This window comes from Arthrobacter sp. Cza30 (assembly GCF_059090765.1).
The window spans coordinates 229,122-285,910 of the sequence record NZ_JBNHGA010000005.1 but is presented as its reverse complement, the minus strand read 5'-3'; the positions used below and the strand labels follow the sequence as shown (position 1 = coordinate 285,910).

51 protein-coding genes, 1 tRNA gene and 1 pseudogene (2 of these 53 cut by a window edge) are annotated in these 56,789 nt (G+C 68.4%); 37 read left to right on the top strand and 16 right to left on the bottom strand.

Annotated elements, in window-relative coordinates; genetic code table 11:
• The 6 genes from AC5RVZ_RS18580 to AC5RVZ_RS18555 form a co-directional block, all read right to left on the bottom strand.
• Positions 1 to 701, bottom strand: partial view of a metal ABC transporter substrate-binding protein gene (locus AC5RVZ_RS18580; RefSeq protein WP_494067216.1) — the 5' portion only. It extends 208 nt beyond the left edge of the window; 701 of the gene's 909 nt are visible here — the first part of the coding sequence; its start codon is at positions 699 to 701; the stop codon falls past the left edge of the window.
• Positions 702 to 766: 65 nt separating this feature from the next.
• On the bottom strand, positions 767 to 1,525 hold the full coding sequence (locus tag AC5RVZ_RS18575) for a class I SAM-dependent methyltransferase (RefSeq protein WP_494067215.1): 759 nt from the start codon (positions 1,523 to 1,525) through the stop codon (positions 767 to 769).
• A 25-nt stretch (positions 1,526 to 1,550) separates the two neighbouring features.
• A complete protein-coding gene (hisN, locus tag AC5RVZ_RS18570) occupies positions 1,551 to 2,435 on the bottom strand; it encodes a histidinol-phosphatase (RefSeq protein WP_494025617.1) in 885 nt (294 codons plus the stop codon).
• 67 nt (positions 2,436 to 2,502) lie between these two features.
• Positions 2,503 to 3,606 carry a ribosome small subunit-dependent GTPase A gene (gene rsgA / locus AC5RVZ_RS18565; RefSeq protein WP_494067214.1) on the bottom strand — a complete coding sequence of 368 codons (1,104 nt, stop codon included), beginning with the start codon at positions 3,604 to 3,606 and terminating at the stop codon, positions 2,503 to 2,505.
• 2 nt (positions 3,607 to 3,608) lie between these two features.
• Complete coding sequence (gene aroA, locus AC5RVZ_RS18560) at positions 3,609 to 4,934, bottom strand: 3-phosphoshikimate 1-carboxyvinyltransferase (RefSeq protein WP_494067213.1); 1,326 nt, start codon at positions 4,932 to 4,934, stop codon at positions 3,609 to 3,611.
• A 5-nt stretch (positions 4,935 to 4,939) separates the two neighbouring features.
• Positions 4,940 to 5,521 carry a DoxX family protein gene (locus AC5RVZ_RS18555; RefSeq protein ID WP_494067212.1) on the bottom strand — a complete coding sequence of 194 codons (582 nt, stop codon included), beginning with the start codon at positions 5,519 to 5,521 and terminating at the stop codon, positions 4,940 to 4,942.
• Between the two features lie 328 nt (positions 5,522 to 5,849).
• Between AC5RVZ_RS18555 and AC5RVZ_RS18550 the strand changes: the two genes are divergently transcribed.
• Complete coding sequence (locus tag AC5RVZ_RS18550; RefSeq protein WP_494067211.1) at positions 5,850 to 6,554, top strand: sigma-70 family RNA polymerase sigma factor; 705 nt, start codon at positions 5,850 to 5,852, stop codon at positions 6,552 to 6,554.
• Positions 6,551 to 6,814: a mycothiol system anti-sigma-R factor gene (gene rsrA / locus AC5RVZ_RS18545; protein ID WP_493979048.1), complete on the top strand. Its 264-nt coding sequence runs from the start codon at positions 6,551 to 6,553 to the stop codon at positions 6,812 to 6,814. Before AC5RVZ_RS18550 ends, rsrA begins: the two co-directional genes overlap by 4 nt.
• Before the next feature lie 123 nt (positions 6,815 to 6,937).
• On the opposite strand, the gene AC5RVZ_RS18540 is transcribed toward rsrA, so the two are convergent.
• From AC5RVZ_RS18540 to AC5RVZ_RS18520, 5 genes are all read right to left on the bottom strand, one after another.
• Positions 6,938 to 7,012, bottom strand: a complete 75-nt coding sequence (locus AC5RVZ_RS18540; protein WP_370664980.1) for a 50S ribosomal protein bL37 — start codon at positions 7,010 to 7,012, stop codon at positions 6,938 to 6,940.
• 89 nt (positions 7,013 to 7,101) lie between these two features.
• The gene (locus tag AC5RVZ_RS18535) at positions 7,102 to 7,698 is read right to left on the bottom strand and encodes a PadR family transcriptional regulator (RefSeq protein WP_494067210.1); all 597 of its coding nucleotides are present in this window, start codon (positions 7,696 to 7,698) and stop codon (positions 7,102 to 7,104) included.
• A complete protein-coding gene (locus AC5RVZ_RS18530; protein ID WP_494067209.1) occupies positions 7,698 to 8,522 on the bottom strand; it encodes a DUF4097 family beta strand repeat-containing protein in 825 nt (274 codons plus the stop codon). Before AC5RVZ_RS18530 ends, AC5RVZ_RS18535 begins: the two co-directional genes overlap by 1 nt.
• Positions 8,523 to 8,717: 195 nt before the next feature.
• Entirely contained in the window at positions 8,718 to 9,317 is a 600-nt protein-coding gene (locus AC5RVZ_RS18525) for a GDSL-type esterase/lipase family protein (RefSeq protein WP_493989216.1), read from the bottom strand.
• A gap of 85 nt (positions 9,318 to 9,402) precedes the next feature.
• Positions 9,403 to 13,212, bottom strand: coding sequence for a multifunctional oxoglutarate decarboxylase/oxoglutarate dehydrogenase thiamine pyrophosphate-binding subunit/dihydrolipoyllysine-residue succinyltransferase subunit (locus AC5RVZ_RS18520; RefSeq protein ID WP_494067208.1), 3,810 nt, complete (start codon positions 13,210 to 13,212; stop codon positions 9,403 to 9,405).
• 400 nt (positions 13,213 to 13,612) lie between these two features.
• Between AC5RVZ_RS18520 and guaB1 the strand changes: the two genes are divergently transcribed.
• The 6 genes from guaB1 to AC5RVZ_RS18490 all read left to right on the top strand — a co-directional run bounded on the left by guaB1 (position 13,613) and on the right by AC5RVZ_RS18490 (position 20,846).
• Positions 13,613 to 15,067 carry a GMP reductase gene (gene guaB1, locus AC5RVZ_RS18515; RefSeq protein ID WP_494067207.1) on the top strand — a complete coding sequence of 485 codons (1,455 nt, stop codon included), beginning with the start codon at positions 13,613 to 13,615 and terminating at the stop codon, positions 15,065 to 15,067.
• Between the two features lie 392 nt (positions 15,068 to 15,459).
• Entirely contained in the window at positions 15,460 to 16,803 is a 1,344-nt protein-coding gene (locus AC5RVZ_RS18510; RefSeq protein WP_494067206.1) for a hemolysin family protein, read from the top strand.
• 8 nt (positions 16,804 to 16,811) lie between these two features.
• Positions 16,812 to 17,861 (top strand): hemolysin family protein, encoded by a 1,050-nt coding sequence (locus AC5RVZ_RS18505; RefSeq protein ID WP_494067205.1) that lies wholly within the window; start codon positions 16,812 to 16,814, stop codon positions 17,859 to 17,861.
• A gap of 201 nt (positions 17,862 to 18,062) precedes the next feature.
• Complete coding sequence (locus tag AC5RVZ_RS18500; protein ID WP_494067204.1) at positions 18,063 to 19,046, top strand: metal ABC transporter solute-binding protein, Zn/Mn family; 984 nt, start codon at positions 18,063 to 18,065, stop codon at positions 19,044 to 19,046.
• 109 nt (positions 19,047 to 19,155) lie between these two features.
• Complete coding sequence (locus AC5RVZ_RS18495) at positions 19,156 to 19,950, top strand: metal ABC transporter ATP-binding protein (protein ID WP_494067203.1); 795 nt, start codon at positions 19,156 to 19,158, stop codon at positions 19,948 to 19,950.
• A gap of 2 nt (positions 19,951 to 19,952) precedes the next feature.
• Positions 19,953 to 20,846: a metal ABC transporter permease gene (locus AC5RVZ_RS18490; RefSeq protein WP_494067202.1), complete on the top strand. Its 894-nt coding sequence runs from the start codon at positions 19,953 to 19,955 to the stop codon at positions 20,844 to 20,846.
• Positions 20,847 to 20,889: 43 nt separating this feature from the next.
• Here AC5RVZ_RS18490 and AC5RVZ_RS18485 read toward each other — a convergent pair whose 3' ends face one another.
• Complete coding sequence (locus AC5RVZ_RS18485; RefSeq protein WP_494000149.1) at positions 20,890 to 21,333, bottom strand: Fur family transcriptional regulator; 444 nt, start codon at positions 21,331 to 21,333, stop codon at positions 20,890 to 20,892.
• A gap of 190 nt (positions 21,334 to 21,523) precedes the next feature.
• Between AC5RVZ_RS18485 and AC5RVZ_RS18480 the strand changes: the two genes are divergently transcribed.
• The 4 genes from AC5RVZ_RS18480 to AC5RVZ_RS18465 all read left to right on the top strand — a co-directional run bounded on the left by AC5RVZ_RS18480 (position 21,524) and on the right by AC5RVZ_RS18465 (position 24,986).
• The gene (locus AC5RVZ_RS18480; RefSeq protein WP_494067201.1) at positions 21,524 to 22,183 is read left to right on the top strand and encodes an MBL fold metallo-hydrolase; all 660 of its coding nucleotides are present in this window, start codon (positions 21,524 to 21,526) and stop codon (positions 22,181 to 22,183) included.
• 109 nt (positions 22,184 to 22,292) lie between these two features.
• A complete protein-coding gene (locus AC5RVZ_RS18475; RefSeq protein ID WP_494067200.1) occupies positions 22,293 to 23,126 on the top strand; it encodes a sulfurtransferase in 834 nt (277 codons plus the stop codon).
• 109 nt (positions 23,127 to 23,235) lie between these two features.
• On the top strand, positions 23,236 to 24,396 hold the full coding sequence (locus AC5RVZ_RS18470; protein ID WP_494067199.1) for an NAD(P)-dependent alcohol dehydrogenase: 1,161 nt from the start codon (positions 23,236 to 23,238) through the stop codon (positions 24,394 to 24,396).
• Between the two features lie 161 nt (positions 24,397 to 24,557).
• Positions 24,558 to 24,986, top strand: coding sequence for an HIT family protein (locus tag AC5RVZ_RS18465; protein ID WP_494067198.1), 429 nt, complete (start codon positions 24,558 to 24,560; stop codon positions 24,984 to 24,986).
• Between the two features lie 192 nt (positions 24,987 to 25,178).
• On the opposite strand, the gene hrpA is transcribed toward AC5RVZ_RS18465, so the two are convergent.
• Positions 25,179 to 29,186 carry an ATP-dependent RNA helicase HrpA gene (hrpA, locus tag AC5RVZ_RS18460; protein ID WP_494067197.1) on the bottom strand — a complete coding sequence of 1,336 codons (4,008 nt, stop codon included), beginning with the start codon at positions 29,184 to 29,186 and terminating at the stop codon, positions 25,179 to 25,181.
• Between the two features lie 370 nt (positions 29,187 to 29,556).
• Between hrpA and AC5RVZ_RS18455 the strand changes: the two genes are divergently transcribed.
• The 3 genes from AC5RVZ_RS18455 (at position 29,557) to AC5RVZ_RS18445 (ending at position 32,338) form a co-directional block, all read left to right on the top strand.
• On the top strand, positions 29,557 to 30,546 hold the full coding sequence (locus tag AC5RVZ_RS18455; RefSeq protein ID WP_494067558.1) for an ABC transporter substrate-binding protein: 990 nt from the start codon (positions 29,557 to 29,559) through the stop codon (positions 30,544 to 30,546).
• A 102-nt stretch (positions 30,547 to 30,648) separates the two neighbouring features.
• Positions 30,649 to 31,548 carry an ABC transporter permease gene (locus tag AC5RVZ_RS18450; protein WP_494067196.1) on the top strand — a complete coding sequence of 300 codons (900 nt, stop codon included), beginning with the start codon at positions 30,649 to 30,651 and terminating at the stop codon, positions 31,546 to 31,548.
• 1 nt (position 31,549) lies between these two features.
• Positions 31,550 to 32,338, top strand: a complete 789-nt coding sequence (locus AC5RVZ_RS18445) for an ABC transporter ATP-binding protein (protein ID WP_493979030.1) — start codon at positions 31,550 to 31,552, stop codon at positions 32,336 to 32,338.
• A gap of 62 nt (positions 32,339 to 32,400) precedes the next feature.
• On the opposite strand, the gene AC5RVZ_RS18440 is transcribed toward AC5RVZ_RS18445, so the two are convergent.
• Complete coding sequence (locus tag AC5RVZ_RS18440) at positions 32,401 to 33,378, bottom strand: helix-turn-helix transcriptional regulator (protein WP_494049745.1); 978 nt, start codon at positions 33,376 to 33,378, stop codon at positions 32,401 to 32,403.
• Positions 33,379 to 33,630: 252 nt separating this feature from the next.
• On the opposite strand from AC5RVZ_RS18440, the gene AC5RVZ_RS18435 reads away from it, so the two are divergent.
• The gene (locus AC5RVZ_RS18435) at positions 33,631 to 34,188 is read left to right on the top strand and encodes a DinB family protein (RefSeq protein WP_494067195.1); all 558 of its coding nucleotides are present in this window, start codon (positions 33,631 to 33,633) and stop codon (positions 34,186 to 34,188) included.
• A 27-nt stretch (positions 34,189 to 34,215) separates the two neighbouring features.
• On the opposite strand, the gene AC5RVZ_RS18430 is transcribed toward AC5RVZ_RS18435, so the two are convergent.
• Positions 34,216 to 34,383 carry a hypothetical protein gene (locus tag AC5RVZ_RS18430; protein WP_494000140.1) on the bottom strand — a complete coding sequence of 56 codons (168 nt, stop codon included), beginning with the start codon at positions 34,381 to 34,383 and terminating at the stop codon, positions 34,216 to 34,218.
• An 81-nt stretch (positions 34,384 to 34,464) separates the two neighbouring features.
• Here AC5RVZ_RS18430 and AC5RVZ_RS18425 point away from each other — a divergent pair, with 81 nt between their 5' ends.
• Positions 34,465 to 35,463: a GlxA family transcriptional regulator gene (locus AC5RVZ_RS18425; protein WP_494067194.1), complete on the top strand. Its 999-nt coding sequence runs from the start codon at positions 34,465 to 34,467 to the stop codon at positions 35,461 to 35,463.
• Between the two features lie 167 nt (positions 35,464 to 35,630).
• Complete coding sequence (locus tag AC5RVZ_RS18420; protein WP_494067193.1) at positions 35,631 to 36,260, top strand: hypothetical protein; 630 nt, start codon at positions 35,631 to 35,633, stop codon at positions 36,258 to 36,260.
• 83 nt (positions 36,261 to 36,343) lie between these two features.
• Here the strand turns inward: AC5RVZ_RS18420 and AC5RVZ_RS18415 are convergent.
• Positions 36,344 to 36,416: transfer RNA gene (locus tag AC5RVZ_RS18415), tRNA-Arg, on the bottom strand.
• A 217-nt stretch (positions 36,417 to 36,633) separates the two neighbouring features.
• Between AC5RVZ_RS18415 and argS the strand changes: the two genes are divergently transcribed.
• The 19 genes and pseudogenes from argS to AC5RVZ_RS18320 form a co-directional block, all read left to right on the top strand.
• On the top strand, positions 36,634 to 38,277 hold the full coding sequence (gene argS, locus AC5RVZ_RS18410) for an arginine--tRNA ligase (RefSeq protein ID WP_494067192.1): 1,644 nt from the start codon (positions 36,634 to 36,636) through the stop codon (positions 38,275 to 38,277).
• Positions 38,277 to 39,752 (top strand): diaminopimelate decarboxylase, encoded by a 1,476-nt coding sequence (lysA, locus tag AC5RVZ_RS18405; protein WP_494067191.1) that lies wholly within the window; start codon positions 38,277 to 38,279, stop codon positions 39,750 to 39,752. The genes argS and lysA overlap by 1 nt, the downstream gene beginning before the upstream one ends.
• 56 nt (positions 39,753 to 39,808) lie before the next feature.
• A complete protein-coding gene (locus AC5RVZ_RS18400; protein ID WP_494067557.1) occupies positions 39,809 to 41,134 on the top strand; it encodes a homoserine dehydrogenase in 1,326 nt (441 codons plus the stop codon).
• On the top strand, positions 41,135 to 42,235 hold the full coding sequence (gene thrC / locus AC5RVZ_RS18395; protein WP_494067190.1) for a threonine synthase: 1,101 nt from the start codon (positions 41,135 to 41,137) through the stop codon (positions 42,233 to 42,235).
• Complete coding sequence (thrB, locus tag AC5RVZ_RS18390; protein ID WP_494067189.1) at positions 42,228 to 43,214, top strand: homoserine kinase; 987 nt, start codon at positions 42,228 to 42,230, stop codon at positions 43,212 to 43,214. The genes thrC and thrB overlap by 8 nt, the downstream gene beginning before the upstream one ends.
• Before the next feature lie 320 nt (positions 43,215 to 43,534).
• Positions 43,535 to 45,631, top strand: coding sequence for a transcription termination factor Rho (gene rho / locus AC5RVZ_RS18385; protein WP_494067188.1), 2,097 nt, complete (start codon positions 43,535 to 43,537; stop codon positions 45,629 to 45,631).
• 138 nt (positions 45,632 to 45,769) lie between these two features.
• Positions 45,770 to 46,849, top strand: a complete 1,080-nt coding sequence (prfA, locus tag AC5RVZ_RS18380) for a peptide chain release factor 1 (RefSeq protein ID WP_494067187.1) — start codon at positions 45,770 to 45,772, stop codon at positions 46,847 to 46,849.
• Between the two features lie 6 nt (positions 46,850 to 46,855).
• Positions 46,856 to 47,701, top strand: a complete 846-nt coding sequence (prmC, locus tag AC5RVZ_RS18375; protein WP_494067186.1) for a peptide chain release factor N(5)-glutamine methyltransferase — start codon at positions 46,856 to 46,858, stop codon at positions 47,699 to 47,701.
• A gap of 18 nt (positions 47,702 to 47,719) precedes the next feature.
• Positions 47,720 to 48,379: pseudogene (locus AC5RVZ_RS18370) on the top strand (L-threonylcarbamoyladenylate synthase); the annotation flags it as partial.
• An 11-nt stretch (positions 48,380 to 48,390) separates the two neighbouring features.
• Positions 48,391 to 50,319 carry a polysaccharide biosynthesis protein gene (locus tag AC5RVZ_RS18365; RefSeq protein ID WP_494067185.1) on the top strand — a complete coding sequence of 643 codons (1,929 nt, stop codon included), beginning with the start codon at positions 48,391 to 48,393 and terminating at the stop codon, positions 50,317 to 50,319.
• On the top strand, positions 50,316 to 51,329 hold the full coding sequence (locus AC5RVZ_RS18360; RefSeq protein ID WP_494067184.1) for an MraY family glycosyltransferase: 1,014 nt from the start codon (positions 50,316 to 50,318) through the stop codon (positions 51,327 to 51,329). The genes AC5RVZ_RS18365 and AC5RVZ_RS18360 overlap by 4 nt, the downstream gene beginning before the upstream one ends.
• A gap of 94 nt (positions 51,330 to 51,423) precedes the next feature.
• Positions 51,424 to 51,939 carry a Cg1360 family ATP-synthase-associated protein gene (locus AC5RVZ_RS18355; protein ID WP_493979716.1) on the top strand — a complete coding sequence of 172 codons (516 nt, stop codon included), beginning with the start codon at positions 51,424 to 51,426 and terminating at the stop codon, positions 51,937 to 51,939.
• On the top strand, positions 51,929 to 52,201 hold the full coding sequence (locus AC5RVZ_RS18350) for a hypothetical protein (protein ID WP_494067183.1): 273 nt from the start codon (positions 51,929 to 51,931) through the stop codon (positions 52,199 to 52,201). Before AC5RVZ_RS18355 ends, AC5RVZ_RS18350 begins: the two co-directional genes overlap by 11 nt.
• Before the next feature lie 86 nt (positions 52,202 to 52,287).
• Complete coding sequence (gene atpB / locus AC5RVZ_RS18345; protein ID WP_494067182.1) at positions 52,288 to 53,094, top strand: F0F1 ATP synthase subunit A; 807 nt, start codon at positions 52,288 to 52,290, stop codon at positions 53,092 to 53,094.
• A gap of 64 nt (positions 53,095 to 53,158) precedes the next feature.
• Positions 53,159 to 53,374 (top strand): F0F1 ATP synthase subunit C, encoded by a 216-nt coding sequence (locus AC5RVZ_RS18340; RefSeq protein ID WP_494000124.1) that lies wholly within the window; start codon positions 53,159 to 53,161, stop codon positions 53,372 to 53,374.
• Between the two features lie 46 nt (positions 53,375 to 53,420).
• Positions 53,421 to 53,969 (top strand): F0F1 ATP synthase subunit B, encoded by a 549-nt coding sequence (locus AC5RVZ_RS18335; RefSeq protein WP_494067181.1) that lies wholly within the window; start codon positions 53,421 to 53,423, stop codon positions 53,967 to 53,969.
• Positions 53,969 to 54,778: a F0F1 ATP synthase subunit delta gene (locus tag AC5RVZ_RS18330; RefSeq protein ID WP_494067180.1), complete on the top strand. Its 810-nt coding sequence runs from the start codon at positions 53,969 to 53,971 to the stop codon at positions 54,776 to 54,778. The genes AC5RVZ_RS18335 and AC5RVZ_RS18330 overlap by 1 nt, the downstream gene beginning before the upstream one ends.
• 103 nt (positions 54,779 to 54,881) lie before the next feature.
• Positions 54,882 to 56,519, top strand: a complete 1,638-nt coding sequence (gene atpA / locus AC5RVZ_RS18325; RefSeq protein ID WP_494000121.1) for a F0F1 ATP synthase subunit alpha — start codon at positions 54,882 to 54,884, stop codon at positions 56,517 to 56,519.
• A gap of 71 nt (positions 56,520 to 56,590) precedes the next feature.
• Positions 56,591 to 56,789: the beginning of a F0F1 ATP synthase subunit gamma gene (locus AC5RVZ_RS18320; RefSeq protein WP_494067179.1), read on the top strand. The gene runs 695 nt beyond the window's last position; only the first 199 of its 894 coding nucleotides appear in the window; its start codon is at positions 56,591 to 56,593; its stop codon lies beyond the right edge, outside the window.

Genomic DNA, 56,789 nt, shown 5'->3' with positions numbered 1-56,789 from the left:
CCGATCACGTCCTTGATTTGCCGGGGCGTGCCCTCGGCGTCGGAGTTCACCGGCCAGAGATAGGCCTCACGCAGCCCGGCGTCGCGGGCCAGGTAGGAGAAGGCGCCTTCACAGCTGACCAGGGCCGGAACGGCCGACGGATCGGCGAAGGCCGACTCCAGGCCGGCCATCAGCACGTCCAGCTCCCGATGGTATTCCGCGCCGTTGCGGCGAAAGTCGGCGGCGTGTGCGGGCAGCAGGCGGCTGAAGGCGTCCACGATGTTGTCCACGTACACCTTCGCCGCCTTCGGGGACATCCACGCGTGCGGGTTCGGCTTGCCCGCATAATTCCCGGCGGTGATGCCCACCGGCTCCACGCCGTCGCTGAGGACCACGTGCGGGGCCGGGACGGCATGCAGGAACCGTGCGAACCAGCGTTCGAGGCCCAGCCCGTTGTCCAGGATCAGGTCCGCGTCCTGGGCCCGCACCAGGTCCGACGGCGTGGGCTGGTAGCCGTGGATTTCCGCGCCGACCTTGGTGATGGACGCGACCTCCACGTGGCCGCCGCCGATCGTGTCGGCCATGTCGGCCAGCACGGTGAAGGTGGTCAGCACCAGCGGCCGCTCCGAGGCGGCGGCGGACTCCGGCGGCGCGGCACAGCCGGTGGCGGCCAGCACGAAGGCAACGGCTAGCAGGAACCCCCTCGCGCAAAGTTTCGGCATGCCTAAATTTTGCAGGACGGCCAGCCTCAAAACAAGCGCGGGAGGAAAATGTCCGGGGACCGGGGTCAGATCTTTCTCGCCCGCCAGCTGTGGGTCAGGTAGGGCAGGTCGATCATGGCCCCGGGGGAGTGGCCCAGGTGGTCGTGCAGGTACCAGTCGAGGTTGCCCAGGACCTTCGCCCGGGTGGCCTCCGCCGCGCGCAGGTAGTAGCTGCGCGTTTTGACCAGCTCCATCACGTCGCCGGTGCTGAGCCGGTCCAGCCACCGGGTCTCGTGCCCTTCCGGCGGGCCGAACTCCGGGCCGACGCGGGGGCGGAAACCGGGCTTGAGCACGTCGCCGGCATGCATGATGCGCGAGAGCCGGTGCACCCACGGCACGCCGGTATCCAACTGGTTCCACACCAGGCCCAGGGTCCCGCCGGGCTTGAGGATGCGCGCGACTTCGGTGCTTGCCCGCAGCGGATCGGTCCAGTGCCAGGCCTGGGCCACGGTGACCACGTCCATGCCGGCGTCGGGGAGGCCGGTATCCTCGGCGGTGCCCACCACGGTGGCCACGCCCGGGAGGTTCCGCTCCAGCTGCGCGAGCATGTCCGCAGAGGGATCCACCGCAACCACCCGCAGCCCGCGGGCGGCCAGGGCGGCGGTGTACTTTCCGGTGCCGGCTCCCACGTCGGCGGCGCCCCGCGCGCCGGCCGGCAGCAGCCAGTCGACGGCGTCGTCGGGGTAGCCGGGACGGATGCGGTCGTAGTGTTCGCCGCCCTGCTGGAAGGTGTTGGCGTAGGCGCGCCGCTGCTCATCGTCCATCCGGGGGCCGCTGTGTGCCACGTGGTGCTCCTCGTGCGGCGGCGTGCTAGCGGCCCTCGCCGGCGGCCTCGACGCTGCCGGCGGCTTCGTCGTCGTACGCTGCCGCGGCCGACCCGGCGGGGCGCTGTCCGCGCAGTTCGGGGTTCAGGCGGTGCAGGGCCTCCACGTGGAGCAGGCCGTTGGTGGCCAGCGCGTTGCCGCCGAACGGGCCGTCTTCGCCCTCCAGCGAGCTGAACCGCCCGCCGGCTTCGGTCACGATCGGCACCAGGGCGGCCATGTCGTAGAGGTTCAGTTCCGGTTCGCAGGCGATGTCCACGGCGCCCTCGGCCACCAGGCAGTAGGACCAGAAATCGCCGAAGGCCCGCGTGCGCCAAACGGATTCGGTCAGGCCGAGGAAGTCGTCCAGGTTCCCGCGTTCCTTCCAGCCGCCCAGGCTGGAGTAGGACAGCGACGCGTTCTCCAGCCGGTCCACGGCGGAGACCTGGAGCCGGGTCGCGGTGGCCAGCGAACGTCCCGTGTAGGCGCCGGTTCCCTTGGCGGCCCACCAGCGCTTGCCCAGTGCCGGCGCGCTGACCAGCCCGACCACCGGCTGCCCCTCGTCCACCAACGCGATCAGGGTGGCCCAGACCGGTACGCCCCGGACAAAGTTCTTGGTGCCGTCAATCGGGTCGATGATCCAGCGGCGGGCGCCGTGGCCGCTGCTGCCGAATTCTTCGCCGAGCACGGCGTCGCGCGGGCGGGAGCGGGAGAGCTGCCCGCGGATTGCCTCTTCGGCGGCACGGTCGGCGTCCGTGACCGGCGTCAGGTCCGGCTTGGTCTCGACCTTCAGGTCGAGGGCCTTGAAGCGGGCCATGGTCTGCGCGTCCACGGAGTCGGCCATCACGTGGGCCAGGCGCAGGTCGTCGTTGTAGCTTTGCGAAGCGTGGGTCATAGGTTTCAACCTATCGGTAAGTGAAGTGCGGACGCGGGAGGCGGAGCTGCAGCCCGGCGGGCGGCCCTTAGACGGTGCCGAGTTCTTTGGCCTCGGGGCGCTCCTCGGCGCCCAGCAGGCGGCGCAGCGACGCAAGCCTCGCCGCCCCGGCGTCGCCGGCCCCGCCGTCCGCCACGTAGGGGTCCAGCCCGCAGCCCACGGCGGCGGCGTCATGCTTGCAGCCGCGCGGACAGTCGGCGGTGCCGGGCTCCAGGTCGGGGAAGGCGGACAGGATCCGGTCGGGGTCCACATAGGCCAGACCGAAGGAACGGATGCCCGGGGTGTCGATAATCCAGGTGCCGGCGGGCGAGTCCTGGACCTTCAGCGCCAGGGCCGACGACGACGTGTGCCGGCCGCGCCCGGTGACGGCGTTGACTCCGCCGGTCGCGCGCTGGGCCCCGGTGAGCGCATTGACCATGGTGGACTTGCCGACGCCCGAGTGGCCGAGGGTGACGGTGACCTTGCCGTCGAGATAACCGCGCAGCGCGGCCACGGCCTCAGTATCGAGCCGCGCGGACAGGCCCTCGTCGGAGCGGGTGTCCACGCCGAGGGCGTCGGCAGCGGCGGTGCGGCTGACGATCACCGGCAGCTCCAGGTGCTCGTAATTGGACAGCAGCTCGGCGGGGTCCTTCAGGTCGGCCTTGGTGACGCACAGCAGCGGGCGGATCCCGGCGTCGTACGCGGCCACCAGCGCCCGGTCGATGAACCCGGTGCGGGGTTCGGGGTTCGCCGCCGCCACCACGATGACCAGCTGGTCGGCGTTGGCCACCACCGCGCGTTCAACCGGATCGGTGTCGTCGGCGCTGCGGCGCAGCAGGGTGCGCCGTTCCTCCACCCGGACCAGCCGGGCGAGGCTGTCGGGTTCGCCGGAGACATCGCCGACCAGGGCCACGAAGTCCCCGGTGACCACCGGGGTGCGGCGCAGCTCGCGGGCCCGGGCCGCGACGACGATGCGCTCGCGGGCAGTGTCCTCATCGACGACGGCGGTGTAGCGGCCGCGGTCGACGGTGACGATCCGCCCGAGTTCCGCATCCTCGTGGGCCGGGCGGTCCTTGGTGCGCGGACGGGAACCGCGCTTGTTCGGGCGGATGCGCACATCCGATTCGTCCCAGCTGCCGGTGCTGCGCGACACCGTCAGCCCTCGCTGGCCGAGGCGGCCGGCGCAACGGTGAACATGTCCTGCCACAGCTGCGGGAACTCGGGCATCGTCTTCGCCGTGGTGCCGATGTCCTCGACCTCCACGCCGCGCACGGCCAAGCCGAGGATGGCGCCAGCGGTCGCCATGCGGTGGTCTTCGTAGGAATGGAACAGGCCGCCGTGCAGCGGCTTGGGCCGGATCAGCAGACCGTCCTCCGTCTCCTCGGCGTCGCCGCCCAGCCGGTTGATTTCCGCCACCAGGGCCGCCAAGCGGTCCGTCTCATGGCCGCGCAGGTGGGCAATGCCGCTCAGGCGGGACTCGCCGTCGGCCAACGCGCACAGCGCTGCCGCGGTCGGCGCCAGCTCGCTGGTGTCGGCGAGGTCGGCGCCGGTGATCGAGGCGCCGCCGGTGACGGTCAGGGTGCCGTCCTCCAGCGTGACCGTGGCGCCCAGCCGGGGCAGGATGTCCCGCCAGGCGTCGCCCACCTGGGTGGTGGCGGTGGGCCAGTTGGGGATCCTGACCCGTCCGCGGGTGGCCAGGGCGGCGGCCAGGAACGGGCCGGCGTTGGAAAGATCCTGCTCGATCCGGGTGTCGAAGGCACGGATCGGGCCCGGGGAGACCACCCAGTGGTTGGGGGTGGAGTCGTCGACGCTCACGCCCAGGTCCCGCAGCAGCCGCACCGTCATGGAGATGTGATCCAGGCTCGGCACGCGGTCGCCGGTGTGCTCGAGGTGCAGTCCGTCGCGGAAACGGGGGCCGACCAGCAGGAGGGCGGAAACGAACTGCGAGGAGGCGCTGGCATCGATCGCCAGGTGGCCTCCGGCCACTTCACCCGTGCCGGTGACGCGGAACGGCAGGCTGCCGAGCCCGCGGTCGTCCACGTCCACGCCCAGCCGGCGCAGTGCGTCGATGGTGGGGGACATGGGCCGGCGGCGCGCGGCCGGGTCGCCGTCGAACTCCACGGCGCCGCTGCACAGCGCGGCCAGCGGCGGCACGAACCGCATGACCGTGCCGGCCAGTCCGCAGTCGATGCCGGCGGCGCCCAGCGGACGCGCCGGGTCGATCGGTTCCACCAGCAGATCCGGGCCGAACCGGCCGTCGCCCTCGGTCTCGGTGATGCCGGCTCCCAATGAGCGCAGCGCCTCCACCATCAGGGACGTGTCCCGCGAGTGCAGCGGGGAGCGCAGCCGGGACGGGCCGTCGGCCAGCGCGGCGAGCACCAGATAGCGGTTGGTCAGGGACTTGGAGGCGGGAACCTCTACGATTGCGTCGATCGGCCGCTCCGCGAACGGGGCAGGCCAGTGGGTGGCAGTGTGGGGCATTGCGTTCAGGATGCCACCACGTCCGCCGTTGCTTCGCGCACTGCCCGTTCGGCCCGCTTCAGCTGCTTCCGGGCGTCGTGGCCGATCGAGCCGGCATTGCGGCGCGCGTCTTTGCTGATGGAGCGCACGTTGCGCCGGGCGTCGGCGGCAAGGTGCTCGGCCCGCCACACCAGGCCGGGCCGGCCATTGGTATCCACAGCGGCGAGCAGGACCGCCCCGATCAACGACAGATTCTTCAGCAGCTGGGTGCGGCGCGAGCGCCTGGCATCCGGCGTTGCGGCGTCGGCGGCGCGGTAATCCACCACGGTGTTAAGCGCGGTGGTGCCGGCCAGCACCGCAGCCGCGAGCCGCGAGAACCTGCCCATGCCCAGGAGCACGCCTGCCCCCACCTGGGCTGCGCCGACAGCGCGCGCCAACAGCTTCTCCTGCCCGGCCAGGGCGCCGGCCGCAGGCAGGGCGGATTCCGCCTGCTGAACCAGCGGCCGCAGGGACACCGCCGTTTCCTCGGTGTGGCGCAGACGGTCGATGCCGGTTGCTACAAAGCTTGTGGCCAGCAGCGGGCGGGCGGCAAGGCGGACGATTGACATGGAAGCCTCCTGGCTGTCAGCGTGCGTCGAAGGATCTGCGCCTTTCCCGGAGCCGGGGCCCAGGGAAGGAGGCACTGCACACTAGTCTGGCACTTTTGTTGGCACCGCACACCTCGCCGGGCCGTTTGCGGCGGCCGGTGGGGAATAGTTGCGGGGCATCGGCGGTTAGCCATGAGAGGAAGGCCGGTGCATTGTCTCCGGCCGGCAAGGTGTCGAAACGGAGGGAGATCCTGTGCCTACAGCGCTAGCCGAACGGGGCCGGGCAGGCCCGGTTCCCGGCGCAGCGTCCGCCCCGGCGTCGGGGCAGCCCAGCGTAGACTGGGAGCCAATGACGACTGAGAATTCGGACGCCACCCAGGACCGCGCCACCCCCGCCACAACGGGGGAGCCGGACGAGGTCGACGTCCAGACGGAAACCGCCGACCAGCGCCGTGCCCGGTTCGAACGCGACGCCATGCAGTATGTGGACCAGCTCTATTCGGCGGCGATGCGGATGGCACGCAATCCCAGCGACGCCGAGGACCTGGTGCAGGAGGCCTACACCAAGGCGTTTTCGGCCTTCCACCAGTACAAGCCGGGCACCAATCTCAAGGCCTGGCTGTACCGGATCCTGACCAATACGTACATCAACCTCTACCGGAAGCGGCAGCGCGAGCCGCAACAGTCCAACACGGACCAGGTCGAGGACTGGCAGATGTTCCAGGCCGCCGCGCACACCTCCTCCGGGCTCCGCTCGGCGGAAGCGGAGGCGCTGGACCACTTGCCGGACTCGGACGTGAAGAACGCCCTCCAGGCGATCCCGGAGGAATTCCGGCTGGCCGTCTACTTTTCGGACGTGGAGGGCTTCGCGTACAAGGAAATATCGGAAATCATGAACACCCCCATCGGCACCGTGATGTCCCGCCTGCACCGGGGACGCAAACTGCTGCGCGAACTGCTCGCAGATTATGCGCACGAACGTGGCATGTCCGGCACCAAGGACAAGAAAAACGCCGCGGCGGCGGTGGGGACACAACAGGAGAACGGCACATGAGCGACTGCCACGGACTGGGCGACTGCGAAGACGACCGGATGCAGCGGATCTACGAGTACGTCGACGGCGCACTCTCCCGCGATGACCTAGCGGAGATCAAAGCGCATCTGGACAGCTGTCCCGAATGCGCCGAAGAACACAACCTGGAGTGCCTGATCCGCTCGGTGGTGAAGCGCTCCTGCCAGGAGCATGCACCACAGACGCTGAAGGAACGGATCCTGGACAGGATCAGCCACATCAGGGAAACCGACACCGTATAACGGGCCTGCCGCACCCATACGGCAGGGAACGCGCCGGGACCAACGAAAGAACCCCCGCCGCCCAACCGGGCGCGGGGGTTCTCCCGTCAGCAGCTTCAGCCGCGCGGGCTGTTAGCCGACTGCTTAGGTGTTGGGGCGCTTGCCGTGGTTTGCGCCGCCGCGCTTACGGTCTTTGCGCTTGCGTGCCCGCTTGCTCATGGCTGCCTCCTTTGCTGGACGAAAAAGAACTGCGTACCAGTCTGTCATATGCCCGCCCCGCCTCCTAACCGGAGGAGGGTCCGGACGGGTCAGCGCAGGGCCGCCGTGATGGAGGCCTTGGCCTGCTCCAGCACGGTCCTGATGGTCTGCACGGCGACTTCGTCCACGGTGCCGGCCGCCGTCCGCCGGCGCAAGTGCACCCTCACGTCGTCGCGGAAGTCGTTGAGCAGGTGTTCCAGTTCCTTCACCGTGCGCTGTCCGGCGGCCTCGGCCGCCCGCGGCGACTTCCGGGCGTTGCTGCGGGCGGCCTCGGCCGAGGCGGCGAGGTCGGCCCGCAGCCCCTTCATCGAACTGCGCAGTTCCTCCCGCAGCTCGTCCGCGAGCCGCCGCACCGAGGCAGAGATGTCGGCTTCGACCCCGGCCAGCTCTTCCCGGCGGGCAGCCAGTTCCGCCCGCCCGGCGTCGGTGATGCTGTACACCGTGCGCCGGCCATCGGACGAGGTGATCACCAGCCCTTCCTCCTCAAGTTTGGCCAGCCTGGGGTAGACGGTGCCGGCGCTGGGGGAATAGGTGCCGCCGAACCGGTCGCTGAGGGCGCGGATGATGTCATACCCATGCTTGTCGCCCTCCGCCACCAGCGCGAGCAGGTAGAGCCGCAGGGCACCGTGCGCGAAGACCGGGGTCATCAGCCGACCTGGCTTCCGGCGTTGTCCCGGTGGAAGACCGCCAAGGTGCCCGAAACCGTGGTGGAGCGGATGGTGAGCCCGGGGCCCTCGGGTCCGATCCGGGTTTTCACCTTCTCGGAGAGGCCGAAAAACTTCTGGTCGTTCACAGTGATGCTGCCGGTGGCCGAGGAAGCAGCCACCTCCACCCCGCATTCCTCCGGTACGCGCACGGTAACGTCGCCGGAGACGGAATTGACGGCCAAGTCCTCCGGGGCGCCGTGCAAATCGAACCCCAGGTCCCCGCTGACCGTGCTGGCGCGGATGTGGCCCAGGAAGCCCGAGGCGGTGATTTCGCCGGAGACGCTCTTGGCCACCAGATTCCCGCTGTGCTCGCGGACGATGATTTCGCCGCTGACCGTATTGACGGTGAGCATGCCGGCGGTGTCGTCCGCCATCATGGATCCGGTGACCGTGCTGACCTCCGCCCCGGCCGCCGTACCGCACACCAGGCCGTCGCCACTGACCGTGGCGGCCTTGACCGGCAGGTCCCGGGGAACGCCAATACTGATCACCGCTTCGTCCCGGGCTCCGGGAAGCACGAGGTTGACGCGGCGGGCGAGGAAACCCAGCGGGCCGTCGCCGGCCTTGCCGTGGCTGATCTCCAGCGTGCCGTTGCGCAGGGTCATTTCCAGGGGTGATCCGGCGACCTCGGAGACCTCCACGCGGACCGTCGGCTCGTCATGGACGATGATGTCCAGCCGCCCCTTGACGATGGATGCCCGCAGCGAACGGACATCGTCGACGTCGATCGTCCGGGGACCGTCGATGCTCCAGGTATCGTTCATGGCCTGTCCTGCCTGTGGCGATATACCGCTCCAAACGCGATATATCTTGTGATGCAAGACACGATATATCGCGATGGCCGCGCCCGCAAGGGCCGGAACCGCCTCCTTAAGCGGAACGGCGGGACCGGACATTCTCCGGTCCCGCCGAGGCGGTGTTGAGGGCCTGCGCGGCACACCCGTGCCGTGCGCGTCCGCTCAGAAAGGCTCGGGCAGGTCCAGCCACGGGTACCACCCGCGGTGCAGCACCAGCCACGCCAGCAGCCCGTAGCCCGCCTGGCCGGGGCCCCCGCCGTTGCTGGCCAGGTCAGTGCGCCACTGCTCGTGGTTCAGCAACGGCGTGAAGGTGTCGACGAAGACGTGCTTGCGCCGCGTGGTCACATCGCCGAAGGCGGTGGACAGCTCGGCCAGTTGGATGTTGCGGTCCGGGTCCAGTCCCGGCGGCGGGCCGACGACGAAGACCTTGACGCTCAGCTGCGCCGCGCCGTCGAGGATGTTCGCCAGGTTGAGCCGGCTGCGCGCCGTGGACAGTCCGAGCTCGAGATCGCGGCCGGACAGCCCGATGACGAGCCGGTTTTCGAAGCCGTCATCGAAACGCCGTCCGGCTTCCTGCAACCAGCGGCCGGCCAGTTCCTCCGTTCCTTCGTTGGGCGAGGCCAGCACGAAGGATTCCAGGGTGGCTGGATCCGGGTTGGTCCGGGCCAAGGTGCGGCCGAGCCAGCCGAGGGCGCGCGGGTCGCCCACACCGGCCAGCAGTTGATCACCCACGGCGGCGATCCTGATTCTGCGTTGCTCCACGGGTAGCTTTCTGGTTCGACGGGTTGGAAGCGTGCTTAAACGAAAGTGGGCGGGGCGCCCTGCGGCACCCCGCCCGCCATCTTACTCAGCGGCGTTCAAAGGCCTTCTTGACCAGGACATCCTGCTCCGCGGCGTGGCGCTTGGCCGAGCCGGTGGAGGTGGCAGCGGAGGCCGGGCGGGAAACCAGGCGCACCGGACGGTCCAAGGCCTCGGGCAGGTACAGGCCCATGAAGGGCCACGGGCCCTGGTTGGCCGGTTCGTCCTGTGCCCAGACGATTTCCGCGTTCGGGTACTTGGCCAGCTCCGCCTTGATCTCGTCGACCGGCAGCGGGTAGAGCTGTTCGACCCGGACGAGCGCGGTCTTCGTGTCGGAGTTCTTCTGGCGCGCAGCCAGCAGGTCGTAGTAGAGCCGGCCGGAAACCAGCACCACACGGTCGACCTCCTGGCCGTTCAGGTCCTGAACGTCGCCGATGACCGGCTGGAACGTGCCGCTGGTGAAGTCCTCCACCTTGGCCGCGGCAGCCTTCAGCCGCAGCAGCTGCTTCGGCGTGAAGATGATCAGCGGCTTGCGCGGCCGGTTGTAGGCCTGGCGGCGCAGCAGGTGGAAGTGCGAGGCCGGGGTGGTCGGGTTGGCCACGATCATGTTGTCCTCGGCGCACATCTGCAGGAACCGCTCGATCCGGGCCGACGAGTGGTCCGGGCCCTGGCCTTCGTAGCCGTGCGGCAGCAGCAGCACCAGCGACGACCGCTGGCCCCACTTCTGCTCGGCCGAGGAGAGGAACTCGTCGATCACCGTCTGGGCGCCGTTGACGAAGTCGCCGAACTGGGCCTCCCACAGCACCAGCGCGTCCGGGCGCTCGACCGAGTAGCCGTATTCGAAGCCCATGGCCGCGTACTCGGACAGCAGCGAATCGTAGATCCACAGCTTGGCCTGGTCGTCGGACAGGTGGCTCAGCGGCGCCCACTCTTCGCCAGTGACGCGGTCGTGGAAGACCGCGTGACGCTGGACGAAGGTGCCGCGGCGGGAGTCCTGGCCGGCCAGGCGCACCGGCACCCCTTCCATCAGCAGCGAGCCGAAGGCCGCGAGTTCGCCGAAGCCCCAGTCGATGTTGCCCTCGCGGGACATCTGCTCGCGGCGCTCCAGCAGCGCCTTCAGCTTCGGGTGGACGGAGAAGCCCTCCGGTATTTCCACGTGCGCCTTGCCGATCCGGGCCATCATCTCGGCGGAGACGGCGGTGCCGGCAGGCACGTTGGCCCTGTCCTCGGTCTGCTGGGAGAGCGGGCGCTCCAGGTCGGACACGGCCGCGGAGTCCTTGGTGATCACCGGGATCGGCGAGGTCTGCGCCGCGTGGGTCTCGGCGAAGACACGCTCCAGCCGTTCCTGGTAGTCGCGCAGGGCCTGGTCGGCTTCTTCCTGGGTGATATCGCCGCGGCCCACCAGGGCCTCCGTGTACAGCTTGCGGGTGGAACGCTTGGCCTCGATGAGGTTGTACATCATCGGCTGCGTCATCGAGGGATCGTCACCCTCGTTGTGTCCGCGACGCCGATAGCAGACCATGTCGATGACGACGTCCTTCTGGAAGCGCTGGCGGTACTCGTAGGCCAACTGTCCCACGCGGACCACGGCCTCGGGGTCGTCACCGTTCACATGGAAGACCGGGGCCTGGATCATCTTCGCAACGTCGGTGGAGTACACCGAGGACCGCGAGGCGTGCGGCGACGTGGTGAAACCGACCTGGTTGTTCACCACGATGTGCACGGTGCCGCCGGTGCGGTAGCCGCGCAGCTGCGACAGGTTCAGGGTTTCGGCCACCACACCCTGGCCGGCGAAGGCCGCGTCGCCGTGGATGATGACCGGCAGCACCGGGAACTCGTCGCCCCTGTCCAGGCGGTCCTGCTTGGCGCGGGTGATGCCCTCGAGCACCGGATCGACCGCCTCCAGGTGGGAGGGGTTGGCGGCGAGGTAGACCTTGGTCTCGTTGCCGTTGTCGGAGGTGAACTTCCCTTCCGTGCCCAGGTGGTACTTCACGTCACCGGAGCCCTGGACGCTGCGCGGGTCCGGGGTGCCCTCGAACTCGCGGAAGACCTGTGCGTAGGTCTTGCCGGCGATGTTGGTGAGCACGTTCAGCCGGCCGCGGTGTGCCATGCCGATGGCCACTTCATCCAGGCCGTCGTCGGCGGCGTCGGAAATCACGGCATCCAGCAGCGGGATCAGGGATTCCCCGCCCTCCAGCGAGAAGCGCTTCTGGCCCACGAACTTGGTCTGCAGGAAGGTCTCGAACGCCTCGGCGGCGTTGAGCTTGCCCAGGATGCGCAACTGCTCCTCGCGGCTGGGCTTGGCGTACTCGCGTTCCAGCTCGTTCTGGAACCACTCCCGCTCGGCCGGGTCCTGGATGTGCATGTATTCGATGCCGGTGGTGCGGCAGTAGGCATCACGCAGCACGCCCAGGATGTCGCGCAGCTTCAGGCGGTCCTTGCCGCCGAATCCGCCGGTGACCCATTCGCGGTCCAGGTCCCAGAGGGTCAGCCCGTACGTGTTGATGTCCAGGTCCGGGTGCTTGCGCTGCACGTACTCCAGCGGGTTGGTGTCCGCCATCAGGTGGCCGCGGACGCGGTAGGCGTGCACCAGTTGCTGGATGCGGGCCACCTTGTTGACCTGCAGGTCGACGTCCACCTGGTTGTCCGGCCGCCAGCGGACCGGCTCGTACGGGATGCGCAGTGCTTCGAAGATCTCGTCGTAGAAGCCCTGCTCGCCCAGCAACAGCGATTCGATCAGGCGCAGGAACTCGCCCGAGCCGGCGCCCTGGATGACCCGGTGGTCGTAGGTGGAGGTGAGCGTGATGATCTTGCCGACGCCCTGCGCGGCGATCGTCCGTTCGCTGGCGCCGCGGAACTCGGCCGGGTACTCGAGGGCACCGACGCCCACGATGGTGGCCTGGCCCTTGGACAGCCGGGGGACGGAGTGCACCGTGCCGATGCCGCCGGGGTTGGTCAGCGAAACCGTGGTGCCGGCGTAATCGTCGGCGGTGAGCTTCCCGGCGCGGGCCCGCTTGATCAGGTCCTCGTAGGTGTGCCAGAACTCGGAGAAGTTCATGGTTTCGGCGCGCTTGATGTTCGGCACCACCAGCAGGCGGGTGCCGTCGGGCTTGGGCATGTCGATGGCGATGCCGAAGTTGACGTGGGCCGGCTGGACAGCGGCGGGCTTGCCGTCGATCTCGTCGTAGTGGACGTTCTGGCTGGGGAACTGGCCCAGCGCCTTGACCACGGCGTAGCCGATGAGGTGGGTGAAGGAGACTTTGCCGCCGCGGGCGCGGGCCAGGTTGGAGTTGATCACCAGGCGGTTGTCGATCAGCAGCTTGGCGGGAACCGCGCGCACCGTCGTCGCGGTTGGCACGCTCAGGCTGGCGTCCATGTTGGTGGCGATGGCCTTGGCCGGGCCGCGCAGCACGGAGACGGTGTCTTCTTCGGCCAGTGCGCTGGGCGCGGATTTGGGCAACTGGGCGGGGATCGGGGCAGGCTTCGCCTCCGCCTTTTCGGCCGGCTCGGCCTTCGCTGCCGGCTTGGCGGGGGCAGCGGAGCTATTGGTGGAGGTGTTGGGGGCCGGCTCGTTGTCGGCGGGAATCGGCTTGGTTTCGGCCTGCTCCGTAGCCGTGCTCTCGCCCGAGGCCTGGGGCGCCGTATTAGCCGCGGCGGGGCGGGAAGGCGCGGTGGCGCCCGCCGGGGAAGCTGCAGTGTCTTTCGGGCTGCCGTCGCCGCCGTTGGCCGCCTCGAAGATGCTCCACCATTTCTTGTCCACGGAATTCTTGTCTTGGAGGTACTGCTCGTAGATTTCGTCAACGAGCCATTCGTTACCGCCGAATTCTTCGGGTAGACGAAGGTTGGGATGCTCTGGCACTTGTGATACGCCTCTTCCGTGAATTGCCGCTTGCCCTGCAGATCACGCGCTTCCCTTGGCTGCCTTCCGAACCTGCCGGCCAGCAGCGGAATTGCGAGTGCGCATCTGCCGCGCACTAGATCTGGACCAGTTGCCAGTCTAATGACACTTTCCCAACGCAGGCTAATCTTTAGCGTTTAAGCGGAGGATCTTCGTGCCGATTCGTCCCGCGGCCCGCCGGCCCTAGACTTTCAGGGGAGCAGGGAAATTCTCAGGCGGCCCGGCCCGCCCTCCGTGTGCAGCAACCGGCAGCGCACGGACACAACGGATCCGGACTCCTGTCCCGCAGCCCCACCTACCTGACCGGCCGCCGCGCCCCTGGCCGTCCCGGCCTGCACGGCGACGAGGAAAGAGAGCAGCCATGCGCCTGATCAACGAGCCGATGACCGACCTGACCTACTCGGACGTTTTCCTGGTCCCTTCGCGCTCGGATATCACCTCGAGGCTAGATGTGGACCTGTCAGCCGGCGACGGCACCGGGAGCACCATTCCCCTGGTCGTGGCGAACATGACCGCCGTCAGCGGCCGCCGCATGGCGGAGACGATGGCGCGGCGCGGCGGGCTGGCCGTGCTGCCGCAGGATGTCCCGCTGAACGTGCTGGCCGAGGTCACCGGCTGGATCAAGGACCGCCACATCGTCTTCGAAACGCCGTTGGAACTGACCGCGGGCAACACCGTGATCGACGCCGTGCACCTGATGGACAAACGCGCGCACGGCGCGGTCGCGGTGGTGGACGACGCCGGCAAGTGCGTGGGCGTGGTGCGCGCCGAGGACTGTGAGGGCGTGGACCGCTACGCGTCGCTGGAGTCGGTGATGGCGGCCCACCCTCTGCTGCTGGATGCCTCCATGTTCAACGCCGGGGCGGACACCGCGCTGCGGCAGGCCTTCGACCTGTTCGACTCGGCCTCGGCGTCCTTTGCGCCGGTCGTGGACGACGACGGCGTGCTGGTCGGCGCGCTCACCCGCGCCGGCGCGCTGCGCTCGACCATCTACACTCCCGCGCTGGATCCGCAGGGCCGGCTGAAGGTAGCCGCCGCCGTCGGGATTAATGGCGACGTCCGCGCCAAGACCGAGGCGCTGCTGCAGGCCGGGGTGGACGTTTTGGTGGTTGATACAGCCCACGGGCACCAGCGCAAGATGTTCGAGGCCCTCGAAGCCGTCCGCAGCCTGAACCCGCAGGTTCCGGTGGTCGCCGGCAACGTGGTCAGCGCCGACGGCGTGCGCGACCTGGTCGAAGCCGGTGCGGACATCGTCAAGGTCGGCGTGGGGCCCGGCGCCATGTGCACCACCCGCATGATGACGGCCGTGGGCCGGCCGCAGTTCTCCGCCGTGCAGGAATGCGCGGAGGCGGCCCGGGAGCTCGGCGCCCACGTGTGGGCCGATGGCGGGGTCCGCTATCCGCGCGATGTCGCCCTGGCGCTGGCGGCCGGTGCCAGCCAGGTGATGATCGGTTCCTGGTTCGCCGGAACGCACGAAAGCCCGGGAGACCTGCTCACCGACAGCAACGGCCGCAAGTACAAGGAAAGCTTCGGCATGGCGTCGGCCCGCGCCGTCCAGAACCGGACCCGGCGGGAGGACGCCTTTGAGCGGGCCCGCAAGGCGCTCTTCGAAGAAGGAATTTCGTCCTCCAAGATGTACCTGGACCCGCTGCGCCCCGGCGTCGAGGACCTGCTGGACGGGATCACCGCCGGCCTGCGCAGCTCGCTGACCTACGCCGGCGCACAGAACCTGGTGCAGTTCCGCGAACGCGCCATCGTGGGCGTGCAGTCGGCCGCCGGCTATGAAGAAGGCCGTCCGCTGCCGGAGAGCTGGTAGGAGTTCCGGCGGCCGGAGCCTGTGTGCGCCCGTCCCGCTCCGGCGGGGGACTGGCGCGGAGGGCCCGGCGCCGTACGCCGGCGGCAGAACGGCCGCCTGGGACTGCCCGCGGCCCAACCCCGCCTGCTAGGCTATTGCCCATAATGGACAGCTATTCTAGGAGCCGGTCCGTGACGCACCCCGCAGGGCAGGCAGCATGCCGGACCGCGGGAGCACAGGCAGCCCAAACGGGCGCCGCGTGCGAGGCGTCACCCAGCACCGGCAAATCCCGTGCACGTGCCCGTCACACACTTGCCGCCCGCGCGGCCGGTCAGGAGCCTCCTAGTCCGGGCTCGGACGACCCCCCTCCGGTTCCATCCGACCGCCTGATGTTCGGGGCGGTGGCGCGCTAGATGGAATGGATCCAAATCACCGCCGGCATGCTGCTGATCCTCGGCACCGGCTTTTTTGTCGCCGTGGAATTCGCCCTGGTGGCCCTTGACCAGCCCACCGTGCAGCGCGCCATCGACAACGGCGACCGCGGCGCAGTGCCGCTGATGAAATGCCTGAAGTCCCTCTCCACGCAACTCTCCAGCTGCCAGCTCGGCATCACCCTCACCACGCTGCTGACCGGTTTCCTGATGGAACCGGCCATCAGCTCGCTGCTGCGTCCGTCGCTGACCGCGCTGGGCCTGGCCGAGGCCGTCATCCAGCCGGTCGGTGCGGTGATCGCCATGGTGATCGCCACCCTCCTGTCCATGCTGCTGGGCGAACTCGTGCCCAAGAACGCGTCCATCGCCTTGCCCATGGCGGTCGGCAAGCTGGTGGCCCGGCCCCAGCTGATCTTCACCGCGGTGTTCAAGCCGTTCGTGCTGCTGCTCAACGGCTTCGCCAACAAGGTGCTGCACCTGTTCGGGCTGGAGGCCAAAGAAGAACTGTCCGGCGCCCGCACGCCGTCCGAGCTGGCATCGCTGGTACGCCGCTCCGCGGAAATGGGCACCCTGGATGCCGGGACCGCGAACTTCCTCGCCAAGACCTTGTCTTTCTCCGGCAGGACCGCGGCCGACGTGATGACGCCGCGCATCCGGGTGGAGTTCATCGACGCGGACCAGACCGTGGCCGACCTCATCGCCGCCGCCCGCCGCACCGGCTTCTCCCGGTTCCCGGTGCTCGGCGATTCCCCCGACGACGTCCGCGGCGTCGCGCACATCAAGAAGGCGATCGGGGTGCCGCGCAAGAAGCGTCCGCACCTGCCCGTGGGCACCATCATGGCCGACGTGCTGCGGGTGCCCGAGACGGTGCACCTGGATTCGCTGCTGTCGGAGCTGCGGGCCGCAAACCTGCAGTTCGCCGTGGTGCTCGACGAGTACGGCGGCACCGCCGGCGTGGTGACGCTGGAGGACCTGGTGGAAGAGATCGTGGGCGAAGTCGCCGACGAGCACGACCGGGTGAAGCCCGGCGTGCTGCAGAGCGCCACCGGAAACTGGTATTTCCCCGGCCTGCTGCGTCCGGACGAGGTCAGCGAGCAAATCCCGCAGCTGACCGTGCCCGACGGGGCCAGCTACGAAACGGTCGGCGGCTTTATCATGGCGCAGCTGGGCAGGATTGCGGTGGTGGGCGACACCGTGGCCGTGGACGGCGGCACGCTGGAAGTCGAGCGGTTGGACGGACGGCGGGTGGACCGTGTTCGTTTCATCCCGAGTCCGGCAACCGGTGCGGTGCTGCCTGAGGCCGGCACCGCGGGCGGTGCGCTCTGATGGCCGCCATGGGAATTTTCTGGCTGGTAGTGCTGCTGTTCGCCAACGCGTTCTTCGTCGGCGCCGAATTCGCCGTCATGTCCGCCCGCCGCAGCCAGATCGAGCCGCTGGCCGACAGCGGCTCCAAGCGCGCCAAGACCACGCTTTGGGCCATGGAGCACGTCTCCCTGATGCTGGCCTGCGCGCAGCTGGGCATCACCGTGTGTTCGCTGCTGATCCTGAACGTGGCCGAGCCGGCGATCAAGGAACTGCTGCTGCTGCCGCTGGAGGGGTGGCTGGGCATTCCGCACGAGATCTCCTACGGCATTTCGTTCGCCGTGGCGCTGCTGCTGGTGACGTTCCTGCACGTGACCTTCGGCGAAATGGTTCCGAAGAACATGTCCGTGTCCATGGCGGACAAGGCCGCGCTGCTGCTGGCTCCGCCGCTGGTGGCGGTCTCCAAGGTGGTGCGGCCGGTGATCTTCACCCTGAACTGGACCGCGAACCACTTGCTGCGGGCCGTGCGGATCGAGCCGAAGGACGAGGTCTCTTCCACCTTTACGCTGGAGGAAGTCCAGTCCATTGTGCAGGAATCCACCAGGCACGGGCTGGTCGACGACGACGCCGGGCTGATCTCCAGTTCGCTGGAGTTCTCGGCGGTGACCGCCGCCGCCGTGATGGTGCCGCTTGATGAATTGGTCACCATCGGCGTCGACACCACGCCGGCGCAGTTCGAGCGCGCGGTGGGGCGGACCGGGTTCTCCCGGTTTGCCGTGGCCGATGCCAGCGACAACCTCACCGGGTACCTGCACCTCAAGGATGTGATGACCATTCCGGAGGACCGGCTCAACAAGACGATTCCGGTCACCAAGGTCCGCACCCTGGCCAATCTGGCGCTCGATGACGAGATCGAGGACGCGCTCGCCGTGATGCAGCGCACCGGATCGCACCTTGCCCGGGTGCTGGGATCCGACGGCACTACGCACGGCGTGCTGTTCCTCGAGGACGTGTTGGAAGTGCTGGTGGGCGAGATCCGCGACGAAACGCAGGCCCAGGGACTGCGCCGGACCGGCGAATAGCCCTCGCGCGGCGCGGGGCGGCAGGACAGTCCCGCGCCGCGCGCCGGTCCCGAGCCGGGCGGGGCCGCCTTGGCCGCTCCTCTGCCGCGCACACTTGTGAGCCGCGCCTGCCCCGGCCGAATGCGAACGGTTCGCAACTGCGTTATGCTGAAAACCCTTATTGTTACTGATTCTCATTATGAGTAGAACCGAGGTTTGCCCGTGAGGCTCTCACGAACCGCTCCCGTATTGGCCGGGCTGGCCGCGGCCGCGGCGCTGCTGTCCGGCTGCGCCGCCGCAGGGGGAGAGGCCGAAGGTGACGGCAAGCTGAGCGTGGTCGCTTCCACCAATGTCTACGGTGATGTGGCCCAAACCATCGGCGGCGAGCACGTCGACGTCACCTCGATCATCGACCGGATGGCCCAGGATCCGCACTCCTATGAGGCAACGGCGCGGGACAAACTGGCGATCTCCCAGGCCGACCTGGTGCTGGAAAACGGCGGGGGCTACGACACCTTCATGCACACGCTGGCGGACGAGACCGGCGTCGACCACGACTACCTCATCACTGCGGTGGAACTGTCGCCGCTGCCCGGAGCCAAAGCCGCCGAGACAGGACAGGCCCACGGAGGCGGCGACGCGGGGCAAACGGAGGACAGCCACGCGGACCACAGCCACGGCGGCTTCAATGAACACGTTTGGTACGACCTGCCGACCATGGCCGCGATTGCGGACGCCATCGCGGAGAAGCTCTCGGCCCTGGACCCGGAGCAGGCCGAAACCTTCCGGGCCAATGCAGACCAGTTTCGCGCCGGAATCGACGGCCTCCAGAGCGACATCGACGAACTCGCAGCCACGGCGACCGGGGAAGCCGTAGCGGCCACAGATCCGGTGCCGCTGCACTTATTCGATGCGCTGGGACTGGAGAACAAGACCCCGGCAGGCTTCATGGAGGCAGCCGAGGAAGGAAATGACGCCGCCCCGGCAGCCCTGAGGGAGGCCGAGGAGCTGATTTCCGGCGGGTCGGTACGGTTCGTCGCCTATAACGAACAGACCGAAGGGCCGCAGACCCAGGGCCTGCGCAAATTGGCGCAGAAGGCGGGCATCGAGGTCCTCAACTTCACCGAGACCCTGCCGCCGGACCAGGACTACCTGGCCTGGATGGCGGAGAACCTGGAATCGGTGAACCAGGCGCTGGACGCGTGACCGGACAGGACGCCGGGCTGTGGTTAACTGAGGCAGTCCAAGCCGGACGCCGCAAGTGCCGCATCCCCTTCGTGCGCTGCGCGGCACGGAAGCTCAAAGGAACACTGCCATGACTCCCGCCGTCCGATTGCAGGGTGCCTCGCTGTCCTTCGGCCAGCGCGTGCTGTGGCATGACCTCGACCTGACCATCAACCCGGGCGAGTTCTTCGCGGTGCTGGGCCCCAACGGCTCCGGCAAGACGAGCTTCCTGCGCGTATTGCTGGGCCTGCAGCCGCTGAGCAGTGGCACGGCCGAGGTCAACGGACGGCCGCTGGAGCGCGGGAGCCGGGACATCGGCTATATCCCCCAACAAAAGACCTTCGCTCCGGAGACCCCGCTGCGTGCGCGCGACCTGGTGGGCCTGGGCCTGGACGGGCACCGGTGGGGCATTCGGCTGAACGGCCGCAGGCATCGCCGGCGGGTGGACGAACTGCTTGAGATGGTGGGCGCCTCCGGTTACGCGGAAGCCCCGGTCGGGCAACTGTCCGGCGGCGAGCAACAGCGGCTGCGGGCGGCCCAGGCGCTGGCCTCCGACCCCCAGGTGCTGCTCTGCGACGAGCCTTTGCTCTCGCTGGACCTGCACCACCAGCAGGCCGTGAGTTCCATGATCAACAGGCAATGCCATGAAAGGAACAGCGCGGTCGTCTTCGTCACGCACGAAATCAATCCGATCATCGACTATGTGGACCGGGTGCTCTACCTGGCCGGCGGCCAGTTCCGCGTTGGCACGCCGAAAGAAGTGATGACCACCGAGGTGCTGTCGCACATGTACAACAGCCACGTCGAGGTCATCCACAACCAGGGCCGGATCATCGTGGTGGGGCTTCCCTACGCGACCACCCACCACCACGGCGAGGCGGTGTAGGCATGGATGCATCGGAACTGCTGAACTCGGTCTTCAACTTCAACGACTACGGCGACCTGCTCCCACTGGTGCGCAACTCGCTGATTGCCGGCGCCGTCCTGGGCCTGGTCGGCGGCCTGATCGGCGTGTTCGTGATGATGCGCGACCTCGCCTTTGCCGTGCACGGCATCGCCGAGCTGTCCTTCGCCGGGGCGGCATTCGCACTGCTGATCGGCGCGAACGTGGTGTTCGGCTCGCTGGTGGGCTCGGTGATCGCGGCCGTGGTCCTGGGCATGCTGGGCATGCGGGCACGGGACCGGAACTCGATCACGGGCGTGATCATGTCCTTCGGGCTGGGCCTGGGGATCCTGTTCCTCTCGCTCTACGAGGGCCGCTCGGCGAACAAGTTCGGCCTGCTGACCGGGCAGATCGTGTCCGTGGACACGGTGCAGCTGAACCTTCTGACCGCGGGTTCGGCCGTGGTGGTGCTGGGGCTTGTGGCCATCTGGCGTCCGCTGGCCTTCGCCAGCGCCGATCCGGACCTGGCCGAGGCCCGCGGCGTGCCTGTGGGTGCCCTCGCGATCGTGTTCATGTTCCTGCTGGGACTTGCCGTGGCGCTGTCCATCCAGGTGGTCGGTGCCTTGCTGGTGTTGTCCCTGGTCATCACCCCGGCCGCCGCGGCGCTCCGGGTGAGCAGTTCGCCGCGCGTGGTCGTGCTGCTGAGCGTGGTGTTCGCGGTGACCGCTGTGGTGGGCGGCATCCTGCTGGCCCTGGGCGGCAGCCTGCCGATCAGCCCCTACGTCACGACGATCTCGTTCCTGATCTACGTGGTCTGCCGGTTGGCCGGGGCACGGCGGCAACGGAGCGGCAAGGTGGGGCGGCGCGACGTCGCCGCGGTACGGGTGACCGCCGGCTAAACGCCGTCGGGCGCGGCGTCGCCGCCGAAAGGGTGACCGCCGGTTAAGCGCTGGCGGGGGCGGCGCTGCAGTCCGGGCACAGCCCGTACATTTCGACGGTGTGGGCAACCTGCGTGAAGCCGTGCTCCGCCGCCATTCGGGCAGCCCATTGCTCCACCGCCGGAGCCTCAATTTCCACGGTCTTGCCGCAGGTGCGGCAGAGCAAGTGGTGATGGTGATGTTCGACGGCGCAGCGCCGGTACACGGCCTCGCCCTCGCCGCTGCGCATCACGTCAACTTGCCCGTCGTCGGCCATGGCCTGCAGAATCCGGTAGGTGGTGGCCAGCGAGACCGAGTCGCCGCGGTCCTGCAGCAAGCGGTGCAGTTCCTGCGTGCTGACGAAGTCCTCCAGGCTGTCCAAGGCGGCGGCCACGGCCACCCTCTGGCGGGTGACCCGCTGTTCCGAACCGCGGCGCTGCGCCTGCGGTTTCGCTGAAGGAACGGACATGTCCGCTTCGGCTCCTCGCTGTCGATACTGGCACCCGTAGGGTGCATCCCAGCCTACCAGCAGGCCTGATTACCGGGGACGCCGGCCCGGCACGTACGCCGGCCGGCCCGCACGCCGGCCCGCCCGCCGCCGACCGCCCCCACGCCGGACCGCCGGGACGCCGGCCGGCCCCGCCGCTAGGGTGTGATCCATGAAGCTGACAAAATTCACCCACGCGTGCGTACGGCTTGAGCGGGACGGACACGTCCTGGTGATCGACCCCGGTAACTTCTCGGAAGTGGAGCAGGCCCTCGACGGGGCTGCCGCGGTGCTGGTCACCCACGAGCATGCCGACCACATCGACCAGGACCGGGTTCCGGGCCTGCTCGCGGCGTCGGACGACATGCAGTTGTATGCCCCGGCCTCCGTGGCCGCCGGCCTCCGGGCGCTGGTCCCGGCGGCGGCGGGACGGATCCATACCGCCGAACCGGAGACGGAGTTTGAGGTGCCCGGGTTTCGCATCCGCACCTTCGGCGGCCAGCACGCCTTGATTCATCCGCACATCCCCGTGGTCGCCAACATCGGCTACGTCATTAATGACAGCCTGTACCACCCGGGCGATTCCTTCATCATTCCGCACGGAGTGGACGTCAGGACAGTCCTGGTGCCGGTGCACGCGCCCTGGTCGAAGACCGGCGAGGTGATCGACTTTGTGACCGCGATGCGCGCCGAGCACGCCTACCCGATCCACGACGCCGGGCTGAGCGACCGCGGGCTGCCGTTGGTGGAGAAGCACGTGGAGCGGATCGGAGGCCACTACGGCACCAGGTATCGGCACCTCTCGCCGGGGGAGAGCGTGGAGCTGGCCTGACCTTCGGGGACAGCACGGGCGGGGCTGCTTGGCCCAATACGGGCTGCTGTGATGGACTGTCGGGACACCGGCGGGCAACGACGCTCGCCAGCAGTCAGGAGGAGATCTCATGAGGACTCTGATGGACGTGCAGACACTGCGTGAACGGATGATCTCCGGACAGCGCACCGTACTGCTCGATGTTCGCTGGAAACTGGGCGACGACGCCGGCCACAGCCACTACCGCCAGGCCCACATTCCCGGTGCCGTCTACGTCGACCTGCCCTCGCAGCTGGCGTCGGCTCCGACGCCGGCCGGCGGCCGCCATCCGCTGCCGGAGCCGGAGGCCTTCCGCGAGGCCGCACGCGATTGGGGCATCAACAACGACGACGTCGTGGTGGCCTACGACGACAACGGCGGCATGGCCGCGGCCCGCGTGTGGTGGCTGCTGAAAGACGGCGGATTCGACTCCGTCTACCTGCTCGACGGCGGGCTCTCCGCCTGGCGGGACGAGGGGTTTGAACTGGACAGCGGCGACGAGCTGGCGTGCCTGGGCAACGTCGAGCTGGGCAGCGGCAGGATGCCCAGGCTTGAGCTGGAGGACGTGCTGGATTTCGCGGGCACCTCGCTGTTGCTGGATGCCCGGGCAGCCGAGCGTTACCGCGGCGAGTTCGAGCCGGTGGACCCCCGCGCCGGACACATCCCCGGCGCCGTCAGTGCACCGACCACGGCCAACCTGGCCCCGGACGGGCGCTTCCTGCCGCCCGCGGAACTCGCGGCACGGTTCAAGGGCCTGGGGGCGGAAGGACGGAAGGTGGCCGTCTATTGCGGATCGGGCATTACCGCCGCCCACCAGGTCGTTGCGTTGGCCGAGGCCGGCATGGATGCGGCCCTCTTCCCGGGCTCCTGGTCACAGTGGTGCGGACATCCGGAGCTGCCGGTAGCCATGGGGAGCGCGCCGTAATCAGCCGCCGGATCAGCCCCGGAGCGACGCCCTGCACAACGGCACCGAAAGCGTCACAGAGGGTGTGCCGTGGTGGCATGGCGAAGCAGCAAACGGTAGCGTCAGGCCCATGACACTTGGCCGTCCGGCACCGCCGCCGCTGGGGAAACCGCTTTCACCTGACCAGGAGCAGCAGGCCCTCGCGGCAGCCGACCTGCAGACACCGAGGAGCAGTATGAGGAGGGCTGCTGCCTTTGGAGTGACGGGGCCCGATTCCGGCATGGTTGCCCTGCAGATTGAACGCCGCGCCGCCGGACCGCACGACGTGGAGATCGCCATCGCCTTCTGCGGCCTCTGCCACTCGGATGTCCACACGGTCCGCGGCGAGTGGCGCGAGATCGAGTATCCGCTGGTGCCCGGCCACGAGATCGTTGGGCGGGTCACGGCCATCGGCCAGGACGTCACCCTGCACGCCGTCGGCGACTTGGTGGGCGTGGGCTGCATGGTGGATTCCTGCGGCGACTGCTCCGCCTGCGGGGAAGGACTTGAACAGTACTGCGACAAGGGTGCGGTGGGCACCTACGGTGCCCGCGACCGCCGCCACGGCGGCGGAATGACGCAGGGCGGATACGCAACGTCCGTCGTCGTTGATGAGAACTTCGTGCTGCGCGTGCCGCCGGAACTCGACCCTGCCGCCGCGGCCCCCCTGCTCTGTGCCGGCATCACCACTTACTCGCCCATGCGCTACTTCGGCGTCGAAGCCGGCGACTCCGTCGGCGTGGTGGGCCTGGGCGGCCTGGGACACATGGCGGTCAAACTGGCCAAGGCCATGGGGGCGTCGGTAACCGTCTTCACGAGCTCGGCGGACAAGGCCGATTCGGCCCGCGCGCTCGGCGCCGACCACGTGGTGGTGACCGGAGACGCCGAGGCGCTCGCCGCGGCCCGGCGGAGTGTTGATTTGGTCATCGATACGGTGGCCGCGGCCCACGACCTGGCCCCGTACCTGCGGGCCATCCGCCGCGACGGTGCGCTGATCCAACTGGGCGTGCCGCCCGAGCCGATGCCGCCGGTGCCGGTCAACCTGCTGATGCGCGAGCGCGTTGCCTACGGCGCCTCGAAGATCGGCGGCATAGCCGAGACCCAGGAGATGCTGGACTTTTGCGCCGAACACGGGATCACGGCCGACATCGAACTGGTGGGCGCACCGGACCTCGACCAAGCCTATGACCGCATGGTGGCCGGCGACGTCGCCTACCGCTTCGTCCTGGACATCGCATCGCTGAACCGCTGAGCAGGGCCGCCCGTGGTTGATCGACTGCTGTGGACCTGCCTGCACCGAGGCCGGGCCGGCCGAACCTTCGCTGTCACCCGACCGGACTCCCACAAGCCCGGCTGGAACCTGGCCGACTCTTACCGACCCCCGAATGACCCCAACCGACAAGGACTGCGTACATGAGCACCCTCTTCACCAAAATCATCGACGGCGAGATCCCCGGCCGCTTCGTCTGGAAGGACGACGACGTGGTGGCATTCCTGAGTATCGGCCCGCTCGCGGACGGGCACACGTTGGTGGTGCCGCGGCAGGAAGTGGATCGCTGGACCGACGCCCCGGCCGACCTGCTGCAGAAACTCACCGCGGTCGCCCAGACCATCGGCAAGGCCCAGGTGGATGCCTTTGGTGCCGCCCGTGCCGGCCTGATCATCGCCGGCTTCGAGGTGAACCACCTGCACCTGCACGTCTGGCCCTCCAACTCGGAGGCCGAGTTCGACTTCAAGCGGGCGCAGCAGGACCCGGACCCGGCCGTGATGGATGAGTCAGCCAAACGCCTCCGGGCGGCGCTGCGCGAGGCCGGACACGGGGACGTCGTCCCCGCCGACTGACCCGGGAACCTCTTCCTGCCACGTGGGGCGAGCCGGCGCCGGCCAGAGGGCGGCAAACCTGCGGCGAATCGTGCAGCAGTCAGGAGGCCTGCCGTCGAAGTCCACCCTTGGCTTCGAGGACAGGGTCAGTAACCCCTGTCTTGGCGGCCAGACCCTGTCCTGGCGGCGAGGGCAGGGTCCGTACCCCGCGCGTCAGCCGGCGAGGGCCTCGTTCAAAGCAGTTCGGACGCGCTTCTCGGACACCGAATACGCGGTGCCGAGTTCCTGCGCGAAGAAGCTGATCCGCAGTTCTTCCAGCATCCAGCGCACCCTGTCCAGCCCGGAGCCGTCCAGGTTCCCGGGCTTCAGCGCCGCCCGCGCGTCGTCGTACTCGTCTTCGAGCCGCTGCACCACTGCCATGTGCTGCACGTCCCGGCCCACGGCGGTCGGCAGTTTTTGCAGCCGGCGCTCAATCCCCTGCAGGTAGCGCGGCAGCTGGCTGAGCTGCGCATAGCCCGTGGCCGCCACGAACCCGGGATAGACCAGCTGCTCCAGTTGGCTCTTGATGTCGGAGAGCGGGCTGATCAGGGCCAGGCTGGCGTTGGACTTCAGCTCCCTCTGGATCCGCCGGGTGCTGGAGAGGATCTTCTCCACAATGGCGGTCACGGTGAAGACGGTGTCGATCAGTTCCGCGCGGACCTGCTCGTACAGCGCGTCGAAGCCGGCCCGGGTGAAGGGCAGTTCGGCCGGCACCAGCTTGTCCACCGCGGCCTGCGTGCAGTCGTCGATCAGCGACGCCACCGAACCGTGCGGGTTCTGCGTGAACGTCAGCTTCTCCGTGTTGTTCAGATGGTCCAGCACGTACCGCTGCGGCGAGGGCACCCGCAGCACCAGCAGCCGGATGATGCCCGAGCGCATCGCCGACTGCTGGCCGGACGGTGTCTGGTAGACGCGCACACCGACGGTGCTGCCTTCGTCCACCAGGGCCGGATAGCCGGTCACGGTGTGCCCGGCCACCTCGCGCTTGACCTCGCGGGGGAGGTCGCCGTCCGGCCAGGCGGTCAGGCCGCTGCGTTCCTGCAGGCCCGTGGCGTCCTGGGCGGCAGTGCCCGACGCCGGTGCCCCGGCAACGGGGGCTGCGCCCGGGGCCGCGGCCTGGCCGCCGCCACGCTTCTTGCCGGTGGCGCCGCGGCGCTGACCCGCCGGCGACGGCTGGGCGGTCTTGGGCGTCGCCCCGAGCGACTCGGCGATGGCCCGGCGGTTGGCCGGGGCAAGTTCCTGCTGCAGCCGGTCCAGGTCCTTGTCCTCGCCCAGCGCCTTGCCGGTGCCGTCGAGCACGCGGAACGTCATCCGCAGGTGCGGCGGCACGGTCTCCCAGTTCCATGAGCCGGGCGGGATGATGTGCCCCTTCAGCCGGCGCAGCACCAGCTCCAGCGACGGCTCCAGGTCATCTTCGGCCGGATCGAAGTCCGCCGCCAGGGCCGCCGCCGCGCTCCGGGCGACGTCCGGGGCCGGCACGAAGTTCTTCCGGATCTGCTTGGGCAACGACTTGATCAGCGCGGTCACTAGCTCCACCCGCAGGCCCGGGATCTGCCAGCGGAACGGGCCCGCGTCCAGCTGGTTGAGGAACAGCACCGGCACGTGCACGGTCACGCCGTCGGATGGATCCGGGGTTGCCCCCGGTGCCACCGGCGAGAATTCATAGCTCAGCGGGAGCTCGAAGGTCCCCTGCCGCCAGGTCTTCGGGAACGCCGAGGCGTCGAGTTCCTCCGCGTCGGCGGCCAGCACGGCATCCGGATCGAAATCCAGCAGCGTGGGATTCTCCGCCCGGGCGTCCTTCCACCACTTGTCGAAGTGCCGTTCGGAGACCACCTCGGGGCCGATCCGTTCGTCGTAGAACTCGAACAGCGTTGCGTCGTCCACGCGCAGGTCGCGGCGGCGCATCCGGGTCTCCAGTTCCTCGACCTCGGCCAGCAGCTTGCGGTTGCGGTGGAAGAACTTGTGGTGCGTGCGCCAGTCGCCCTCCACCAGGGCATGGCGGATGAACAGCTCGCGGCTGAGTTCCCGGTCGATCCTGCCGTACTGGATCCGGCGCTGCGGGACGATCGGCACCCCGTAGAGGGTGACCTTCTCGTAGGCCATCACGGAGCCCATCTTCTTGGACCAGTGCGGCTCCGAATACGTGCGCTTGCACAACTGCGGGGCAATCTCTTCGGCCCAGGCCGGATCGAATTTCGCCGCCACCCTGGCCCACAGCCGGGAGGTTTCCACGAGCTCCGCGGCCATCACCCAGTCCGGCGACTTCTTGAACAGCGCCGAGCCGGGGAAGATGGCGAACCGGGTGCCGCGCGCGCCGGCGTATTCGCGCTTGCGCTCCTCGTACACGCCAATGTGGCTGAGCAGGCCGGCGAGCAGGGACTTGTGGATGTCGTCGTGCCTGCCCACGGGGTCCACCTCGCGACCGGACTCCAGCGAGATGCCCAGCGGCTTGGCCAGCTGGCGCAGCTGCGCGAACAGGTCCTGCCACTCCCGGACCCGCAGGTAGTTGATGAACTCGGTGCGGCACAGTTTGCGGAACTGGGTGGAGGAGAGCTCCTGCTGCCGCTCCTGCAGATAGCGCCACAGGTTCAGGATGCCGGTGAAGTCGGACTTCTCGTCCACGAAGCGCTTGTGCTTCTCGTTGGCCTGCTGCTGCTTGGCCGTATTGTCCCCATGGGGCCGCTCCCGGGGGTCCTGGATGGTCAGCGCCGCCGCCAAAACCATCACCTCGCGGACGCAGCCGCGCTGGCCGGCCTCCACGATCATGCGGCCCAGCCGGGGGTCCACCGGCAGTTGCGCCAGTTTGCGTCCGACGGCGGTGAGCCCCGACTTCGGCGCGGATCCTCCCTTGACGCCGGGCTGGGGCAGGGTGCCGGGCTCGGGCAGGGCTCCGAGTTCGCGCAGCAGGGTGACGCCGTCGTTGATGGCGCGAGACTCGGGCGGCTCCACGAACGGGAACGCCTCGATGTCCTTGGGACCGCGTGCCACGCCCATCGCGGTCATCTGCAGGATGACCGCGGCCAGGTTGGTGCGCAGGATCTCGGGGTCGGTGAATTCCGGCCGGGAGTCGTAGTCCTCTTCCGAATAGAGCCGAATGGCTATCCCGTCGCTGACGCGGCCGCAGCGGCCCGAGCGCTGGTTGGCCGAGGCCTGCGAGATGCGCTCGATCGGCAGCCGCTGGACCTTGGTCCGGTGCGAGTAGCGGGAGATGCGCGCGGTGCCGGTGTCGATGACGTACTTGATGCCCGGAACTGTCAGCGATGTCTCGGCCACGTTGGTGGCCAGCACGATCCTCCGCTGGCCGCCGGGGGAGAAGACGCGGTGCTGCTCCGCCAGCGACAGCCGGGCGTACAGCGGCAGGATCTGGGTGCCGGCCAGCCGGCGGTTGGTCTTGATCCTGGCCGCGAGGGCGTCGGCGGCATCGCGGATCTCGCGCTCGCCGGAGAAGAAGACCAGGATGTCGCCGGGAGCCTCCACGGACAGCTCGTCCACCGCGTCACAGACGGCGTCGAGCGGGTCGCGGTCTTCCTCCAGCTCGTCCACGTCCGGGTTGTCGGGATCGGTGGCCGCCGGCTGGTTCAGCGGGCGGTAGCGGATTTCCACCGGGTAGGTCCGGCCGGAAACCTCGATCACCGGCGCCGGTTCGTCGTCGCTGCCGAAGTGCCGGGCAAAGCGGTCCGGATCGATCGTCGCGGAGGTGATGATGACCTTCAGGTCCGGACGCTTGGGCAGGATTTGCTTGAGATAGCCCAGGATGAAGTCGATGTTGAGGCTGCGTTCGTGGGCCTCGTCGATGATGATCGTGCTGTACTTTTTCAGCAGTTTGTCGTGCTGGATTTCGGCCAGCAGGATGCCGTCCGTCATGAGCTTGATCCGGGTATCCCGGCCGACCTCGCCGGTGAAGCGGACCTGGAAGCCGACCTCCTGGCCGATCTTCACGTCCAGTTCCTCGGCGATGCGCTCGGCCACGGTCCGGGCGGCCAACCGCCGGGGCTGGGTGTGGCCGATCAGCCCCTTCTCGCCCAGGCCCAGCTCCAGGCACATTTTCGGGATTTGCGTTGTCTTTCCGGAGCCGGTTTCGCCGGCGATGACGGTCACTTGGTTCGCGGCGATGGCCGCCATGATGTCCTCGCGCCGCTCCGAAACCGGCAGGGCCGCGGGGTACGTGATGTTCACAGCCATGATTGACCACAGTCTAGTCGCTGGACCCGCTGCCCCGGACCGTCCGCACAGCAGGACCGGCAAGGCGTGCGTCCGTGGACATAAATAACTATCCGGCGACAAACGGATGCAATTTGTCCGGTGGGGGAGACGTATCTCATATGGTTGTCCTGACCCCGCGGTTCTGATTAGACAATGTGACTCGGTTCACAGGTAAGATCTTCAGGACGCTTCCGCAGGGTTGCCTGCCATAACCGCCGGCGCCGATGACGACGCCGCGTGTGGCGGACCGCTTCAGCCGCGCCGGGGAGGGGCGGCAAGGCGGAAAAGTGCCGGGCTATCCGGCACGTGACGGACATTTGAAAGGAACATCGTGAAGAAACGTTCGACCATGTTCGGCCTGGGGTCTGGCCTGCTGGCCACCGCCCTGCTTGTTTCCGCGTGCGGCAACGCGGGATCCTCCGAGGGCAATGCCGCCGAAGGCAGCACCGAATCGGTGGAGATCGGCATTAGCCAGATTATTTCGCATCCGTCCCTGGACGCGGCCCGCGAAGGGTTCAAGAAGGCGCTGGCCGACAACGGCTACGTCGAGGGCGAGACCGTGACCTACGACGAGCAGAACGCGCAGGGCGACCAGGGCACCGCGACCTCCATCGCCGGCAAGTTCGCCAGCGACCAGAAGGACCTCATCCTGGCCATCGCGACGCCCACCGCACAGGCGGCCGTGCAGGCCATCGTCGACACCCCGATCCTGTTCACCGCGGTCACCGACCCGGAGTCCGCTTCGCTGGTGGAAAGCATGGACGCCCCGGGATCGAACGTCAGCGGTACCTCGGACCGCAACCCGGTCGAGGAGCAGCTGGCCCTGGTCAAGGAGCTGAACCCGGACGCGAAGTCCGTGGGCATCGTCTACTCCTCGGGCGAGGTCAACTCCACCGTCCAGGTGGAATGGGCCAAGGAAGCGGCCAAGGAACTGGGCCTGGAGATCAAGGAAGCAGCAATCTCCAACTCCGGTGAAGTCCAGCAGGCCGCCGAGTCGCTCGACGTCGACGCGTTCTACGTGCCGACCGACAACAACGTGGTGTCCGCCCTCGAGTCCCTGATCCAGGTGGCCGAATCAAAGAAGATCCTTACGATTGCCGCCGAGGGCGACTCGGTGAAGCGCGGCACGGTGGCCACCTACGGCATCAACTACGAAAAGCTGGGCTACCAGACCGGCGAGATGGCCGTGAAGATCCTCAAGGGCGAGGCTGAACCGGCCTCCATGCCGGTGGAGACCCAGACCGAGCTGGAACTCTACGTCAACCCGGCCGCCGCCAAGCGCATGGGTGTGACCCTGCCGGACGGCTATGCCGACACGGCTGACCACGTCTTCGAGTAAGCCCGAACTTCCAGCTCGAGCCGAAGAAGTCCGCAGTCCTTCCGGCGGCCGGCCAGTCCGGTCGCCGGATCGACGCCACGAGAGAACCAAGGTCTACTACCTATGATTACCGCGGTTGAGCTTGGGCTGATCTACGCGATCATGGCCCTGGGGGTCTACCTGACCTTCCGCATCCTCGATTTTCCCGACCTGACGGTCGACGGCAGTTTCACCACCGGCGCCGGAGTCGCCGCCATCAGCATCATCAACGGCATGCCGCCGGTCATGGCCACCATCCTGGCCTTCATCGCCGGCATGGCTGCCGGCACCGTCACCGGCCTGCTGCACACCAAGGGCAAGATCAACGGCCTGCTGGCCGGCATCCTGACGATGATCGCCCTCTATTCCATCAACCTGCGCATCATGGGTCGGGCCAACCTGCCGCTGTTGCGCGAAGATACCCTGATCACCCCGCTGCGCGAGTCGGGGATGCTCGGCGGCATCGGCGCCATCGCCATCTTCCTGCTGGTCGCCCTGATGGTGAAGGTGATCATGGACTGGTTCCTGCACACCGACATCGGACTGGCCATGCAGGCGACCGGCGACAACGAACAGATGATCCGCAGCTTCGGCGTCAGCACGGACAACCAGAAGATCCTGGGCCTCGCCCTGTCCAACGGGCTCGTGGCCGTCTGCGGCGCGTTCATCGCCCAGTACCAGGGCTTCGCCGACATCGGCATGGGCATCGGCCTGATCCTGGCCGGCCTGGCCTCGGTGATCATCGGCCAGGCGATCTTCGGAACCCGCCTGATCTGGATCGCCACTCTGGCCGTGGTGCTCGGTTCCGTGCTGTACCGCGTGGTCATCCAGCTGGCCCTCCAGGCCGGCCTGCAGCCGAACGACATGAAGCTGGTCTCGGCCGTGCTGGTGGTCATCGCGCTGGTGCTGCCGCAGTGGAAGGTCTTTCGCCGCGTCGGCGGGCTCGGAAAGATGAAGAAGTCCCTGACGGGAGCGAAGGGCTGACATGCTGGATATCAAGAACGTTCACAAGACCTTCTTCGCAGGCACCGTCAACGAGCGCGTCGCCCTGCAGGAGATCAACCTGTCCCTGGCCGCCGGCGAATTCGTCACGGTAATCGGCAGCAACGGTGCCGGCAAGTCGACCATCCTGAACATCACCTCCGGCAAGCTGCGCCCGGACGTCGGCACGGTGAGCATCGACGGCAACGACGTCACCAGGCTCGCCGACCACCAGCGGGCCCGCTTCGTCGGCCGCGTGTTCCAGGACCCGATGGCGGGAACGTCGCCGGAGATGACCATCGAACAGAACCTGGCCATCGCCTACGAACGCGGCAAGCGCCGCGGATTGCGCCCCGGCGTGACCCGCAAGAAGCGCGAATTCTTCAAGGAAGAGCTGCGTTCGTTGGAGCTCGGGCTGGAGAACCGGCTCAAGGCCAAGGTGGGCCTGCTCTCGGGCGGCCAGCGGCAGGCGCTGTCGCTGCTGATGGCCACGTTCAGCAGCCCGAAAATCCTGCTGCTGGACGAGCACACCGCCGCCCTCGACCCGCAGCGTGCGGAGCTGGTCAGCCGCCTGACCGCCGAAGTGGTGGACCGGCACCGCCTGACCACGCTGATGGTGACCCACAACATGGAGCAGGCGCTCCGGCTGGGCACGCGGCTGATCATGATGCACGAGGGCCGGATCATCCTGGACCTGGACCAGGAACAGAAGCAGAAGGCCACCGTGCCGGACCTGCTGCATGAGTTCGAGAAGATCAAGGGCGTGGTCGACGACCGCACTATGCTCCAGTAGCGTCCGCGCTTCAGGAGCCACCGGCATCGGACCGGGTCAACGAACGACGGCGGCTGTCCCACCTAGGCGGTAGGGGCGGCCGCCGTTCCCGTGCCGGCCGCAGCAGCCAGCCGGCCCGCGAGCTCCGCGGCGCGCTGCCGGAACTCCGCCGGCTCCAGGATTTCAAACGCAAAGCCGGTGGCGGCCAGCTCCACCAGGGGGTAGTCCAGCGAATCGTAACCGGCCCGCAGCACGGTGGCCCCGCCGTCGTCGGACAGGACGGCGATGTTCGGCGGGATCCTCTCCGCGACGGCCTGCAGGGGAGCGTCGATCCGGACCACCACGTCGAACCGGTACGGCGACCGCGTGATCGACTGCTGGACGTAGGCGGCCAGGTCCGGCTGCGGCAACTGCCGCGGGGCAAAGCGTTCACGCGCCGTGGGAACCGATTCGAACCGGTCTACCCGGAAGGTGCGCCAGTCCTGCCGGCCGGTGTCGTAGGCCACCAGGTACCAGCGCCGGCCGGTGTCCACCAGCCGGTACGGTTCGGCCAGGCGGCGGCCGGACTCGCCGTCCGCCTTGGCGTAGCGGAAGCCGACCACGCGCCGTTCGGCAATGGCGGTGGAGATCCCGGTCAGCACCTCGGGGTCAACGGCGGCGGTGGGGCCGGCCAGGGTGACCACGGCGTTCTTCAGCGTGGAAAACTTGGGCCGGAGCCGCGCCGGCAGCACCTGCTCCAGCTTGGTCAGCGCCCGGAGCGACGCCTCGCCGACGCCAGCCACCGGGCTGGCGGTCACCGCCCCGAGACCCAGCGCGACGGCGAGGGCTTCGTCGTCGTCAAGCAGCAGCGGCGGAAGCTGCGCGCCCGCGCCCAGCTGGTAGCCGCCGGCCACGCCGGGGGAGGCATTGATGGGATAGCCGAGGCTGCGGAGCTTGCCGATGTCGCGGCGCACCGTCCGTTCGGTGACCCCCATCCGCCCGGCCAGGGCGGACCCGGTCCACTCCCGGCGCATCTGGAGCAGGGAGAGCAGCTGCAGCAGCCGCGCGGACGTTTCGAGCATGGCTCACCTGTCTTCAGCAGCCGGAGCGTGCCGAATCCTGCAGCACGCGCGGGTGCCGGTCGTTCCGGCAACAGGGCCACTCTAGTCTCGAATCAGGACAAGAGCTGTCCGTGATCTGGGGCCCGACGCCGGCAACCGGCAACCCGCCCCCTCCCAGGGGTGCGTCCCCTGCTCTGGGCAAACAGCCGGCCGCCCGGCATGATGGACTCCCGGGCTCCCCAGGCGGGGAGCCGCCGTTGGGGAGGAGCCGGCATGTCTTTCAATGCAGCCGAGGAGTTGCTCGAGCAGCTGACCTGGCATTGGGACGCCCAGGCCCGGCCGCGGCTGGAGGGGCTCACCGACGAAGAGTACTTCTGGGAGCCCGCCGAGGGCTGCTGGAACGTGCGGCACCGCGGGACCAGTACCGCACCGATGGCGGTGGGCGCCGGCGTTTTCACGATCGACTTCGGACTTCCGGAGCCGGTGCCGCCGCCCGTCACCACCGTTGCCTGGCGGCTGGGCCACATTTTGGTGGGCGTGCTGGGCAGCCGTAACGCCTCGCACTTCGGCGGGCCGCCGGTCAGCTACGAATCGTTCGACTATCCGGGCACGGCGTCGGGCGCGTTGGAGCTGTTGGACGAATACTATGCGCACTGGATTGCGGGTGTCCGGAAACTCGGGGACGAGGGGCTGGCGGCGCCCTGCGGGCCGGCCGAAGGCCCCTATGCCGAGCGCTCCATGGGGACGCTGGTGCTGCACATCAACCGGGAAATGATTCACCACCTGGCCGAGATTGCACTGTTGCGCGACCTGTTCGCCCACCGCCAGTAGGGAGCCGTGCAGAGGGTCTGGCCCGGGTCAGGCCAGCCGGGCGAGGTCGGTGTAGGGGCGGCTCGGGGTGGAGCCGGCCGTCCAGTCGGCCTGCGAGCGTTCCGGCGGGGTGTTTCCCCGTCCGTCACGCAGGATCAGCCGGAGGGTTTCGATGATGACGAGGAGTGCCAGTGCGGTGATCAGGAGGAGTTCCATGCCTCCATGGTGGTCCTGCGGCCGGCAAAAAAAGAGTGGCAGAAACGACCATAAAGCATAAAAAACTGCCATACTGGTGGCATGCTGAAAAAGGTGGCCGTGGTGGTGCTTCCGGGAGCTGCGCCGTTCGAATTCGGGGTGGTCTGCGAAGTCTTCGGCATCGACCGTTCCGACCGGGGGACCGGCGTTCCGGCGTTCGACTTCCGGATCTGCACTCCCGAGCCGGGGGTCGTCAGCAGCAAGCTGGGGTTCTCCCTCAATGTCCCGCTCGGGCTGGAGGCCGCCGACGACGCGGACCTCGTGGTGGTGGCGCCGTACCAGCGCATGGACCAGGCCCCCGAACCACTTCTGCAGGCCCTGCGGGCGGCCCACGCCCGCGGCGCCTGGGTCTTGTCCGTGTGCTCGGCGGCCTTTGTGCTGGCCGAAGCGGGGCTGTTGGACGGCCGGCGCGCCACCACCCACTGGCAGTACTCACACCAGCTGGCCGCCGAATATCCGCAGGTCGACGTCGACGAAAACGTGTTGTACGTGGAGGACGAGCGCATCATCACCAGCGCCGGCACCGCCGCCGGAATCGACGCCTGCCTGCACCTGGTCCGGACCGAACTCGGGGCATCCGTGGCGTCGGCGATCGCCCGGGACATGGTGGTGCCGCCGCATCGGGCCGGGGGCCAGTCGCAATATATTGACCGGCCCATGTCGCTGGCCGGCTGCCACACCCTCAAGGACCTGCTGGCCTGGCTGTCCGAGAACCTGGCCCAGGACGTCAGCGTTGCCCAGCTGGCCGCGCGGGTCCACATGTCCGAGCGCACCTTCGCCCGCCGGTTCCGGGCCGAGACCGGCGCGACGCCGGCGGCATGGATCAACGCCCAGCGGGTGCTGCGTGCGCAGGAACTGCTCGAGGAATCGGACCTGAACATCGAGGAGATCGCCCGGATCACCGGGTTCGGCCAGGCGGTGCTGCTGCGCCACCATTTCGCCAGGTCCGTTGGCGTGAGCCCGGCGTCCTACCGCCGCACCTTCCGCGGCGGTGGCGCCGCCGCCGGCGCGCGGGAGCCGGCAGGCAGCGCGGCCCGCTAGGGGCCGTTTCCCTCCGCGGCACGCCGGGGGTTGTCCTTGTACCGCGGCCCGCGTGCAGGCACACTCATAAGTGTGCTTAGTAGTCCGGCGGGCGATGCGCGGCGGATGAGCAGGGTGCATGCGCCTGCCGGGTGCGCGCACCCCAAGCGAACAAAGGAGAACCGGTGATGAGTTCAGCTGCAGAAGGGGCCAGGAGCCCGAAGCAACGGCGGAATGAAGTGGTAGCGGCCGAGAGGCGCCAATTCGGCGGCATCAAGTGGGGTTCGGCGTTCTTCGGCTGGCTCGCGGCCACCGGGATCGGGGTCATCCTGACGGCGCTCGTAGCCGCCATCGGCACGGCAGTGGGGATCGCCGAGAGCGCCGATCCCGCGCAGGTTGCCGAGCAGGCGTCCCGGAACCTGGGGACGGTCGGCATCGCGGGCGGCATCATCCTGGCCGTCATCTTGTTCATATCGTATTTCTGCGGCGGATACGTGGCCGGCCGGATGGCCCGCTTCGACGGCGTCAAGCAGGGGCTGGCCGTGTGGCTGTGGGCGATCGTGGTTGCCATTGTGCTCGCCATCCTGGGGCTGATCGCCGGCAGCCAGTTCAATGTGCTGAGCGCCTTGAACAGTTTCCCCCGCGTGCCCCTCGGCGAAGGGGAATTGACGACCGGCGGCATCATATTCCTGGTCGTCGCGGCGCTGGTCTCGCTCGCCGGCGCCATTCTCGGCGGCAGGTCCGGCATGCGCTTCCACCGCAAGGTGGACCAGGTGGGCGTCGATCGCCGCTTCGACGGGCCGGGAGAGGGCGAGTAACGCGCCTCCGGCGCAGGCCGGCTTCCGTTAACGGGAGAATCCCCGGCCGTTGAGCCGGGGATTTCCCTTGTCCTGCGCTTCAGTGCCCTCGATAGGATTCGAACCTACGGCCTTCTGCTCCGGAGGCAGACGCTCTATCCCCTGAGCTACGAGGGCGCGGCACCGGCTGTTGGCCCGGTGCCCTTCGGGACCTATTGAGCTTATCAGCATCTGTGCCGCCAGAAGAAATGCGTCCCGGCCGGCCCCGACGGCGGCCGCCTTGAAAGCGGCCGGTCCGGCCGGCACATCCGGCCGGCGCCGTGCGCCTGCGAGCCCGGTCACAGCCCGCCCGCCGAAAGCCGGGCGGATCAAGGGATTGCCCTATGCTTGTGGGGTGACTCCTGAAGAACTTTCCGCTGCCATTGCCGCCTGCCTGCAGGCCGCCGTCGACGACGGCGACTTCGCCGTCGAAATGCCCAGCGAGGTCCGGGTGGAGCGCCCCAAGAACCGTGAGCACGGGGACTGGGCCACCAACATCGCCATGCAGCTGGCCAAGATGGCCGGCATGAATCCGCGCCAGTTCGCCGAAATCCTCAGCGCGCGGCTGGAGAAGATCGACGGCGTCAGCCGGGTGGACATCGCCGGACCGGGATTCCTGAACATCACCGTGGACGCCGCCGCGGCGGGAACGCTGGCCCGCAGCATCGTGGAGGCCGGCAGCGCCTTCGGCACCGCCAACGACCTGGCGGGCCAGCGGATCAACCTCGAATTCGTCTCCGCCAACCCGACCGGCCCGATCCACCTGGGCGGGACCCGCTGGGCGGCACTCGGCGACGCCCTGGCCCGCATCCTGGCCGCCCAGGGCGCCGACGTCACGCGCGAGTACTACTTCAACGACCACGGGTCGCAGATCGACCGCTTCGCCCGCTCGCTGCTGGCGAAGGCCAAGGGTGAGCCCGCCCCCGAGGACGGCTACGGCGGAGACTACATCGCGGACATTGCCCAGGCGGTGCTGCGGCAGAATCCGGATGCACTGTCGGCGGACGACCCGCAGGAAGAGTTCCGCAGCCGCGGCGTCGAGCTGATGTTTGCCGCCATCAAGGAATCGCTGCACGACTTCGGGGTGGACTTCGACGTCTACTTCCACGAAAACTCCCTGTTCGAGGACGGTGCGGTCGAAAAGCTGCTGGAGCAGCTCAAGACCTCCGGCAGCCTCTACTTCCAGGACGGTGCCTGGTGGTTGAAGTCCACCGACTTCGGTGACGACAAGGACCGCGTCGTCATCAAGTCCGACGGCAATGCCGCCTATATCGCCGGCGACATCGCCTACTTCAAGAACAAGCGGGACCGCGGCTTTGACCTGTGCATCTACATGCTCGGCGCCGACCACCACGGCTACGTCGCCCGGCTGAAAGCCGCCGCGGCCGCGATCGGCGACGACGCCGACCGGGTGGAAGTGCTGATCGGGCAGATGGTCAACCTGGTCAAGGACGGCAAGCCCCTGCGGATGTCGAAGCGGGCCGGCACTGTGGTGACCATGGAGGACCTGGTCGACGCCGTGGGTGTGGACGCCGCCCGCTATGCCCTCACCCGCTCGCACGCCGATTCCAACATCGACATCGACCTGGACCTGCTGGTCAAGCACAGCAACGACAACCCGGTCTTCTACGTGCAGTACGCCCATGCGCGCACCTGCGCCGTCGCGCGCAACGCGGCCTCTTCCGGCGTGGACCGCAGCGCGTTCAATGCCTCGCTGCTGGACCATGCCACGGAGAACGAACTGCTGGCCGTGCTCGGCGCCTACCCGTCGGTGGTCGCCACGGCCGCGAAGCTGCGGGAACCGCACCGCGTCGCCCGGCACCTGGAAGTCATCGCCGGCGCGTACCACCGCTGGTACGACGCCTGCCGCGTGACGCCGATCGGGGACGGCGAAGTCACCGACACGCACCGTACCCGCTTGTGGTTGAACGCCGCCGTCACCCAAGTCCTGGCCAACGGCCTCGGCCTGCTGGGCGTCAGTGCGCCGGAGAGGATGTAATGCCCGCAGCACACGAAACCGCCGCCGCGTCTGAACTGGCGCCGGACTGGCTCACCCGCCCGCAGGACGTCAACCGGCTGGACGCCAAACTCTGGGCCCGGGACGTGTCCCGCGGCGCGGAGGGCGAGCTGGAAATCTCCGGCCTCGGCGTCACCCGGCTGAAAGAGCAGTTCGGCACGCCGCTGTTCGTGGTGTCCGAGGACGACTTCCGGGCCCGCGCGCGCGAGTTCAAGCAGGCCTTCGACGAGGCCTTCAGCACGCTCTGCGGCGGCGTCGACGTCTACTACGCCGGCAAGGCGTTCCTCAGCGTGGAAATTGCCCGGTGGGTGGCGCAAGAGGGGCTGCGGCTGGACACCTGCAGCGGCGGGGAGCTGGCCGTGGCCGCCCGCGCGGGCATCCCGGGGGAGGACCTGGGCCTGCACGGCAACAACAAGTCGGACGCCGAACTCCACCGCGCGCTGGACATGGGGCTGGGCCGCATCGTGGTGGACAGCCTGGACGAACTGGCACGCCTGGGAGCCATCGCGGCGGCCCGCGGCGAGATGGCCAACGTGATGCTCCGGCTGACCCCCGGCGTGCACGCGCACACCCACGAGTTCATTGCCACGGCGCACGAAGACCAGAAGTTCGGGCTCTCGATGGCCGGCGCCGACGACGGCGCGGGGCACGACGCAGGGGCGCAGCCCCGGGCGGCCGGCTCCCCGGCCGCGCAGGCCGTGGCGGCGGCGCTGGAGCACGAGTCCATCAACCTGCTGGGCCTGCACTGCCACATCGGATCGCAGATTTTCGAGCCCGAAGGCTTCGCGCTGGCGGCCGAGCGGCTGCTCACGTTCGTGGCCGAGGTCAAGCGGGTCCACGGTGTGGACCTGCATGAACTGGACCTGGGCGGCGGTTACGGCATTGCCTACACCGAGGCCGACAGCCCCCGCCCGCCGGCGGAACTCGCCCAGGCGATGGCCGCCGTCGTGCGCTCCGTCACGGAGCGGCTGGGCATCCCGGTGCCGCGGATCTCGATCGAGCCGGGCCGGGCCATCGCCGGGCCGAGCACGTTCACGCTCTACTCGGCCGGAACCCGCAAGACCGTCCAGGTGGACGCGGAGGGCGGCGGCAGCAGCCCGCGGCGCTACGTGTCCGTGGACGGAGGCATGAGCGACAACGCCCGGCCGGTGCTCTATGACGCCGACTACTCGGCGGCGCTGGCATCCCGTGTGACGGACGCGGCACCGATTATTTCCCGCGTGGTTGGTAAACACTGCGAGAGCGGTGACATTGTAGTCAGGAACGTTTACCTGCCCGAGGACATCGAGGCAGGGGACCTGCTGGCGGTGCCGGCGACCGGGGCCTATTGCTGGGCACTCTCCAGCAACTACAACTACGTTGCCCGGCCACCTGTGGTTGCCGTGCGCGGCGGCGAGGCGCGGTTGATCATCCGAGGCGAAACCGAAGCCGACCTGCTGGCCCGCGACCTGGGCTGACCGCCGGGCGGGCAGCAGTTAATGCGAGTAAGACTAAGACTGAGAGTTTGGGCAGCATGAAAACGCTGAAGGTAGCACTGTTGGGATGCGGAAACGTCGGCGCCCAGGTGGCCCGCATCCTGCTTGACGACGCCGACGTGCTGGCCGCGCGGACCGGCGCGCGGCTGGAACTGACCGGCATCGCGGTGCGCAATGTCGCGGCCAAGCGGGCCGTGGAACTGCCCGCAGAGCTGTTCACCACCGACGCCGCGACGCTGGTCAAGGACGCCGACATCGTGATCGAACTGCTGGGCGGACTGGAACCGGCCCGGACGCTGATCCGCACCGCGATCGCCAACGGGGCCGCCGTCGTCACCGGCAACAAGGCCCTGCTGGCCGCCGACGGCCAGGAGCTGTACGCCCAGGCCGACGACGCCGGCGTCGAGCTCTCCTTCGAGGCGGCCGTGGCCGGGGCCATCCCCATCCTGCGGCCGATCCGCGAGTCACTGGCGGGGGACCGCGTCACCAAGGTGATGGGCATCGTCAACGGAACCACCAACTACATCCTGGACCAGATGGATTCCACCGGTGCCCAGTTCGGCGAGGCGCTGGCCGCCGCGCAGGAGCTCGGCTACGCCGAAGCCGACCCGACCGCCGACATCGAAGGCCATGACGCCGCCGCCAAGGGCGCCATCCTGGCCGGGCTGGCCTTCCACACCGCGGTCGACCTGGCCGACGTCCAGTGCCAGGGCATCAGCTCCGTCTCCGCCGACGACATCGCCGCGGCCCGGGACGCCGGCTACGTGATCAAGCTGCTGGCGATCGCCGAGCGGCTGAGCGGCGCCGACGGCCGCGAGGGCGTATCAGTGCGCGTCCACCCGACCCTGCTGCCGCGCCAGCACCCGCTGGCCGCCGTGCACGGGGCGTTCAACGCCGTCTTCGTGGAAGCGGAAAACGCCGGCGAACTGATGTTCTACGGACAGGGTGCCGGCGGTGCGCCGACCGCCTCGGCCGTCGTCGGCGACGTGGTCAGCGCCGCCCGGCGCATGGTCGGCGGCGGCCCGGGCCGGACCGAAACGGCGACCGTGGACCTGCCCGCCGTCGGGCTGGACTCGGTCCGGACCAGCTACTACATCGGCCTGGACGTGGCCGACCGGCCCGGCGTGCTGGCCCAGATCGCCGGCATCTTCGCCGAGCACGGCGTCTCCATCGAGACCATGCGCCAGACCATCCACACCGAAGGCCCGCTGGAGCCCGCCCACGACGGCGGCGAGGTGACCGCCGAACTGCGCTTCGTCACCCACCGCGCCTCCGAGGCGTCGCTGGCCGCAACGGTCGAGGCCGTGCGCGGGCTCGACATCGTCAACGCTGTTACCTCTGTCCTGCGAGTAGAAGGAATCTAAGTGGCCCACCAATGGCGCGGCGTCATCCGTGAATACGCGGACCGGCTGCCGGTATCGGAGCAGACCGAGATCATCACCCTCGGCGAAGGCGGCACCCCGCTGGTGCAGGCCAAGGCCCTCTCCAAACTGACCGGATCCGAGGTCTACCTCAAGGTGGAGGGGATGAACCCCACCGGCTCCTTCAAGGACCGCGGCATGACCATGGCCATCACCGCGGCCGTGGAGGCCGGCGCCAAGGCGGTGGTCTGCGCGTCCACCGGCAACACCTCCGCATCCGCTGCCGCCTACGCCACCCAGGCCGGGCTGAAGTGCGCGGTACTCGTGCCGGCCGGCAAGATCGCCATGGGCAAGATGAGCCAGGCGGTCGCGCACGGCGCCGAGATCATCCAGATCAACGGCAACTTCGACAACTGCCTGGAAGTGGCCCGCAAGCTCTCCGAGGCCTACCCGGTGTTCCTGGTCAACTCGGTGAACCCGGCACGCATCCAGGGCCAGAAGACGGCGGCCTTCGAGACCGTCGACTACCTGGGCGACGCCCCGGACATCCACGTGATGCCGGTGGGCAACGCGGGCAACATCACCGCGTACTGGAAGGGGTACCAGGAGTACGCCGCGCCGTACGAATCGGCCGTTGCCGGCATGCTCCCGCCGGTCGCCACCAAGACTCCGACGCTCTGGGGCTTCCAGGCCGCCGGCGCGGCGCCACTGGTGCTGGGACACCCGGTGACCGAACCGGAGACCATCGCCACCGCCATCCGGATCGGCAATCCGGCCTCCTGGGACACCGCCGTCGCCGCCCGCGACGAGTCCGGCGGCCTGATCGACTCGGTGACCGACGACGAAATCCTGGCCGCGCACCGCTGGCTCTCCTCCCGCGAGGGCGTCTTCGTGGAGCCCGGCTCCGCGGCAGGCGTTGCCGGCGTGCTCAAGAAGCACGCGGCCGGCGAGGTGCCCGCGGGCAAGACCATCGTCATCACGGTCACCGGCCACGGGCTGAAGGACCCGCAGTGGGCCCTGCAGACCGAGGACGGCAGCGAGGCGGCGCCGGTCAAGGTGGACTTCGACGTGGTCAGCGTGGCCAGCGCCCTGGGTCTTGAGTAGCAGCACCTTGCCGGGGGAGGGCACCGCCGTGGCCGGCCGCATCGCGCCCGGCCAGCGCGTCACCGTGCGGGTTCCGGCCACCAGCGCCAACCTGGGCCCGGGCTTCGACAGCCTGGGCCTGGCCCTGGCCTACTACGACACCGTCACGGTGGAATCGACCGACGACGGCGTCTTCCACGCCTCCGTGACCGGCGAGGGCGCGGCGGGCCTGCCCGCCGATGAAAGCCACCTGATCATCCGCACCCTGCGCGGCACGCTGCGCGAGGCCGAGTACGACGCCGGCGGGCTGCGCCTGCGGGCCCGGAACCTCATTCCGCACGGCCGCGGCATGGGATCCTCGGCCGCCGCCGTCGTGTCCGCCGTGTTGCTGGCCAACGCGCTGCTGCCGGAGCGGGAACGGCTGGGGGCGGCGGACATCCTGCAGGTTTGCTCGGCCTTGGAGGGCCACCCCGACAACGTGGCTCCGGCCCTTAGCGGACAGCTGGCCATCTCCTGGGAAGAGGACGGCGTTTTCGCCAGCACCTGCGTGCCGATCTGCCCGGACATCGTGCCGGTGCTGGCCATCCCGGCCTACGAGCTTTCCACGGAAACCGCGCGCAACCTCCTGCCCGCGTCCGTGCCGCACCACATGGCCGCCGCCAACTCCGGCCGCGCCGCCCTGCTGGTCCACGCGCTGACCCGCGATCCGTCCCTGCTGCGGGCCGGAACCGAAGACTGGCTGCACCAGCGGCACCGGGCACCGGCCATGGAACCCAGCGCCGCGCTGATCGCGGCGCTGCGCAGCCAGGGCCACGCCGCCGTCGTCTCCGGTGCCGGACCCACCGTGATGACACTCGCCGCGAACCAGGCCGAGGCGGAGCAGGTCCAGCGGGCCATCGCCGCGCACCTGGAACGCCGCGACTCGCCGGGAAACTGGCGGGTGCTGAAACTGGCAGTGGACACAGATGGTGCTAAAGTGGAAGTGCACCCCCGGGATTAACCGGCGAGGACACCTGCCGGATGCTCCGGATCAAGCAAGCCGAGTAGCCGTTTGGGCAGGATCCCCGTTCCAGGTGCAGCCTTTCAGGAGCCTTCCGCGGCACTCAACGGCGTTGCTGCCGGCCATCGGCCGGACACGACCTCACTCGTTCCATCCGGACGGCTTGTTTCAAGGTTTTTCATCTCTGATCACCCGGACTTGTTTCGGCACGACGCCGCAGGCAATACCGGACCCAGCCGGGCTTCTCATGCAACGGCCGGGTAGCAAACAACGCGGTGCGCTTCATATGCACACCGCCCGACGAGGGGGAAGGATCCTTCGTGACCGAAACCACTGACCTGACCGCAGGTGTGGAAACAATAGACTCTCCTGCACCGAAGAGTGCAGGCCTTGCCGGCCTGAAGCTGGCCCAACTGCAGGTGCTGGCCGGGCAGCTCGGCATCACCGGCGGCTCGCGGATGCGCAAGGGCGACCTGGTCGCCGCGATCTCCGACCACCAGCGTGGCTCCTCCGTGGCCGACCGCACGGCCAAGAAGGCCGAGCAGCCGGTGCGCACCGAAACTTCGGCGGCGAAGGAAGAGACCGCCGGCGCGGCAGGCGACGGCGCAACCGGCGGCACCGCCGGCGGCGACCTGACCAAGGCGGCGGAGCGGGTCAGCCGCACCCGCAACCGCAACCGCCGGGCCAGCAGCGACGGCACCATGGCTGCCGCCGACGGGGAAGCAACGGCCGCCACCACCGAGGCCCCGGCCGAAACCGCGCCGGCCCAGGCCCCCGCGGCGGACAACGCACCGGCCGAGGGCGACGGTCGCCAGGAGCGCCGCAGCCGCGGACGCAACCGCCGCTCCGACTCCGGCCAGCAGGACGCGGCCGAGACCAAGGCCGACGCACCGCAGGAAGCTCCCGACGGCAAGCCGGCCGAGGCTCAGCAGGACGAGAAGAGGGACGGCCAGGACGGCGCCGGCCAGCAGCAGTCCGGCCGCGGCGACGGCCAGTCCGACCGCCGCAGCCGCAACCGCAACCGCAGCGACGCCGACCGCGACACCCGTGACAACCGCGATTCCCGCGACACCCGGGAGCGCGACACCCGCGATACCCGCCAGGACGACGGCGACGAGGGCGGCCGCGGCCGCAACCGCAACCGCCGCAACCGCCGCGACAACGACAGCAACAACACCCGCTACCGCGACCGCAACGAGCGTCGCCGCGGCCGCGACCGCGGTCCCGAAGTCGACGACACCGAGATCTCCGACGACGACGTGCTGCTGCCCGTTGCCGGCATCCTGGACGTGCTGGAGAACTACGCCTTCGTGCGCACCTCCGGCTACCTGCCCGGACCGAACGACGTGTACGTCTCGCTGGCGCAGGTCAAGAAGCACAACCTGCGCAAGGGCGACGCCGTCGTCGGCGCCATCCGCGCCCCGCGCGACGGCGATTCCGGCGGCCAGGGCAGCCGGCAGAAGTTCAACGCACTGGTCAAGCTCACCTCCGTCAACGGCAAGCCGGTGGAGGAGAACAAGGACCGCGTGGACTTCACCAAGCTGGTCCCGCTGTACCCGTCCGAGCGGCTGCGCCTGGAGACCGAGCCGAAGAAGATCGGCCCCCGCGTCATCGACCTGGTGGCTCCGATCGGCAAGGGCCAGCGCGGCCTGATCGTCTCCCCGCCGAAGGCCGGCAAGACGTTGATCCTGCAGTCCATCGCCAACGCGATCACCACCAACAATCCCGAGGTCCACCTCATGATGGTGCTGGTCGACGAGCGGCCCGAAGAGGTCACGGACATGCAGCGCACGGTCAAGGGCGAGGTCATCGCCTCGACCTTCGACCGTCCCGCCGATGACCACACCACCGTGGCCGAACTGGCCATCGAGCGCGCCAAGCGACTGGTGGAGATGGGCATGGACGTGGTGGTCCTGCTGGACTCGATGACCCGCCTGGGCCGCGCCTACAACCTGGCCGCCCCGGCCTCGGGCCGCATCCTCTCCGGCGGCGTGGACTCCTCCGCGCTGTACCCGCCGAAGCGCTTCTTCGGCGCCGCCCGGAACATCGAAAACGGCGGCTCGCTGACCATCCTCGCCACCGCGCTGGTGGAGACCGGGTCCAAGATGGACGAGGTCATTTTCGAGGAGTTCAAGGGCACCGGCAACATGGAACTGCGCCTGTCCCGCTCGCTGGCAGACAAGCGCATCTTCCCGGCCGTCGACGTCAACGCCTCGGGCACCCGTCGCGAGGAAAACCTGCTCTCGCCCGAAGAGGTCAAGATCATGTGGCGCCTGCGCCGCGTCCTCTCCGGTCTGGACACCCAGCAGGCGCTGGAACTGCTTACCGGCAAGATCCGGGAGACGCAGTCCAACGTCGAGTTCCTGATGCAGGTCCAGAAGACGACGCTCGGCTCGAAGGCCGAAAACGACAAGTAGCTGTTCTAGCCGCCCACATGGGCCGGTCCCGCCTCTGCGCGGGTCGGCGTGTGCTGGGCGGCTTGTCGTTTAAGGGCGCTTCGCCCGCACTACCGCCATTGCTATTTAGACTTGTTGTGAGTCGAAAGAGGTTTGAAGATGTTTGAGTCCGTTCAGGGGCTTCTTGACGAGCACGCCGAGCTCCAGAAGGAATTGAGCGACCCTGCCGTCTATTCCGACCAGGCGCGCGCCCGGAAGCTGGGCCGGCGGTCGGCGGAGCTGAACGGCATCGTCGAGGCGCACAAGCGCTGGTCCCACCTGGCGGACGACCTCGAAGCGGCACGCGAGCTCGCCGACGAGGATCCCGAGCTGGCGGCCGAGGTGCCCGGACTCGAAGCCGAACTCGAAATCGCCCAGGAACGGCTCCGCCGCCTGCTGATCCCGCGCGATCCGGACGACGCGCGCAACGTGATCATCGAGGTCAAGGGCGGCGAAGGCGGTGACGAGGCGGCACTGTTCGCCGGCGACCTGCTCCGGATGTACATGCGCTACGCCGAATCCCGCGGCTGGAAAACCGAAATCATTTCCGCGACCGAGTCCGACCTGGGCGGTTACAAGGACGTCCAGATGGCCATCAAGGGCAACTCCAACGACCCGTCCGAAGGCGTCTGGGCCAGGCTCAAGTTCGAGGGCGGCGTGCACCGCGTCCAACGCGTTCCGGTGACCGAATCGCAGGGCCGCATCCACACCTCCGCCGCGGGCGTCCTGGTGCTTCCGGAAGTGGACGAGCCGGAAGAAGTGGACATCCATCAGAACGACCTGAAGATCGATGTTTACCGTTCCTCGGGTCCGGGCGGCCAGTCCGTGAACACCACCGACTCGGCGGTGCGCATCACCCACCTGCCCACCGGCATCGTGGTCGCGATGCAGAACGAGAAGTCCCAGCTGCAGAACCGCGAGGCCGGCATGCGCGTGCTCCGGGCGCGGCTGCTGGCCCACCAGCAGGAGCAGATCGACGCCGCGAACTCCGAGACGCGCAAGTCGCAGATCCGCACCATGGACCGGTCCGAGCGCATCCGCACCTACAACTTCCCGGAAAACCGGATTGCCGACCACCGCACCGGCTACAAGGCCTACAACCTGGACGCGGTGATGAACGGTGAACTGGAACCGGTGATCCAGTCCGCCATCCAGGCGGACGAGGAACACCGGCTGGCCGCCCTGGGCGAGGAAAACTAGCCAGCAGTGCCCGCCACAAACCTGGCCGACGCCCTGTCCGCCGCCGCCGCGCGGCTGGCCGAGGCCGGCGTCCCCTCGCCGCGGGTGGACGCCGAACTGCTCGCCGCCCACCTGCTGGGCGTTTCCCCGGGGCGGGTCCGCGCGCTGGCGCTGCTGGGAACGGAACCTCCGCCCGGGCTCGAGGACCTGGTGGCCGAGCGGGCCACCCGCATCCCGCTGCAGCACATCACCGGCCGCGCCTATTTCCGGCATCTCGAACTGCAGGTGGGACCGGGCGTGTTCGTCCCGCGCCCGGAAACCGAAACCGTCGCCCAGCACGCGATCGACCGCGCCCGCGCCCTGCCCGCGGCCAAAGTGGTGGACCTGGGCACCGGCTCCGGCGCGATCGCCGCCGCCGTGGCCAGCGAGGTTCCCACGGCCACCGTCTACGCGGTGGAACTGAGCGCCCTCGCCCACGCCTGGGCCGAACGGAACCTGGCGCCGCTGGGCGTCACCCTCCTGCGGGAGGACCTGCGCACGGCGCTGTCCGCGCACGACGGCACGTTCGACGTCGTCGTCTCCAATCCGCCGTACATCCCCGCCGAAGCGGTCCCGCGCGAGCCCGAAGTGGCCGAGCACGACCCGCAGATGGCGCTCTACGGCGGGGGAGCGGACGGCATGGAACTGCCGGCGGCGACGGCGGCGACGGCCGCGCGGCTGCTGAAGCCGGGCGGCCATTTCATCATGGAGCACGCCGAAGTCCAGGCCGCTGCCGTGCACTCCCTCCTGCGCACGGCCGGATGCTGGGACCAGGTGGCCACCCGCTACGATCTGACCGGGCGCGAGCGGGCCACGTCGGCCCAACGGTTATGAGAATGGAACAATGAGTCTGTGAGCACTACGTATAACTGCGACGACGACGCCGCCCGCAGCGAGGGACTGGCGGCAGCCCAGGCCGCCATCGCCGACCGGCAGTGTGTTGTCCTGCCGACCGATACCGTCTACGGGATCGCCGCCGACGCGTTCTCGCCGCAGGCCGTGGCCACCCTGCTGGCCGCCAAGGGACGCGGGCGCAAAATGCCTCCGCCGGTGCTGGTGCCGCGGCCGCAGACCATGGACGGGCTGGCCACCGACGTGAGCGACGAGGCCCGGGCCCTGGCCGACACCTTCTGGCCTGGGGGGCTGACCCTGATTTTCCGCGCGCAGCCGTCGCTGACCTGGGACCTGGGCGAAACCAAGGGCACCGTCGCCCTGCGCATGCCCGACGACGAACTGGCGCTGGAGCTGCTGGCGGCCACCGGGCCGCTGGCCGTGTCCTCCGCGAACCGCACCGGGCAGCCGTCGGCGCAGACGGCCGCGCAGGCCAGGGAGCAGTTGGCCGAGTCCGTGGACGTCTACCTGGAAGACGGCTTCCGGCCCGTCGACGGCACGACGGCGGTGCCCTCCACCATCGTCGACTGCACCTCCGCCGCACTGCGGGTGGTCCGCGAGGGCACGATCAGCCTGGAAACACTGCGCACCGTCGTGCCGGGCATCCTGGGCCTGGGGGAGACTGTAGAGGCATGAGCCACGATTCCGCTCTTCCCCGCGGCAAGACCGCCAGCAGCGACCGGGCCCTGTGGCTCTGGTCGCAGATCCTGTTGGACTCCCTGGCCTGGGTCCTGGCCATCGTGCTGGCCGTCTTCCTGCGCTACGAGATGACGCTGAGCCTGACCAAGATTCCCGGCATCATCCTGCTCTGTGCGGTGGCCATCGCGGCCCAAATGGCCGTCGGGTCTGCGTTCGCCCTCTATAAGGGCCGCTACAGTTTCGGCAGCTTCCACGAGGCCAAGCTGCTGGTCATGGTGACCATCTCGGTGTCGTTGATCTTGAGCGTGGGACTGCTGCTGTTCGGCATCTCGCTGGGCATCGCGCGCGGCACCGGCCTGATTGCCTTCCCGTTCGCCTGCCTGTTCATGGCCGCCGTCCGCTACCTGAAGCGGATGTATGTGGAAAGCAAGGCCAAGCCGGGGGACGAGGCCGAGCGGACGCTGATCTACGGCGCCGGTTTCGTCGGCAACAATATCGTGACCCGGATGAGCAACGACCCGGCCTCGCCCTGGCTGCCGGTGGGGCTGATCGACGACGATCCGGCCAAAAAGCACCTGCGCATCGCCTCCGTCCCGGTGCTGGGCCGGATGGAGGACCTGCCGGAGATCGCGTACCGCACCGGGGCGACCGTGCTGCTGGTGGCGATCGCGGACATCGACTCCGCGCGGATGCGGCAGATCTCCGACAGCATCGCGGGCCGGAACATGCGGGTGCTGGTGGTACCGCCGCTGAAGGAAATGCTCACCGGCCGCCAGGACTTCTCCTTCCGCGAGGTGGACATCGAGGACCTCATCGGGCGGCAGCCGGTGGATATCCACGTCGAAGAGATTGCCCACTACGTCACCGGCAAGCGCGTGCTGGTCACGGGCGCCGGCGGGTCCATCGGTTCCGAGCTGTGCCGCCAGATCCACGCGTTCCAGCCGGCCGAGCTGATCATGCTGGACCGCGACGAGACCGGGCTGCAGGGCACGCAGATTTCGATCACCGGCAAGGGCCTGCTCACGGGCAGGGATACCGTGCTGGCCGACATCCGCGACCCAGCCGCACTCGAGGCCATCTTCCTTGACCGGAAGCCGGAAGTGGTGTTCCACGCCGCGGCGCTCAAGCACGTGTCGCTGCTGGAGCAGTATCCGGAGGAGGCCTGGAAGACCAATGTGCTCGGTTCGCTGAACGTGCTGCGCGCCGCCCGCGCCGCGCACGTGGCGACCTTCGTCAACATTTCCACCGACAAGGCCGCCAACCCCACCACCGTGCTGGGCCATTCCAAGCGCGTGGCGGAAAAGCTGACGGCCTGGGTGGCGCAGCAGACCGGGCAGAAGTACGTCTCCGTCCGCTTCGGCAACGTGCTGGGCAGCCGCGGTTCGGTGCTGCCGCTGTTCAGCGAGCAGATCCGCAAGGGCGGTCCGGTCACGGTCACCGATGCCGCGGCCACCCGGTTCTTCATGACGATTCCGGAAGCCTGCCAGCTGGTGATCCAGGCCGGCGCCATCGGCAGCGGCGGGGAAGTGCTGATCCTCGACATGGGCGAACCGGTGAAGATCCTGGACGTCGCCGAGCGGATGATCGCGATGTCGGGCAAGGACGTGGAAATAGTGTTCACCGGCCTGCGCCCCGGCGAAAAGCTGCACGAAGACCTGATCGGGGAGGGCGAAAGCGATTCCCGTCCGCTGCACCCCAAAATCTCGCACGCCTCCATCGAGGGCCTGGACCCGGACCGGATGAGCCTGGCCGAGTGGAAGAGCCGGCAGGACCTGATCTCGGCCTCGACCGGGGCGATGGACGTGGTCCCGGCGGCCGTGGCCGCCGACGACGAACTCGACGACGTGGTCCCGGCGGCAGTGGCCGACGACGACGAACTCGAGGCCGGGCTTAAGGACGACGGGCGGGAGCGGGCCTCGTGACCGCAGCCGTGGTGGCCGTGGCCGCGGCCCTTCTTCTCAGCCTGGTGCTGCCTTTCGCGCTGATCCCGATGCTCAAGCGGCTGGGCGTGCTGGACGTGCCGAACGAGCGGTCCTCGCACACGCGCGTCGTCGTCCGCGGCGTGGGCATCACGGTGGCGGCCGGGCTGCTGGCAGGCCTGCTGATCGCCGCGCTCGGCGGTGCCGTCGAGGCGCCGCAGCTGCTGCTCGCGGTCGCCGGTGTGGCCGCCGCCGCGGCGCTGCTGGGCTGGATCGAAGACTTCCGGGGACTGTCCATCCGCGGCCGGGCCGCGCTGCAGCTGGGCATCGGCGTCGGCGGCACGGCACTTGCCATCGGACTCACCGGCGAGACCTGGTGGTGGCTGCCGCTGGGCGCCCTGGCCCTGGCGGCCTACATCAACATCGCCAACTTCATGGACGGCATCAACGGGATTTCCGGGTTGCACGGCACTGCCGTCGGACTGATGTTCGCCGCTACCGGCACCATCACTGGCCACGGCTGGCTGGTGGTCGGCGGGACCGTGGTGGCGGCCGCCTTTGTGGCGTTCCTGCCCTGGAACCTGGGCCGCGGGAACGTCTTCCTGGGCGACGTCGGCAGCTACCTGCTGGGGGCGGGCCTGGCCATGCTGGGCATCACCGCCTTTTTGGACGGCGTGCAGGCGGAGTACCTGCTGGGACCGGTGGCGATCTACCTGGCCGATACGCTCGCCACGCTGCTGCGCCGGATCAGCGCGGGGGAGCGGTGGTACACGCCGCACCGGCAGCACGCCTACCAGCGGCTGACGGACGTGGGCTTCAGCCACGTGCAGTCGGCGCTGCTGGTCACCGGCTGTACGTTGCTGACCGGCTTCTGCGGCTACCTGGCGGCCGAATCGGGCCTCGCGGGCAAGGCGGCAGCCATCGCCGCGTGCGCCGCCGTCGTTGTTTTTTATCTGCGCGCGCCGGTGCTCTTCAGCCGCCGCACATCCAACGCCGCCAACCCGGCGGCGTAACGGCGGGCCCCGACTCGTCGGCAAGTTCTATCTCATGTAGAATAAACCCGGCCGTTCCGGCCCGCCCCGCACCGCGATCGAAAACGGACTACCAATGCGCGCTTCACGCCACGACGGCCACCCCGCCGCTGGCGCAGCTGTCGCTGCATCCGGTCCCACCCGGTCGCCGTGGCTGAAGATCCTGCGGTCCGCCCTGGTCGCCGGCGGCGCAACCGCCGGGCTGGTCATCGTGATGTCGACGGTGGCGGCGGGTGCGGCAGGTGCCCTGAGTGCCCTGCTCGGGGCGGCGCTGGTGGTGCTGTTCTTCGCCATCAGCCTGCTGGTGGGCCACTACGTGGGGCGGTCCAATCCTTCCGGCGCCATCGGCGCCTTCATCGCCACCTACATCATCAAAGTGGTGGGCTTTGGGGCGGCTCTCTTCCTCATCGGCACCCCGATGTGGCTCGAGCGGACCTGGTTCTTCGTGGCGGCGGTGGCCACCGTGGTGGTCTGGCAGGCGGCCGAAGTGTTCGCCTTCTCGCGCACCCGCCATCAGCTGTACGCCGATCCCGAACCGGAGCCGGCGGACCGCCGGCAGCAAGCGGAAGGGGAGATTGGACATGGCGGTTAAGGGCACATCCGGCCCCTCCCGGAGCGGTTCCGGGGACGATTCCACTTACCAGGGCGGCAACACCGTCCTCACCTATATCCTTGGCGGGATCATCGCCTGGGGTTTGGTAGGCTGGGGTTTGGACTATCTGTTGGATACCCGCTGGCTGATTTTCGTCGGTGCCGTTCTGGGCGCTGGAGGCGGATATTATCTGGCCCGCAAACACAACCTCACGCGCGGCGCCCGGCGCCGCCATGAGAATGGCGCGGGGGACCACACCTAAATGTCAGAAAACTTCATATGGTGGCCTGCCTCGATGGCGACCCACCCTGAAACGCCCAAAGATGGACACTGCAGAGAGGAAACGCGTTGATCGCGCTTGCGCTTCCGGCGGCCGCTGATGAAGGTGGCTTCGTCCCACCGACCCTCGAAGATATGCATCTACCGGAGGTTCTCCCGTGGATGGCCCCGTACGGTGAGGGCTTCGGCAAGCAGATGCTGCTGGTCCTGCTATCCGTCGCACTGATTTCCTGGTTCTTCGTGGCGGCCTCCCGCCGCCGCCAGCTTGTCCCCGGCAAGCTGCAGCACCTGGGCGAAATGAGCTACAACTTCGTCCGCAACTCGGTGGGCAAGGACATCATCGGTGAGCGCGACTTCAGGCCGTTCGTCCCGCTGCTGATGGCACTGTTCTTCTTCATCCTGGTGAACAACCTCTTCGGCTCCATTCCGCTGCTGCAGCTGCCCACCCCGTCGCACGTGGGCACGGCCTACGCTCTGGCCGGCGTCGTCTACATCACCTGGATTGCGCTGGGCATCAAGAAGCACGGCATCGGCTACTTCAAGCTCGCCGTCGTTCCCACCGGCGTTCCGAAGGCGATCCTTCCGCTGGTCGTCCTCATCGAGATCATCTCCACCTTCCTGGTCCGCCCGGTCACGCACAGCCTGCGTCTCTTCGCCACCATGCTGGCCGGCCACCTGATCATCATGCTGGCCGCCGCCGGTTCGCAATACCTGCTGGTCGAAGCCGACTTCTGGTTCAAGCCGCTGGGAGTGCTGACCATTGCGGGCGGCGTCGCCATGTACTTCTTCGAAATCCTGATCCAGGTCCTGCAGGCGTACGTGTTCGTCCTGCTGACCGCGATCTACATCCAAGGCTCCCTGGCCGAGGAACACTAGATTTCCCCTCTGGGGAAGCGCCTGAACCAACAACCTGCCCGACGGGCATCTTGAAAGGAACAAAATGGAAATCCACGGTAGCCTCAACCTCATCGGATACGGCCTCTCCGCAATCGGCGGTGCCATCGGTGTGGGTCTGGTCTTCGCCGCGTACATCAACGGTGTCGCTCGCCAGCCCGAGGCACAGCGTGTGCTGCAGCCGATCGCCTTCCTGGGTCTGGCCCTGACTGAAGCTCTGGCTATCCTCGGACTGGTGTTCGCGTTCGTCATCGGTGTCTAAGACCGAACGCTTATTTTCCACACCGAATAGATAGGACGGGTGAGATATGAATCAGGCAATGATCCTCGCCGCCGCGGAGGGTGTTAACCCTCTGATCCCTAACATCTGGGAAATCGTCGTCACGCTGATCGGCTTCGCGATTCTCATGTACATCGTCGCCAAGGTCGTCGTTCCGGCGTTCGAGAAGACGTATGCGGAGCGCACCGAAGCCATCGAGGGCGGGATCGCCAAGGCGGAGGCCGCCCAGGCCGAAGCCAGCGCTGCGCTGGACGAGTACAAGCAGCAGCTGACGGACGCCCGCGCGGAAGCCAACCGCATCCGCGAGGACGCCCGCGCCGAAGGCGCCCAGATCCTGGCGGAGCTGAAGGAAAAGGCCCAGGCAGAGGCTGCACGCATCAGCGAGCAGGCCCAGGTCCAGATTGATGCAGAGCGTCAGGCAGCCGTGACATCGCTGCGCAGCGAAGTCGGCACCCTGGCCACTGAACTGGCCGGCAGGATTGTCGGCGAGTCGCTGAACGACGACGCGCGCGCTGCCCGCGTCGTGGACCGCTTCCTCGCCGACCTTGAGTCTCAGAGTGCAGGTGCTGCTAAATAATGGCCGGTGTATCGAGCGAGTCACTGAAAGCGGCACAGCAGGAACTGGAGGCTAAGCTTCCCACCGCTTCGCTGTCCCTGGCAGAGGAACTCTTTGGGATCCTGGGCCTGCTGGACAGCAATGCCGGTCTGCGCCGTGCCCTGACCGATCCGGCGCGCGACAGCACGGAGAAGGCCGACATGTTCGGTCGCCTCCTCGAGGGGAAGGTCTCGGCTGATGCCCGGGCCATCGCCACCTCGTTGGCTGCCGCGCGTTGGGCCTCTGCGCGCGACATCGGGGACGCCTTGGAGACCTTGGCGGCCACGACGGCTGTCGCCGTTGCAGAGGGCCAGGGTGTTGACGGACTCGAAGGTCTGGAGAGGGACCTGTTCGCGTTCAACCGCATTGTCGGGTCGGACCATGACCTGCAGCGTGCCCTGCTTGAACCGCAGGCTTCGGACGAAGCCAAGTCGGCGCTGGCACTGAAGCTGGTGCCGGCCGCGGGTCCCGTAGCACAGCTGCTGATCCGGCAGGCGGTAACCGCCCCGCGCGGCATCAAGCCCACGGCCCTGGTAGAGCGGTTCATCCAGTTGGTGGCCAAGCGCCAGCAACGTTGGATCGCGGAGGTCAGCGTTACCCGTCCGCTGACCAGCGAACAGATGAGCCGCCTGCAGCCCGGGCTCAACCGGTTGTACGGCCGGGAGCTGCGGATCCACTTTAACGTTGATCCACGGCTGGTTGGCGGCGTGCGGGTCATGGTCGGGGATGAGGTCGTGGATGCGTCCGTGATCTCCCGCCTGGCCGAACTCCGCCGGAGTCTCGCGGTTTAGCCTCCTCGCGGAGACTGGGCCGGAAGCCTCACACAGACTGAAAAACACACCGGTCGTCGCGCACCACGCGATGATCATAAACACAGGAGAGCAGGGACTGCAGATGGCCGAATTGACCATCAACGCCGACGACGTCCGCAATGCGCTGAACGAGTTCGCGGCGTCCTATGAACCCGGAAGCGCCGAGCGGGTCGAAGTCGGCCACGTGACCACCGCCAGCGATGGCATCGCCCGTGTCGAGGGTCTTCCCTCGGCCATGGCGAACGAACTGCTGCGTTTCGAGAACGGCGTCCTGGGCCTGGCCCAGAACCTCGACACCCGCGAAATCGGCGTGGTGATCCTCGGTGAATTCACCGGCATCGAAGAAGGCATGGAAGTTCACCGCACCGGTGAGATCCTGTCCGTACCGGTCGGCGACGCCTTCCTCGGCCGTGTCGTGGACCCGCTGGGCCTCCCCATCGACGACAAGGGCCCGATCGAATCGCACGAGCGCCGCGCACTGGAGCTGCAGGCTCCGGGCGTTACCCAGCGCAAGTCCGTGCACGAGCCGCTGCAGACCGGCATGAAGGCCATCGACGCGATGATCCCGATCGGCCGCGGACAGCGCCAGCTGATCATTGGCGACCGCCAGACCGGCAAGACCGCCATCGCCGTCGACGCCATCTTGAACCAGAAGGCCAACTGGGAGTCCGGCGACGTCAACCGGCAGGTCCGCTGCATCTACGTGGCGATCGGCCAGAAGGCATCGACCATCGCCGCCGTCCGCCAGACCCTGGAGGACAAGGGTGCGCTGGAGTACACCACCATCGTGGCGTCTCCGGCCTCCGATCCCGCCGGCTTCAAGTACCTGGCGCCGTACGCCGGTTCGGCCATCGGCCAGCACTGGATGTACTCCGGCAAGCACGTCCTGATCATCTTTGATGATCTCTCCAAGCAGGCCGAAGCCTACCGCGCCGTGTCGCTGCTGCTGCGCCGCCCGCCGGGACGCGAAGCCTACCCGGGCGACGTGTTCTACCTGCACTCCCGCCTGCTGGAGCGTTGTGCCAAGCTCTCCGACGAGCTGGGCGCGGGTTCGATGACCGGCCTACCGATCATCGAGACCAAGGCGAACGACGTCTCGGCCTACATCCCGACCAACGTCATCTCCATCACGGACGGCCAGATCTTCCTGCAGTCCGACCTGTTCAACGCCAACCAGCGTCCCGCCGTGGACGTCGGCGTGTCCGTCTCCCGCGTGGGCGGTGCGGCACAGGTCAAGGCCATGAAGAAGGTTTCCGGCACGCTGAAGCTGGACCTGGCCCAGTACCGCGACATGCAGGCGTTCGCCATGTTCGCCTCGGACCTCGATGCGGCGTCGCGCCAGCAGCTGACCCGCGGTGCGCGCCTCATGGAACTGCTGAAGCAGGGCCAGTACACGCCGTACCCGGTGGAGAACCAGGTTGTGTCCATCTGGGCCGGCACCAACGGCTACCTGGACGATGTTCCGGTCGAGGACGTCACCCGGTTCGAGACCGAGTTCCTCTCGCACCTGCGGCACCGCAGCTCGGTGCTGACGACGATCGCCCAGACGAATCTGCTCGAGGATTCGACCGTGGACGAGTTGAAGTCGCAGATCGTGGACTTCAAGCAGGGCTTCTTCGGGGAGGGCGACAGCCGCTTGGTCGGCGCCGGCCACGAAGAGTACGACCCCCTGGCCGAAGACGAAGTCGCCCAGGAACAGATCGTCAAGCAGAAGCGCTAATTCATCTTCGTTGGCCGGGCGGAACCACTTGAGGGTTCCGTCCGGCCGCCGAGGACGAGGAAAGGAAGAGTATGGGAGCCCAGATTCGGGTCTACCGCCAGAAGATCGCATCGACTTCGTCGCTGCGGAAGATCTTCAAGGCGATGGAGCTGATCGCCGCCTCACGCATTGGCAAGGCCCGCAGCCGCGTCGCGGCCTCGTTGCCGTACGCCAATGCGATCACCCGTGCCGTTTCTGCCGTGGCCTCGCAGTCCGAGATCGACCATCCGC

Bases quoted from the DNA above. Each gene is read 5' to 3' on its own strand.
- hisN (WP_494025617.1), bottom strand. From the start codon at position 2,435: ATGACCCACGCTTCGCAAAGCTACAACGACGACCTGCGCCTGGCCCAC.
- aroA (WP_494067213.1), bottom strand. From the start codon at position 4,934: ATGCCCCACACTGCCACCCACTGGCCTGCCCCGTTCGCGGAGCGGCCG.
- AC5RVZ_RS18555 (WP_494067212.1), bottom strand. From the start codon at position 5,521: ATGTCAATCGTCCGCCTTGCCGCCCGCCCGCTGCTGGCCACAAGCTTT.
- AC5RVZ_RS18550 (WP_494067211.1), top strand. From the start codon at position 5,850: ATGACGACTGAGAATTCGGACGCCACCCAGGACCGCGCCACCCCCGCC.
- rsrA (WP_493979048.1), top strand. From the start codon at position 6,551: ATGAGCGACTGCCACGGACTGGGCGACTGCGAAGACGACCGGATGCAG.
- AC5RVZ_RS18535 (WP_494067210.1), bottom strand. From the start codon at position 7,698: ATGACCCCGGTCTTCGCGCACGGTGCCCTGCGGCTCTACCTGCTCGCG.
- AC5RVZ_RS18530 (WP_494067209.1), bottom strand. From the start codon at position 8,522: ATGAACGATACCTGGAGCATCGACGGTCCCCGGACGATCGACGTCGAC.
- guaB1 (WP_494067207.1), top strand. From the start codon at position 13,613: ATGCGCCTGATCAACGAGCCGATGACCGACCTGACCTACTCGGACGTT.
- AC5RVZ_RS18510 (WP_494067206.1), top strand. From the start codon at position 15,460: ATGGAATGGATCCAAATCACCGCCGGCATGCTGCTGATCCTCGGCACC.
- AC5RVZ_RS18505 (WP_494067205.1), top strand. From the start codon at position 16,812: ATGGGAATTTTCTGGCTGGTAGTGCTGCTGTTCGCCAACGCGTTCTTC.
- AC5RVZ_RS18495 (WP_494067203.1), top strand. From the start codon at position 19,156: ATGACTCCCGCCGTCCGATTGCAGGGTGCCTCGCTGTCCTTCGGCCAG.
- AC5RVZ_RS18490 (WP_494067202.1), top strand. From the start codon at position 19,953: ATGGATGCATCGGAACTGCTGAACTCGGTCTTCAACTTCAACGACTAC.
- AC5RVZ_RS18485 (WP_494000149.1), bottom strand. From the start codon at position 21,333: ATGTCCGTTCCTTCAGCGAAACCGCAGGCGCAGCGCCGCGGTTCGGAA.
- AC5RVZ_RS18480 (WP_494067201.1), top strand. From the start codon at position 21,524: ATGAAGCTGACAAAATTCACCCACGCGTGCGTACGGCTTGAGCGGGAC.
- AC5RVZ_RS18475 (WP_494067200.1), top strand. From the start codon at position 22,293: ATGAGGACTCTGATGGACGTGCAGACACTGCGTGAACGGATGATCTCC.
- AC5RVZ_RS18470 (WP_494067199.1), top strand. From the start codon at position 23,236: ATGACACTTGGCCGTCCGGCACCGCCGCCGCTGGGGAAACCGCTTTCA.
- AC5RVZ_RS18465 (WP_494067198.1), top strand. From the start codon at position 24,558: ATGAGCACCCTCTTCACCAAAATCATCGACGGCGAGATCCCCGGCCGC.
- hrpA (WP_494067197.1), bottom strand. From the start codon at position 29,186: ATGGCTGTGAACATCACGTACCCCGCGGCCCTGCCGGTTTCGGAGCGG.
- AC5RVZ_RS18455 (WP_494067558.1), top strand. From the start codon at position 29,557: ATGTTCGGCCTGGGGTCTGGCCTGCTGGCCACCGCCCTGCTTGTTTCC.
- AC5RVZ_RS18450 (WP_494067196.1), top strand. From the start codon at position 30,649: ATGATTACCGCGGTTGAGCTTGGGCTGATCTACGCGATCATGGCCCTG.
- AC5RVZ_RS18445 (WP_493979030.1), top strand. From the start codon at position 31,550: ATGCTGGATATCAAGAACGTTCACAAGACCTTCTTCGCAGGCACCGTC.
- AC5RVZ_RS18440 (WP_494049745.1), bottom strand. From the start codon at position 33,378: ATGCTCGAAACGTCCGCGCGGCTGCTGCAGCTGCTCTCCCTGCTCCAG.
- AC5RVZ_RS18435 (WP_494067195.1), top strand. From the start codon at position 33,631: ATGTCTTTCAATGCAGCCGAGGAGTTGCTCGAGCAGCTGACCTGGCAT.
- AC5RVZ_RS18430 (WP_494000140.1), bottom strand. From the start codon at position 34,383: ATGGAACTCCTCCTGATCACCGCACTGGCACTCCTCGTCATCATCGAA.
- AC5RVZ_RS18425 (WP_494067194.1), top strand. From the start codon at position 34,465: ATGCTGAAAAAGGTGGCCGTGGTGGTGCTTCCGGGAGCTGCGCCGTTC.
- AC5RVZ_RS18420 (WP_494067193.1), top strand. From the start codon at position 35,631: ATGAGTTCAGCTGCAGAAGGGGCCAGGAGCCCGAAGCAACGGCGGAAT.
- lysA (WP_494067191.1), top strand. From the start codon at position 38,277: ATGCCCGCAGCACACGAAACCGCCGCCGCGTCTGAACTGGCGCCGGAC.
- AC5RVZ_RS18400 (WP_494067557.1), top strand. From the start codon at position 39,809: ATGAAAACGCTGAAGGTAGCACTGTTGGGATGCGGAAACGTCGGCGCC.
- prfA (WP_494067187.1), top strand. From the start codon at position 45,770: ATGTTTGAGTCCGTTCAGGGGCTTCTTGACGAGCACGCCGAGCTCCAG.
- AC5RVZ_RS18365 (WP_494067185.1), top strand. From the start codon at position 48,391: ATGAGCCACGATTCCGCTCTTCCCCGCGGCAAGACCGCCAGCAGCGAC.
- AC5RVZ_RS18355 (WP_493979716.1), top strand. From the start codon at position 51,424: ATGCGCGCTTCACGCCACGACGGCCACCCCGCCGCTGGCGCAGCTGTC.
- AC5RVZ_RS18350 (WP_494067183.1), top strand. From the start codon at position 51,929: ATGGCGGTTAAGGGCACATCCGGCCCCTCCCGGAGCGGTTCCGGGGAC.
- AC5RVZ_RS18340 (WP_494000124.1), top strand. From the start codon at position 53,159: ATGGAAATCCACGGTAGCCTCAACCTCATCGGATACGGCCTCTCCGCA.
- AC5RVZ_RS18335 (WP_494067181.1), top strand. From the start codon at position 53,421: ATGAATCAGGCAATGATCCTCGCCGCCGCGGAGGGTGTTAACCCTCTG.
- AC5RVZ_RS18330 (WP_494067180.1), top strand. From the start codon at position 53,969: ATGGCCGGTGTATCGAGCGAGTCACTGAAAGCGGCACAGCAGGAACTG.
- atpA (WP_494000121.1), top strand. From the start codon at position 54,882: ATGGCCGAATTGACCATCAACGCCGACGACGTCCGCAATGCGCTGAAC.